Raw genomic sequence first — 57,671 nt, forward strand, 5'->3', positions numbered from 1 at the left:
GTATAGAGCACCTCGTACGAAAAGGGCTGCTCGGCTAGAACCGTGTGGATACGTGTATGTAAGTGTGGAATACTTTCTTCTTCGTTGTAGACTGGAATGATCACAGACAGATGTTTTGAGCGTATATCGGTGTTATTCTTCACAATCTTCTCCCTTATACATAAATCGTCAGAAAGATATGAATACCATTCGACATGTATAGATCTCTGTACACGACACAATCGTCATTTCAGCAAGGATACTTTAATGTATAGGGAGTTAAGGAGGAGGGTTAAAGTTGAGCGATCAGGGTTGGCAAGATATGTCCGGCGCTGGCATGAATAGCTACATCTGCCACCGTGTCCAGGGAGGTGGGGGTCTGATTGATAATGATGATAGGGACATTACGTTGTAGAGCCAGGCGGGGCAACATAGAGGCCGGTACGACCTTGAGCGATGAGCCGATTACCAGGAATAGATCGCAGGTATTGGCCAGCGTTTTTGCACGTTGTAGCTCGACATCAGGGACACGCTGGCCGAAGAGGATTGTCGCGGCTTTCAGATAGCCACCGCAAAGTATACAGGTGGGATCCTGTTCTCCTGCATCCACGCGTTGTTGTAGTGTCACCATTGAAGAACGATGGCCACAGAGGGTACAGGCCGCCAGGCGCGAGGTACCATGCAACTCTACGACCCGTTCGGGTTGATTGCCCGCATCCTGATGCAAACCATCGAAATTTTGTGTAATTAAGCCAAGCAGACGATGTTCCTGTTCTAACCTGGCCAGTGCACGGTGGGCAGCATTAGGCTGTGCTGTCGCCACCTGTCCGGCCAGCATCTTGCGTGTTTGCCAGTATTGTTTGCGTGCCTCCGGTTTACTGATAAAATCGCGATAATTCACAGGTGGCAACTGCTGCCATATCGAGCCCGGGCTGCGGAAATCTGGAATTCCCGATTCGGTACTGATGCCAGCGCCCGTCAGGGCAACGATCTGGTGCGCTTCTTGCAGCAACTCAACAGCGTCTTGTATCTGTTCCTCTAAACTAAGCATGCACTCCATTAGCCAATAAATACCGTCTTGCTTGCTCAAAAAGATATCTACCTGATTTCATCATCTTATATTCCATAGCCATTGTATCAGACTGGCTGGGAATTTGTACATGATGACAATGGCTCAAGGGATGGCGTTGCCGTTGATGCTGAGCGTAGGTTTTCCAAAGTAAATCTGCGTCGCATTTTTGCTAGCGACCTGGACCAGAATACGGCTGTTGGGTCCGATGTAGTTTTCCGGTTGATTGGTAGTAAAGGCATCATTAGCATCAGGTTGCATGCGTTCCCAGCTCTGCTTGTGCCAGTTGTAGATGTTAGTCCTGATGTTATTGGTGTGGGTGGATATGCCAGAGCCAGGTCCGGATGGATGTGTGATCAGGTTAGGTATCGTGATCGTAAAGCCGCCGATATATAGGTGTGGTATATCTGGCAGATCCAATTCAAATTTGACGTTGCCAGTGGTGAGAGTATAGGAGCCAGGCAGAATGGCGCCAGCATCAAAGCTGGAGATATCCACAATACTGCCGGTCACACTATCCTGAGGAATGGTAATCAATCCTGAGTAATTAAGCTTCATGGGCATCTGCACAAACATGGTGTGCTGGCCCTGAGGTGTCTGGTTATTAACTATGGGGGCGGGTTGCCCACTCAGAGATTGGTCGGCCCAGGCCATGAATGTGGCCTGCGCGCCAGAAATGAGCAACGGATCATAATCATTTTTAAGATTAGGGTCGGGTATCTGGCCGCCTGTAACATAAATGGTATTTTTACCTGTGATAGCATGCGTCAGGCATGATCCCTCACAAGCCGTATAGTTATAGCCTACTCCACTTAAGGCTGATAGGAGGGCCATATGCTTTTGCAGATCGGTTTGTGGTTGTTTCTTTTGCTGGAAAGGAAAGTACTGTCCTGGTAAGCCTGCCTGGCGCGCGATCTGATCCGCCAGAGTCTGTTCCGAGACTGGCTGGGTTGAATGGAGCTGAACATCAAAATTGCGTGTCTGTCCAGCATCCAGATGGCCCAACGAGATAAAGTTATGCGGAAATAATACATATGCATCATTCAATGCGGTGGGTAAATTGTTTTGAATGTTGCCCAATAGATGGTTATCGCGCAAAGTAAGGTAGCCTGAGAGTTTTCCCTGTAGTTGCAGATCCTGTTCCGAGATGATCGGATCAATTGACCAGAGATTGCCATTGTTTAGTGTCAAACTGGTATTATTCGAATTGTAGGTCACCCTCGTGGGTATACCGCTAGCCTGAATTTGACTGGAGTTAATCGCCGCGTTATGATCCAGATATTGCGCATCAATGGGTTCGCTCAGGTTCTCGCCTGGAATTTGCACATGGAGATCACCTTGATTGGGGGCGAGCACACTCATGTATGTAATAACATGGCCCGCCGTCCCATCCTGGTTGATCTGCATAATGGAGACACTATTGTTGGTGATTGCTGTCTCTTTCTCATATGCAGTCAATCCAAAGGAGAGCAACGAAAAAATCAGAATGCCAGTCAGGACGATGCGCCCGTTTTGCAGTTGTGTGGCTGGCCGTCTACGTATATACCACATGCGGACAGGTCCCAGGAAGAGTATATAACAGATCAGCAGGATGACCAGCACGCTGGTAGTAGAGGACATGCCAGGGATTAGAAAGCTTACCAGTCCTCCCCGAGTTAGAATCTGACCGGGTCCGCCATCGTAGCTCTGGGCGCCGCTAGAAATGAGCAGTCGATCGCCAAGCGCTCGTTGTAAGACTGTCTGCCAGATGTTGGTTGCGGTATCCCAGGTATCCAGCGGTGGAGCACCGGGATCGAAGGCCAGGTAGTAGACAAGACCGGCCCCCTGACGCGCTTGAACAATTAATGGTGTATTGGCGCTGCTGAGCACAGTTTGGATATTGGAGAAGGTCTCTTGCCGCGAGACCTGGGCGGTACTGATAGTTGGTTGAATTGGTGGAATATCGCTATTTGCTGGAACAATGGTATTGCCATTAAAGGATTGCAGGTGGGTTCCGGCAGGTAGTAGATCCAGACCACGCACGTTCACAGGAAGCAGGTGGGCAGGCAAGGGACCCAGCGTGCGTTGCCAGTTGAGTCCTCCCACTTCGATTAAAATGCCACCTCTATTCACCCATGTCTGCAGCATAGTCAACTGCTGGGTGCTCAATGTATTCGTGGCAAAATTATCCAGAATGAGCACATCAAAATTTTCCAGCACTGTTTCTATTGTTGGCATAGTATGGGTATCTAGCCGGGAGACATTGAGTGAACCAGATTGATTGATCAATGTAATCTTCGTTAATTGTGGTGCCAGCCCCGCATTATCTGAAAGCACCCCAACCAGCATATCACCTGGCTGCACTTCATAGCCCTGGCGGCTGGACTGCATGCTGACCGCCTGTCCTCGTTCGTTGCGTAGAGTTGCCAGAAAGCCACGTGTAATCAAATTACCTGTATAGTGAGGAGCATAGATTGTCAATTGTTTCTGCGCACCCTGGGCCAGAGTGACAACTTCCTCAAAACTCCATCGTGAAAGTGTATCAATACGTTGTTGATGGGCTCCTCCTGAAAAAGATTGCACCGAAAGCTTGCCTTGAAAGGCCGGCCCACTATTATCGATTGTCACCCTGACAGGCGTCCAGTACCCGGCTCTGTAGGTATCCTCAAAGCCAGCATCAATCGTTATTGTAGGTGTACTGGAGTTATTTGCGGAACGAGATGAAGGGGAAGGGATGGAAAAGCGGTAGAGGGCAAAGCTGACGACAGCCAGAACACATATTCCAATGCAGCTATAGATAACCTTTTTGCGCGTGTTGAAGGTTTTGAGCCAACTATTGTGGCTAATACGCATGCGAAATGGCCCTTTCCCACAGTGTCAAGACATCGCTAAGAGTGACAATTAAGAGTTCGCGACCTTCTTTCACCTCCTGCTGGCAGGCTCGCTCAACGCCAGAAGGTGACCGTCCAGGTTCTTAAACAGGGCCATCACTAATAGTGATGAACATACTCTGAAAGACCATGGATATGCTTGAGACAAAATGGTATAGATCCAACGCGTATTATAATAGTAAATTTTTGGCTTGCTTTTGTCTAGTACTACAAATAGCGCTACTGTGCTTACTCCTCGCCATTCTCTGAAAGCTGGGTCAGGCCCAGACGATATTTAATATCATAATTGACAATAAAATCTAGCTCTTGTTTGTTGAAACCATAGTGCTGAGCAAGAATTTCATCGATAGCATCAATAATGGGCTTCGACTTGCGGGCATAAATAGTATAGCTCCCTGTCTGTCCACGCTTGAGATGCCGAGCGTGGCGGCAAAAATCCTCCATCAAGAGCAAACTCTGTTCTCTCAGGGCCTGAATAAGCTCTGGTTGTTCTGGATAATTGAAACGGAAACCAAAGAGCATATAGTCCTTCAGGTTAAAGGTATCAAAAGTCGCTGTGTAGTACCACCAGAAGAGAGAGCTATTGAAGAGAGCGACAAATACATCGCGGTCAAAGCCTGGCTGGAAGAAACATTGTTTATTGGAAGTAGTATGGTAGGGCCAGGGAAAATTCACAAAGACCTTCCAATACAGTCCTCCAGCGGTGCGGTAGAACATTGTATTTGAGTTGGGGATACGTGAGATATAGTTACTGACAGGTTTGTGCGTCAACAGACGGGCCAGGATACTATCCTCACAACTCTGGCTAAATTTAGGATAATAATGACGATTCAATGGATCGATAGGGGCGCTGATGGCATGATAGCTAAGGCGTGTAAAGAGCAGTGGACGTTGTTCCTGGGCCCACTTCATCAAATGGGTACTATAGCGTTGCTCGGACCCGTTGACTTTGGCCAGATAGATGGCTGTGGGGATGCTGGCGACCTTGCCTCCTGAGAAGAGCATCGAGGGACGAAAATGGTAGAACGAGAGCCAGCTGACCGGAAACCAGGCACGAAAAGCACTGAGAAACGGTTGCATATTTCTGGTGGCAAAGGCGGCCAGAGGCAGTATCATGCCATGACGTCCCTCTGGTGCAAGCAACTGGCGACTGCGCTCGACGACGCAGGTATAAAGATTAGCGCAACTGCGCGTGGTAAAGTGATTAAGGGTATAGGGAAAGCTCTGTTCGCTATATTCCACATAAGGTGGATTGCCGATAATAATAGCGAAGCCACCATGTTCCAGAATATGTTTAAACGCTGCTTGCCAGCCTGAAGCTGTTGGTGCGCTGCTGTGCTCGTATGTTTGTTGTGCAATGGCTGGCAGATGGTTAGGATCATTCATCTCAGCCAGCGTATTGCCTGCATGAATATTATGATCGATATCAGGGAGTGGCTCAATATCCTCGACGCGCTCAACCTGCGCAATCAATTTGAGGAAGAGATGTAGCTTACAAATTTCAGCTGCCTCCTCCATAATGTCTATACCGTAGAGATTTCTGGTAATAATAGTTTTGAGAATGCTATAGCGGCGTGCTGATTTCTGTACATCTATGGTTGAAGCGCTGTTCAACCGTTGAATTTGATCCAGGCAAGCTTCGTACAAAGGAAGGAGGGCGCGCAAAGCCGCGAGCAAAAAAGCTCCGGAGCCACAGGTAGGGTCCAGGATAGTTAACTGTACCAGCTGCTGATAGCAGTCTTGTAACAGGATTGGATCTTCTTGCGAGCGCAGAGCATCAATCGCGAAGCGATTAATATGCAGGTTATAAGTGATAAAATCATCGATACCCTTGATTTGCCCGGCGACGAGCCGTGCATGCAGGTCCAGATAGGACTGGCGGCGTTGCAGATGCTCGTGTGGCGTTTCATCAGACAGATAATCTGGACTAGCTATGATCTTATGGATATAGCGTTCTGGTCGTTGCTGTACAAGACGCCATAGTGTACCTCCTGTGGCAAAGACAGAAGGATGCAGGTGAGCCAGCGCATCAAACAGGGCCGGGATGATCGTGTTGCTGGCGATATAGGTTGTTACATCCTCACGTGTATAATAGGCCCCCATTTGTTGCTGATTGACATACTGTTCAAAAATATAGCCCAGTATGTCGGGCGTCAACAGGCTTTTCTCTTGTCCTGCTGGTTCATCCACATACCAGCGATAGAGATCAAAAAAGGCAAACAGGCGTTCAAAGGCTATATCAGGAATGTGCAAGTAAGGAAATCGCCGTTCGATCGAGCGCAACGAAAAGAGGCTGCCACCCAGGTAGGGAATACATCCAAATTGTGCCAGTGTCTCAGTACTGCGCTCCGGTCTGCCTAAAATCTTGTGAAAGAAGGTGAACAAGAATGAGCTATAAAAGCGATCGCGCCCGGTTCGTTCTTGCGTTAACTGTAGTTGATGGGAAAGATATTGAGGATCATTATTCAGAAAGCCCTGTTTCTGCAGAAAATAAATGAACATCAAGCGGTTCAAAATAAGTGAAGCCAGCTGCTCTTGTTCAGCTACAGTTATAGCAGGAGCCACATGCAAAAAGCACTGTTGAAATGCTGCTCTTTCCACTTTAAAACGATCATAGAAAAGCTTAATGATCTGCTCAATATTTTGAAATGCTGAATAATGCTCAGTCTCAAGCACGGCTCTATCCCGTTCTATGGCGAATATAATCTTCAGCTTATAATACGGCCCAGAGATTTTTTTGTAAAGTACGTTATACGCGTATCAGCTGCTTCAGCTATTTTTTTTGCGCTTCCGCATTATGCGATGCTTTTCATCGTAATGAAGAATAAAATCCAGATTTTCTGCTGTGAAATGAAAATGCCGAGCTAAAAAGCGGTCAATCTCATCTAGCAATGGCTTAGAGAAACGCATATAATACTCAGCCAACTCGATCTGATGGCCCGCGCCTTTCTTATGCCGGGTATTACGTGTGCTCAGGCGAGCATGATGCCGAATATCTTCCTCCAACCGTTCTGCCAGTTGCGCCAGTTCAGTGGACTCCAGCACATCCTGGCTAAGTGGAAAATTTTTGACCAGAGCATGGGAAAGATGGAAGCCATCCGAGTAGGTGGCAAACCAGACATAGAACAGCGAACTATTCAACAACGCCATTACGTTCAGTGCCGCCTGACGCTGGGCAAAGAACAGCAAGCGACCATGTGGAGGTGTCATGACCACGCCATTTTTCTTATAGAAAGGAATGTGACAAACAGCCTTTGTCCAATAATTAGTAGCCTCCTGATAATAGATAAAGTGGCTACTTGGCTGTTCAAGGATGATGTTTCCTATATTCTTGCCACGCGCATGCAGGTGTAACTGATCGAGCAACTGTGCCTGTTGAGTTGCGGCCAGTTTAGGAAAAAGCAGAGAAGGTTCGGCAGGCATAGATGGCACCCGGGTATAAGTGAGCAGGGAGAGCAGATAGGGCCGTTCAGCGCTATACCAGCGATGGATGCGAGTTACGTATAAAGCGCTCGATTGCGCTGTCTGCGACCTGGCTTGTAGCTGTATGAGCAGAATCGAAAGACGCTGAAATGCGCCTTCAAACAGGCGGCAGGGAAAAATTTCAAAATTGGCCAGCCAGAGGGTAGTTCCAATGGCGAGCAGGCGTTGGCGCAGCGCAACAAAGCGCTGTGCGCCACACAGGCTGATAGGCACAATCAATCCCAGCTGGCCCTGGCCTGGCTTGCAGAGAGCCAGGGAGCGCTCAATAACGGCGGCATAGATGTTGCCACAACTCGTCTCCTCATAGCCATGAATGGCATACTCATGCCTGATCTTACTGTGTTCCAGATAGGGAGGGTTGCCGATAATGACATCAAACCCCCCTTGACTGAAAATCTGGGGAAACTCAAGGTGCCAGTGAAACGATTGAGGGCGTTGTGAGATTGGTAATGACTCCATCGGTGGCAAATCGACAGCGCTGCGCGTTTCTCCCACCAATGCATTACCGGTATGAATATGCAGCAACAATGTGCTCAAGGGAGGTACATCCTCGATATGTCTGATCCAGGCCAGCAGTGCCAGGTAGAGGCGCAATCGACAGATCTCGCTGGCGGCTGGCAAGAGATCTACTCCATATAGATTAGAGGACAGGATGGTTTGCATAATTGCTGCCTGGCGTGAGAACATACGCGCTACGGTTGGCGGCGGGAGCACTTGCGCACCTGGCTGTTGCTGTATGTGGCCTGAGAAAGTACCATCGCTACATTGCGCCTGTTGTGCCGCTGTAAGCAGGTCGATCCGCTCCAGACAACAGGCATAGAGTGGATGGAGAATCTTCACCGCAGCCAGCAAGAACGCCCCTGATCCACAGGTAGGATCCAGGATCGTAAGCTGTTGCAGCCGCCGCAAAAAGGCTTGTAAGAAAGCCAGGTTCTGGCTGGTCAGCAGGATATCTGTCATAAAGCGTTGCAGATCCAGGCTATTGGTGGTAAGATCTACAATATCGTGGATTGAGCCAGTCCCGAGTTGGCATAAAAGAGCGCGATAGCGCTGCTGGCGTTGCACATACTCTCGCTCTGTTTCTTCTGGCAGATAGCCTGTTTTTTGTATCGCCATAGGAATATAGCGATCGGGTTGTTTGCTGAGTAGTTGCCAGCACTGTGCGTGCTCCCCTAAATCCTCCGGTTGATCTTCAGCAACCAGCGCAAATAAGCGTGGAAGGATCGTATTGCTGGTGATATAGAGTGCAATATCGTCTTGCGTATAATAGGTTCCTGTCTGTTTTTGATCGCAATGTTGCTCAAAGATAAAAGCCAGGATCGAGGGTTGGAGTGCTTCATCTTTTGGCACGGATTGGTAATCAAGTTGCCATCGATAAGAATACAAGAAGTTAAACAAGCGAAAGAAAGTGGCATCTGATAGATTGAGGTGCGGGGAGCGTAATTCCAGTGCCTCTGGCAGAAAAAGCGGGATCTCTACTCGTGGCAAATGACCAGAGCTGTGATGTGCTGTAGTGGGCTGACCTGTATACAACATCGTGAAAAGGGGCAACAGATATTCACGAAAGAAGCAGTCGGGGCCTGAACGCCGTTGGGCGAGTTGAAGGCTATGCAAGAGATACTGTGGATCATTGTCGAGCAATCCCTGGGCTTGCAGAAAAAAAAGGACCATTAGTCGAAGTAGCAATGTGGTGATATAGGCGTGTCCTTCAGCCTCATTTGAGGCGCCATGAAGTTGTCTGATGGCATAGGCATGTTCAGACTTAAACTGATGGTAAAACCTCTTGTTCAGCTGTTCCGAACTGTAGAATGGATAGTAAGTAGACGACAACTCAGTCACATGTACACTCCTCAACTGAGTAGTACTGTAGTTGAGTCTATTGTAGCAAGAATGTCAAGAAGAAGCATGCTTTGAGCGTTTCACCTTCTTTTACCCCTTGTCAGATATGTAAATTAGTGGTAACCTCGACCTGCTATGATTATGCCTATCATCCAGAGGAGAAGATTGTTCCGTGACCCAAACTACGAAAAACCAGAATCCTCCCATATCAGGCGCTGGTCGTCCTGGCCAACGCCAGCAGGAGCGCGAGCTACGTAAGCGACGTCGCGCCCGTCGTAGACAGTTGCTTTTGAGCGGCATTGTTGCTCTGCTTATTTTAGTTGCCGCCCTGACATGGGCAATAGTTGCTGCTCGCCAGAGCAGTGAGCGAGCCGCCCTCGCCGATGCACATGCAACCGCGACGGCTAATGCGGCAGTAGTGCAATCTACCCAGACCGCCAACGCGGCCAACGCCAAGGCCACAGCCGACGTACAGTCCTTGATCAAGGCTAACCCCAAAGGGCAGGATACTCCTCCCCAGGTTACGAGTCCGCTGCAGAAAACCGCGAGCGGTGTACAATACCAGATCATCAAAGCCGGTGACGGTGGAACTGTTCAGGCCGGTCGCACAGTTGCTTTTGAGTATACTGGTTGGATTCAAGGCACCAATAAGAAATTTGATAGTAGCTATGATCATGGTGGTCAACCTTTCTCGGTAACCGTTGGACAGGGACAGGTTATCAAGGGTTGGGAAGACGGCGTCACCGGGATGAAGATTGGTGAGACGCGCCGCCTGATCATTCCGCCCAGCCTTGGTTATGGTTCCGGCGCGCAAAAGGATCAGAGTGGCAAGGTAATTATTCCTGCTAACGCGACTCTCATTTTCGATGTGACTGCTGTAGCCTTTTCACAGCCAGCACAACAGAGCGCCCCAACCAACTAAGCACAGGTCTTTCAGCAGGAGAAGTGCGTTTCTCCTGCTGAAAGACCTGTGCGTTCCCCTTTTTCATCGCATAGCCTCAGCATAAATTGAGTTTATCTATCTATTGTGTAGATAAATTATCCATCCTCTTCAATAGTCTACCTTGACTTTTATCTGGTGAGCACGTATACTTCCACAAGTTTAATTAATTTTCCGCTATACAAAAATCAGAAAGGCTCTATTCTTTTGTATTTCTCATCCTTTGAGGGGTGAGTTTTTTTGTGTACTTGCTCTGCGATTATTGATTTGTTCTGGGAGGTGTCGTTGTTGTTGGTATCATCTACGCGTTAGTTGGCCTGGTCGTAATGTTTGTAGGCTCGCGCTGGGTTGAATTACTGATGCCCCCGGTTGTCACTGGATGTAGATAGTGGTGATCTCGATTTAAATATCTCTGACGCTGCCCTTGATAGAATCATCTCCCTCCTGCAATCTCTGGTAGTTGCTTAATCCATGCCCTTATATATAAAGGCCAAGAAAGGAATGACAATGAGTGATAAACCTGGCTACTTCCCCCGGTGGAAGGTCAATACGAGCGGTGGAGTCGTGGCCTCCGATGAACGCTTGCCGTGGGGGCCGAGCCTGCTGTTGGGTTTTCAGCACGTGCTGGCGATGTTCGGCTCTACCGTTGTTGCCCCTCTCCTGATGGGCTTTCCCCCTAATACGGCGATCCTCTTTTCTGGCATCGGCACCCTCATCTTTTTCCTATTCGTCGGGGGCCGTGTGCCCAGCTACCTTGGCTCGAGTTTTGCTTTTCTCGGGGTGGTCGCTACTGCAACGGGCCATCAACTTGGAACGGGGCCGAACCCGAATATTTCGGTTGCCTTGGGTGGTATCATTGCGGCCGGGGTTGCGTATGCCATCATTGCTATAGTTGTGTTAATCGTCGGATATCGATGGTTGGATTACCTTATGCCCCCGATTGTCACGGGTACAGTGGTCATGGTCATAGGTCTGAACCTCTCCGTTTCCGCCATCAAGCAGGCGGCCACTACACCTTTTGATGCATGGATGGCGCTGGTTACCATTATTGCCGTTGCGCTGGTTTCTGTATATGCCCCTGGCCTGTTGCGCCGGTTGCCAATTCTCATCGGCGGCATCGTGGGGTATGTCGTGTACGCTCTCTTTGGGTTAGCTGGTATCGGCCCGAAAATTGATTTCTCCCAGGTCAGTAAGGCGGCGTGGATAGGCCTGCCACAGTTTTCGACCCCCGTCTTTCATGCAAATGCCATCAGCATTATTGCCCCCGTTGCCATCATCCTGGCCGCTGAAAACATCGGGCACATCAAGGCGGTCGGGGCTATGACCGGGTACAACCTTGACAGATACCTGGGCCGTGCGTTCCTGGGCGACTCTGTCGCTACGATCCTGGCTGGCTTTTGTGGTGGAACAGGTGTCACGACGTACGCCGAAAATATCGGTGTGATGGCTGTCAATCGTGTCTATTCCACGCTCATCTTCGTGATCGCGAGTTGCATTGCTATCCTGTTCGGCTTTTGCCCGAAGTTCGGGGCCATTGTGAGCACCATACCCAGCGGGGTGTTTGGGGGCCTTTCCATTGTGCTCTTCGGCCTTATTGCTGTCACAGGTGGACGCATCTGGATTGAGAACAAGATAGACTTTTCTAAGAGCAGCAATCTCATCCCAGCTGGTGTTGCCCTGGTTATCGGCGCTGGAATGACGGGTGGGCTTGCTGTCCAGTTTGGTACTATTGCCATCGATGGTATTGGCTTAGCAACCTTTGCCGCTATCATACTCTACCAAATTCTGAAAGAGCGCCACCCTCAACCCGAGGAAGCGGTATTTGCCGATGCAGCGGTGGGGATGGACTCTACTGAGGAGCATGTGGATGCAGAACAAAGATAGATGAGTTGCTAGTTCGTTTAGACGTGAAGCATCCCGAAAATTTTGAAAGGATGATGTCGAAAACCGATCCCTCCGATGAACCGACCTCGCTGCTTAGCAGCGGGGTCGGTTTTTGTTGAGCAGATTAGATCACCTTCGAATTCCTTGCATTCTCATCCAAAGTAATGTATAGTTTTTATAGTTACTTATAGTTCTTTAATATAATATGTAGAATGCATAGCACGAAAGGCACGCTCAATGGAACATTTAATGACTTCCGAAGAAGTGGCGGAGATTCTGCATGTTGATCCCGTCACGATACGCCGGCTCGTTGCAAAGGGCGAAATGGCAGCTTACCGCATCGGCTCCGATTACCGCTTTGCACCATCCGACCTTGAGAACTATCTGGAACGACAACGTATTCCGACAACCGAGGCAGGAGAACAATCCAACCGCATAGCCAATGATATGTTCGAGCAATTTCTCCTATGGCTGCGCAATGCGACACAGAGCAAAAGCGCCGGACCGGCAGAACTTACTGATCGCTTCGACCGCTTCACCGAGCGGGCACGCAAGGTGATGACCTTATCCAGGGAAGAAGCCCACCGCTTCCAGCATAATTACATTGGCACCGAACACCTGCTTCTCGGCCTTGTCCGCGAAGGCCAGGGCGTGGCCGCTCAGGTGCTCAACAACCTGGGGGTCGAACTGGAAATGGTGCGTAAGGAAGTTGAATTGATCATTGGGCGTGGCGATCATATCATCAAGAACACAAGCGAAATAGGATTGACGCCTCGCGCCAAAAAGGCCATTGAGCTTGCTGTGGATGAAGCTCGCCGACTTGGCCACCACTATATCGGCACCGAACATCTGCTCCTCGGCCTCATTCGTGAAGGCGAGGGGATCGCGGCTCGCGTCATCGAAAACCTGGACGTCAAACTGGAACAGGTGCGCACAGAAACCATGCGCGTGCTGAGCCAGCTTCAACAAGCCGATGTGCCATCAGAACCGCAGAAAACAGACGTACAGCCTGTTGAAGCAGAACAAACACAAACCTGTGGTCAATGTGGTACTGTTAGCCCTGCCAGCTTTCGCTATTGCTACAACTGTGGTCATCAGTATCCCTAAAGAGCCTGAAAGCGGCAAAGATGCATAAGTAACCACGATCATCCCGAAATTTTTTGAAAGGATGAGGTCAAAAACCAACCCTTCCGACGTTTCGGGATGATTCATGTTTGTGCCTAAAAATAACTTTTTTAACTAGATTATAGGGCATAAAATAGCCCCATTGCCTTTTTATATCTCTTATAAATGGATTCTCGTTTAGATTACGAAAAAAAAACTGCGGAATTGGTAATTGACAGCTAATTCCGAATATGGCTAATCTCGAAAAAAACGCTGTTCGAAGTTCCGTGTCAAAAATTCCGACATGGAGTTTCGAACGGAAATAGAGAGAAGGAATAGGTACTTGCAGATTTAACCAGAACCTGGCTCTCTTCAGATCCTAATGCTGTCTGCTTCCAATGTGACATATCAGTACAAAAATGATATATTCCCACAATAGAGTAATTTTGATAACTCATTCGTCACAGGCTCGGTTGTGGCATCCATAGGCTTGAATCTGTCTGGAACTGCCATTGGACAGGCTACTGGTATTGCTTTCTCAGGCTGGATGGCTGCCGTTACCGTAATCGCCGTTGCTTTGATTGTCGTGTATGCTCCTGGCTCACTACGCCGCCTCTCTATCCTGGTGGGTGGTATCGTCATCAAATTTGGCAACATCACCTTTGACGGCATCGGTGTGGCAACCTTCACCGCCATCGTCCTCTACCAGATTTTACGTGAGAAACATCTGCAGCCTGAAGAATCGGTCATAGCCGATTCCGCTGTTGGCCGCGAGGAAGTCTAAAGCGAGAGGCAGACAGGTTACGAAAAACAACCTGTCTGCCTCTTACGTTGTTGGTAGCCGGAGATGGGTGAGCCTTGCATGTCATCTTTATTGTTGTGTAGATATGTTTCTGGCCAGGAGGCTAACCAGCACGATGATGAAGACACAGGCCAGGATGATGAGGACGATTGGCAGTATCAATACGGCCAGAGTCGCACGGCCACCACTCAGGCGATGGACCGCCATCGTCATATAGATCTGCAGGATAATACGATAGATGCCAATTGCCAGAACGGCCAGTGATCCGAGTATGGGTACCAGCGAAACAAGCGAACTAAGAATCCCCAGAGGAACCTCAAACAGCAAATAGCTATAGGCATATTGCAAGAAAGTACCCTGTCCGCCAAAAGCCTTGGCGATCAGAAAGTAGATTCCTGTGCTGATGAAGAAGCCCGCAATCACAGCAAAGATAGAGCCAATCGCGAAAGGAACAGGCAGGCTCGCATAGATTGTTTTGATCTGCTCCAGTGTAGAGGGTGAAATGTGGCTATTATTGAGGCTATTCAACGTATTCGGTAGCGTAATCGCTAAAGAAATAGCACCAAGAATACCAGTCACGATGCCCAGGAAAAGCAACTGCACCCAGATAATATTCCAGGCTGCTTTGCCTTTCTCTTGTGCAAATGTATTTGCACCTGGTTTAGTGGTGACCCTGAGATATTGTGAAGGCAACTGCTGGATAGCCTCATCCAGCGGTAATGGCTGTGGTGGTTCGTTATAGCCACCAGGTCCATACGGCGCATAACCACCCTGCTGCGGTGGCGGGTATGCACCGGGATACCCGCCCGGAGGTGGTGGATAGCCACCGGGATACCCTTCCTGTGGAGGTGGTGGATAACTGCCAGGATACCCTCCCGGAGGCGGATATCCATATTCAGGGCTCTGGCTCTGCGGTGGAGGGTAACCTCCAGGATTCTCACCCTGTGGTGGATTATACCCAGGATTATTGCCTTGATTTGGATCGTAAGACATTGTGAATCCTTCTCTCTTCCATATAGCATATAACGTAATAATTGCTAAAAATCAGTCTTTCATCATTTTAAAATAAAAATAAAAATAGTTCAATCATATGGATGAGATAGTATTAAATGTTATAGATGATATTGCGAAAAATGTGAATTGACGTTGAGCGGCCAGTAGCAGTGATTCTTTCTGTAGTGGTGCCAGAGTATCAGACTCCCATAACGTCCGCACTGTTCACGCCTGCGTTGTTCTGTGACACATGCGCAACAGCGCATGTGTCACAGAACATTATAAAAAAGAGATTGGGGACTCGGCGATTCCCATCAGGATGGGAGTTTGCCTCTTATAGAGAATGGCTAATAAGAAGAGCAACTGCTGCACAGGTTAATATGAATAAGACGATGGGGATAATCAAGACAGCCAGGGTAGCACGACCACCATTCAAGCGATGCACCGCCATCGTCATATAAACCTGTAAGACAATTTGATAGATACCAACTATCAAAAAGATCAAAGTATTTATACTTATGATTGTAATTAAACTAATCAGGCCGTTGAAAATACTCATAGGGATCTGGATAAGTAAAGTACTGTACATGTGTTGCAAAAATGTGCCCTGTCCTCCACAGACTTTCGCGATCAAAAAATAGATGCCAACGCCGATGAACAGGCCTACTATGGCCCAGATCTGAAAAACTATGACTGAAGAAACAGGATCCATTGTATTGAGGGCTTGCAATGGAGCCAGTATAGCATTTAATGGGTTGTTAGTGTTTATGGTGTTCGTTGTTTGATGGGTTGGGGTAATCAAAATCTTAATAACTCTGAAAATAGCAGTAATGATAACCAGGATGAGTGCTTGTACCCAGATGATATTCCAGGCGGCTTTGCCTTTTTCCTGAGCGAAGGTTGCAGCACTCGGTTTGGTGAACACCCTGAAATATTGAGCTGGTAGTTGTCGCATGGCCTCTCCTAACAGCAAAGGCTGCTGGGATGGCTCTGCATAACCGCCAGATTTATGTGGCTCATAGCCACTCCCAAGCGGCGGATAAGCACTGGGATGATCGCCTTGATTTAAATCGTAAGACATGGTAAATCCTTCTTTTGTGCTTTTAGCACAGAATGTAATAATTGTTAAAAAAAGCTTTTTCCTCATCATTTTTTAATACTAACATTTAAATACATCAATATAAATTAAAAAGCAATAGAGATTTGGCTAACAAACATATGATCGTATACATAGTGGTATTTAGCAGCGGGAGAGTAGTGGTTTTCTCCATAGGTAATCCCACGATGCTGTTACAAATTTGGCTTGACACAGATGAAATGTATAAGGTATACTCTTAACAATTTGAATTGGTTCCCAAAACTAGTAAAAAATAAAGGCACGGTATCCACATGGGAAAAAACAGGCTATGGCACATCGAAAACATATCACAAAAGATATGTCGGTTGATGCATTTCCATGATGGACCCGGTATTGTTATTCTCAGGAGAAGTATTTTTTCCTCATCCCTTTTATTCCAGGGGTGAGGAATTTTTTTTTGCAAACGCAAAGTGTACAGTAGAAAGGGTTCCCTCTCCACTACACAGAGCAGCTAACCATTGCTGACTGTGGAGGAAGAAAAGGATGACCTATCAACCTGTCGTCGTGGCTGATAATGGGAGGTTATATGTTCCAGGCTATATCTCATCTACAGACAGATATAGAGATGATTGGTGGAGATTTTAAAGGAAAAGATATTGTATCCTTCGATCAATTCGGGGTTGCAGATCTTAATAAATTATTTACTGTTACACGTCAGATGAAGCAAATTGCCGAGAATAATGAGCCATCGCGGTTATTAGAGGGCTTATTGGTTGGGCTGCTTTTCTTTGAGCCATCGAGCCGCACTTTTAGCTCTTTTTCTGCTGCTGTCAAGCGTCTGGGTGGTCAAACCATCGAGATGCAAAATCCGGAAGCATTTTCTTCGGTCAGTAAAGGTGAGACGTTTGAAGACACCATCCAGGTGATGGAGGCATATACCAACGCGATTGTACTGCGACATCGCTTCTCCGGTGCAGCGAAGCAGGCGGCGCGAGCAGCCAATTTTGTGCCAGTCATCAATGCTGGAGATGGCAACAACGAGCATCCCACCCAGACTCTGCTGGATATGTATACGCTCTATGAACGTTTCGGGCGCCTGGATAATCTGACCGGTTTGCTGGCCGGAGACGCCCTCAATAGCCGCACCATCCACTCTCTGCTGCGTGGACTCTCACTGTATGAAAATAACACAATGTATGTGCTGTCGCCGCGGCGACTGCAATTGTCGCGCGATGATTTTGTCAGCCTGCAGGACCGTGGCATTCGCCTGATCGAGATCCACCGCGAACAGGATATTCCACATGACTGCGATTTCTGGTACTGGACTCGGGTGCAGAAAGAGCGTTTTGCCTCTGTTGAAGAGTACCAGCAGGCACAAAGCGAGATCGTAGTAGCGTCACCGGATCTGCTTGAAAAATATGCTAGAAAAGATATGATCTTAATGGACCCTTTGCCCCGTGTCGAGTCGGTTGATCCTGCCGTAGATGCGGATGAGCGAGCAGTTTATCTACGCTCACAAATCAGAAATGGCGTGTATACTCGTATGGCCTTACTGGCCCTGGTTCTGGGCAGAATATAAATTAACGAATATAGCTAACTAACGTACAAGCCGCTCCAGGCGCGAATGATGTGTCGAATGCATGGGGCGGACTTTTCTGAAAAGAAATCAATCTCTGAGAGGATTATATATGCATAACACGAATGTTTCCGGCAATCTGCTGGACTCTCCACAACTTGAGGAGTGTAATGCAAGCAACCAGCCGCAGCTGACCGAAACTCCTGTGTACGGTGCACTGCTGCTGGAAGATGGAACGCGTTTTGAGGGTCTCTCTTTTGGCTACCAGGGAGCATCAGCAGGTGAGGTGGTATTCTGTACCGGAATGGTTGGATATCCAGAGGCGCTGACCGACGCTTCGTTTGCAGGCCAGATTTTGATCATGACCTTTCCATTAATGGGTAATTATGGAGTACCAGATGAAGGATTGTGGGAAGACGACAAAATTCATGTGTCTGGTTTAATTGTCTCAAATTACGTAGATACCCCTTCACATCCACAGAGCACAATGAGCCTGGGAGAATGGTTGCGACGCGAGAAGGTGCCAGCACTCGAGATTAAAGACACACGACTATTAACCCAGCATATCCGTACGCATGGAGCGATGCTGGGCAAGATCGTGTTTGACGAAGACATCCCCTTCTATGATCCCAATACTGAAAATCTGGTTGCGCGCGTTTCAGGCACCGAAGTGCAGCAAAATGGAGAAGGCGACACCACAATCGTGCTCATTGACTGCGGAGCCAAGCGCAACATTTTGCGCAGCTTGCTTTCCAAACACGTACAAGTAATCACTGTCCCCTGGAATTATAATCTATTTTCCCCAGAGTGCGACTTTGATTTTGATGGCATCTTGATTTCTAACGGACCCGGCAATCCGAAGATGGCAGATAAATCCATTGCGACCGTGCGTGAAGCTATGGAGCGCGGCATTCCCACCATGGGTATCTGCCTGGGACACCAGATTTTGTCTCTGGCGGCTGGCGGTGACACCTATAAATTGAAATTTGGCCATCGCAGCCAGAATCAGCCTGCACTTTTGCAGGGAAGCAAGCGTTGCTATATCACGACCCAGAACCATGGTTTCGCGGTTGGCACATTGCCTCAGGACTTTGAGTCCTGGTTTATCAATGCCAATGATGGCAGTAACGAGGGTATCAGACATCGCAGTTTGCCCTTCTTTTCTGTACAATTTCATCCCGAGGCCGCCCCAGGCCCCGAGGATACCGATTGGATTTTTGACTACTTTCTGGAGAGGGTAAGAGGCGAACATGACTAAGCCAGGCAAGGTGCTGGTACTTGGAGCAGGTGCTCTTAAAATTGGGCAATCCGGCGAATTCGATTATTCAGGCTCACAGGCGCTCAAAGCATTAAAAGAGGAAGGGATTGCCACTGTGCTGGTCAATCCCAATATCGCGACCATTCAAACATCGAAGGTGATGGCAGATAAAGTGTATTTCCTGCCAGTAACGCCCTTCTTTGTTGAGAAAATTATTGCGAAAGAGCGGCCAGATGGTATTTTGCTGGCCTTTGGTGGTCAGACAGCTCTGAATTGCGGCATTGAACTGCACCGCAATGGCGTCTTAGAGAAATATGGCGTGCAGATTCTGGGCACACCGATTTCGGCCATTATTCTGACCGAGGACCGGCAAGAATTTGCTGAGCATCTGGGCCGCATCAATATTCCCACCCCCCAGAGCCGGACCGCTGAGACCCTGGGCGAGGCCCTGCAGATTGCTGATGAGATTGGTTTTCCTGTGATGGTACGCGCAGGTTTCGCGCTGGGCGGCCAGGGATCAGGTATTGCCAAGAGTCGTGCCGAGTTGGAGCACATCGTCAATGGCGCGCTGGCTTTTGCTCCCCAGGTATTGATCGAGCAATATCTGCATCACTTTAAAGAAGTAGAATATGAAGTGGTGCGCGACGCCTTTGATAACTGCATCACCGTCTGTAATATGGAGAATATGGACCCGCTGGGTATCCACACCGGTGAATCAATAGTAATCGCACCCAGCCAGACCCTGACCAACTCCGAATATCATATGTTGCGCTCGGCCTCGGTTGCTATTGTACGCAGCCTGGGTATTGTTGGTGAATGTAACGTACAATACGCGCTCAATCCTGAGACCTCACAATATTCGGTGATTGAGGTCAATGCTCGTCTCTCGCGTAGTTCTGCCTTGGCCAGTAAAGCTACCGGTTATCCACTGGCTTATGTGGCGGCCAAACTGGCCCTCGGTTATTCCTTGACTGATCTAACCAACAGGGTCACAGGCGTCACGCGGGCCTGCTTCGAGCCCAGTCTGGACTACGTTGTAGTGAAAATTCCGCGCTGGGATCTGGATAAGTTCAAAGGCGTAGATGAAACCATTGGCACTGGCATGAAGTCGGTGGGCGAAGTGATGGGTATCGGACGCACCTTTGAGGAAGCATATCAAAAGGCTATTCGCATGCTTGACCTGGATTTTGAGGGAGCTACCTCTGAAAAGGTCTTTAATAACGGCGAGAGCACCGAAGCCGTCCTCAACAAATATCTCTACACGCCCACACCTAAACGTATGTTTGTCTTGCCGCTGGCCATGCGTAATGGTTACAGCCTGGAAAACATTCACGAAATAACCGGCATCGACCTCTGGTTTCTGCAGCGCATCAAGCATATCGTCAACCTGGAAGAGGGATTGCGCCAGGATGCAGATCTTTCAGCGTCTCGCCTGCGCACTTTGAAGCAGGCGGGCATATCCGACAAGCGCATTGGAGAGCTTCTGGGCAAGACTGGACTGGAAGTTCGTGCTATCCGCAAACAGGTTGGCGTGGTACCTTTTGTCTTCCAGATTGATACCCTGGGGGCGGAATTCCCATCCGAGACCAACTATCTCTACACTACTTATAATGGCCAGCATAACGATGTAGCTCCTACGGGGGAGAGTGGCGTTATCGTGATCGGTTCGGGCCCCTATCGTATCGGCTCCTCGGTTGAATTTGACTGGACGTCGGTCAGCACTGTGCAGGCGCTGCGCAAATACCAGAAGTGCTCCATCGTCATCAACTGCAACCCTGAGACTGTCTCAACGGACTATGATACCTCGGATCGCCTCTACTTTGATGAATTGACCTTTGAGCGCATCGCCGATATCTGCGAATTTGAGGCGGCCCAGGGTATAATCGTCTCCGTTGGTGGTCAGACCCCTAATAACCGGGCCAGAGCCTTGCAGAAATATGGTTTCCGCCTGCTTGGAACAGATGCCAACGACATTGATCGTGCCGAAGACCGCAACAAATTCTCTGCCCTGCTCGACTCACTGGATATTCATCAGCCGGAATGGGACAGCTTTGTTGATGTGGAAGGACTGACTGCCTTTGCCGAGCGCGTCGGCTTTCCTGTCCTGGTGCGCCCTTCCTATGTTCTTTCTGGTAGCGCCATGAATATCTGCTATAACCAGCAGGAACTGGAGCAGTACGTCAAAGAGGCCGCAGCAGTCTCGCCAGAGCATCCCGTCACAGTCTCCAAATTTATGCGCAAAGTGAAAGAGATCGAACTGGACGCTGTGGCCCAGCATGGTGAAGTCAAGGTTTTTGTGATCTCTGAGCATATTGAAAATGCTGGTGTCCATTCTGGTGATGCCACCATTGTACTGCCGCCTCAGACGCTGAATGTCGAAACCAAAGAGCGCATAGAACGAGTTGGGCGAGCAATCGCTAAAGCCTTAAAAATCACCGGACCCTTCAACATGCAGTTTCTGGCCAAAGACAATCAGGTCTATGTGATTGAAGTGAACCTGCGAGCTTCCCGCACCTTTCCCTTTATCTCCAAGGTTACAGGTGTCAACTTCATCGAACTGTTTGTCGACGCCCTCTTCCAGGAAAACATCCCGGTCGTTGAGTTGCCCCAGCTCAACTTTACAGCGGTCAAAGCTCCGCAATTCTCCTTCTCGCGTCTGACCGGTGCTGATCCAGTTTTGAGAGTAGAAATGGCCTCGACTGGAGAAGTAGCCTGCTTCGGTGAAGATGTGGAGGAAGCGTACCTCAAGGCCATTATTGCCACCGGTGGTAGTATTCCCAAGAAGGGAATTTTTATCAGCCTCGGTGGTGATGAAAAGAAGGCCAAGTTTCTGGAGAGCGCCAAATTGTTGAGCACTCTGGGCGTACCGCTGTACGCGACCGAGAAGACCAGTGCCTTCTTGCGTGAGCATGATGTAGAAACCACCATGCTCTATAAAATTCACGAAGAGAAAGCGCCCAATGTCCTGACCTACTTTGCAGACAATAAAATTGACCTGGCCATTAACATTGTAGAAGGACATATTAATAAAGAAGTGGACGATGACTACGCTATGCGTCGCTATGCAGTAGACCATAACATCCAACTCTTTACCAAGATCAAGCAGGCGCGCCTCTTCACCAAAGCCCTGGTTGAAAAAGATCTGGCGACCATTCCTATCAAAGCCTGGGACGAATATCAGGAAAATGAACTCTAGAAGGAAATCTCGTATGAATGATCTTAATGATCCTAAAATCTTGCAGCTGTTTGCTGATGTCGGGGCCGTTGTGCGCGACAGTCACTTTGTTTATAGCTCTGGACGTCACAGTTCAGTCTATATCAACAAAGATGCCATCTACCTGCATACGGGAGTGATTTCAGAACTGTGCCGCTATATGGCCCAGCCTTACAATGCTGATCAGATTGATGTGGTGGTAGGGCCTGTGATTGGTGGTGTAGTGCTCTCGCAGTGGGTTGCCTATTATCTTAATGAGCGGCGGACCTCTGGCGAGACCCTGGCCGTTTTTGCGGAAAAAGGTAGCGATAGCCTCGACAAGCAGTTCTCTTTTAATCGTGGATATGATCGTTTTATTACCGACAAGAATATCCTGGTGGTTGAGGATGTCTTGACTACGGGGGGCTCGGTGCGCCAGGTCGTTGACCTGGTACGCCACCATGGCGGTAATGTAGTAGGCATCAGCGCCCTTTGCAACCGCGGTGGGGTGCAACCCAGGGATGTGGGTGATGTGGCCATTCATTCGCTGGTCTCCTTCTCGCTGCAAACGTATAGTGAGGATGAATGTCCTTTCTGCCAGCAAAATGTGCCTGTTAACACCGAATTGGGCAAAGGCCGAGCCTTCCTGGCTCGCCAGAAAGCTCAGGAGAAATAGTGCTAAGTGTCTGACTCCCATGATTATGGGAATCACGTTATGCGCCAGCCCGGGGGCGCTGACGCCCCAATCTCTTTTTATGTGTTGGTGCATCGGGTGCGCAAGGCGCACCCGATGCACCAACACATGGAAGAGTTTTGGATTTACATTCTGTTGAATCTCATGCAGAGAAAATACAGACGTCATGCAAATCAGACACATTATTAAATTTTTTACAAAAGAGGACTTCTATGGCGAGAGAGTCAACGACATTTCTGGCTCAGCTAGAACAGCGCTGGCAACAGGGGCATTTTGTCTGTGTTGGCCTTGATCCCGAGTATGAACGTTTACCAGCTGTAGTAAAAGAAGGGCGCTCCCTGGAGGAGGCGCTGACCTACTTTGCTTGTGAGCTGATTGATGCCACTGCTGATCTGGTCTGTGCATATAAGCCCAATATAGCCTTCTATGAAGCCTATGGTGACGCTGGCCTGCGCGCATTGGAAAAGATCATTGCTTATAGCAAAAAGAGCTGGCCCGAAATCCCGGTGATCCTGGATGCCAAGCGGGCCGATATTGGCAATACCAACCTGGGCTATGTCAAATCTTCATTTGATCTGTTGCAGGCCGATGCCATTACGGTGCATCCCTATCTTGGAAAAGAAGCTATGGCTCCATTTTTGAGCCGTCAGGATAAGGGCGTCATTGTCTTAGCCAAAACCTCTAACCCGGGTTCGGGCGAATTTCAGGATCTTCTGATTGGTGAGCACAAAGAGCCGCTTTACCTGGTCGTTGCACGCAACGTAGCCCGCTATTGGAACGACAATGGCAATTGTGCGCTGGTCGTCGGCGCTACCTATCCGTCTGAACTCAAGCGTGCGCGTGAGGTCGTGGGCGATTTACCTTTGCTCATACCTGGTATCGGAGCCCAGGGGGGAGATGTCGCGGCTACTGTCAAAGCTGGTCAGGACAGTCGTGGTTGGGGCATGATTATCAACTCCTCACGCGGCATCATCTATGCCTCGCATTCCGCTGACTTTGCCCAGGCCGCTCGCAACGCCACCGTTGCTTTAGACGCAGAGATTAATCGCCATCGCGGCTAGTATTGATCCCAACCTCCGCATCAATAGTCTTAACAAAACAAGCGTCCCTTTTGAGACGCTTGTTTTGTTAAGACCTCTTGTTCGATACCTGCATGCTTTGTGCCAACATATCTAATGGCGCTATTGTTGCGGATAAGGCGGCTGATGAGCAGGTTGTGGTGGATAAGGTTGAGCGTAAGGTTGTTGCTGCTGTGGATAAGGTTGAGCGTAAGGTTGTTGCTGCTGTGGATAGGGCTGGCCGTAAGGTTGCTGCTGTGGTGGATAGGGCTGGCCGTAAGATTGTTGCTGGCCGTAAGGCTGTGCAGGATACTGGGGTTGCCCATAGGGTTGTGCAGGGTATTGAGGTTGTCCGTAAGGGTTCTGGCTATTATTGTACATAGCCGTTGTTCCCGGGCCAGACTTGCCTCCAGAGAGCCCGATGATTCCTTTGATCAGGAGAACGACCCCAAAAATAGCAAAGACAATACCGGCAAGAATGAAATATGGGTAATAGTGCTCGGGATCAGCAGACATTGCGGCCCACGCTACCAATGCACCGACAGGGGCCAGGATGATACCAAGGATAATCTGGTGTAAGGGTTGCCCATTGACAAAAAAGTTGCGATAAAAATAACGAAATAATGAAATCAAAGCAGTCTCCTCCAAAATAAGCGTACTTACTGTATTGATTACGGTTTGAAAATAAAAATCACGGCATGTATATAAAAATATGCATGCTTAATGATTAGTTGTCTTCTATATATTTAAAACGACTAATAAAGAAATTAATCACACCAAATTATTTTTCATATGCTAGATTACAGTATACTCGAGATCAATATATTTATTGTTCTAATACATATGCTTCTCAAATTTTTTGAGAAGCATATAGAATCCACCTGTGCTGATAGCCTGTTTGAAGCGTAGCTTAGCTTAATGGTACATAGTGTGTAATAAAGGTAAAGATGCGTTGAGTAAGATCCGCGCCACTTTCAGTGCCAAAGATGGCCGTGCCGTGCTGGTTGCCTGGATAGATATGTAGTTCTTTTGGAGGACTGGCTATATCATGCATATGGGTGGTATCGCTGGTATAGGTATCATACGCACTATTGATAAAGAGCTTGGGAGCGCTGATAGCTTTTACATCCTCATCGGTGACATTGGTCGGAAACGTTTCAGGCGATGAGAGGGTAATGATCGCCGCCACGTTGGTTTTTGCTGCCACCTTCAATGATGCGGTTCCCCCCATACTGGATCCCAGCAGGATAATCTTTGTCGCCCCCTGTTTCTGTGCAAAAGCAATCGCGGCCTTCAAATCAATATCCAATACTGTGAGATCCGAGGTGCCCCCAGAGTCTCCATTACCGCGAAAGTCATAGGCCAGTACATGGTAGCCAAGGGCAGCCAGGCGTTGCGGCATACCACTATCCTTCCAGATTTCTTTAGTTGTTCTCAGCTCATGTGAACAGATGACGAAGACTTTGCCGTTTCCATATAATGAGCCTGCTAGATTCACATTATCAGCAGTTTTAAAATGCACCAATGTTGAAGAGATGGCTGGAATAGTTGCCGTTGGCGTTACGCCAGGCGTTGGAGTAGGTGTGGACGTAGCTACCGGCTGTGTAGCTTCCTGTGAAGCGCAAGCCGCCAACATTATGAGAAGGGTACACAGAAATAGGGGGCGAATAGATTTAAGCATGTCACATCCTTTATTATGTTTATACACCGCATATATTAAATGCACCGTATAATATGTACGTGCATACTCAGCTATTTATCACATGTTTGAAGTAGAGATGTGCTATAACTGATGCTGATGAAGATGAGTTTATTTATAGTAAATTTATTGCTTCCAAAGGTGATGGGCAGGACAATAGATATCTGAATCAGGATTGTTGGGCGACTGGACCTTGACCAGTTGCTGACTGAAGATATCCTGGTAGATATGGGCAATGATTGGCCCAATCGCATTGATGGCTTCTCCACCATTTTCCTTCATCGCCACGACAGTAATTGCTGGTTGCTGGGTTGGATCGCTGGAATAGTAAGGAGCCTGCGTGAGCATCCAGCTATGGGGTGGTTGACCAGTGCCGAGCTCAGCTGTACCAGTTTTACCCATGATTCCCCAGGGAGATGTGTGAATAGGGACCGAAGGATAGCCACCGTTGCAGCGTGTGACCGCAAACATTGATTGCCTGACCTCGCTAGCAGTCTGGCTACTAACAACTTGATTGAGCTGTTGTGGTTCTGTAATTTGTACTGGCTGATAGGTAGAATCGGTTACCTTAGAAAGTACATATGGCTTCATCAGCACGCCATCGTTGGCCACTGCATTATCAACCAATGACATTTGTAACGGAGTAACATAATCGACACCTTGCCCAAATGCGTTCTCAGCCAGTTGCCAGGTAGAGAGTGGTTGACCATTCTGGTTAAGTACCGAACTCTGTGCCACAGGTAGATCAAAGGGGATATCCTGGTTGATATACAGACGGTTAGTATAATCCAGCCATTTTTGTTGCCCCATTTTCACGCCAATTTGTGCAAAGACAACATTATCAGAGTTAGAATAGGCATATTCAGTTGTGATAGGAAATTTAGGCGTAAAGAATGGATAGCCCAGATTTTTGTCCGGACCGATACGGCTCCCATCATAGATGATTGGTCCTAATGATTGTTGCATATTCCACTGCGAGTCCAGAGTATAGGTGCCACTATCAAGGGCTCCCATCAGTGTAACGGTTTTAAAAATAGAGCCAGGAATATAACGTGCCTGCAGTGGGCGATTAATGAGCGCATTTTCTTTGTTCACCTGGTTGAAATAATCTTCCCGATGTTCGCCACCCTCTGAAAGAGTTTGCACCATCTTATTGGCATTATAGGAGGGGCGGCTCAACATTGCCAGTATTTCACCGGTATGGGGATTCGAGGCTATAATCGAGCCTCGGTTGGATGTATAAACCAGTTTATTATCGGGTGGATTAAACGTGTCAAAGTCTTGATTGATGACGCGCTGAATACGCACGTCGATGGTCAGGTAAATATCATTGCCAATAGAGGGTTCATGCAGCGTATGTCTGACAAGTTGATCCATGACAGTGGACCCTGTTTGTCCTGCAAGGATATCATTGTACGCAGCTTCAATGCCATGGGGAGGATAACCAGCAACATAGTAGCCGATCAAATTTGAGAGTGAAGGTTCGGTATAGCGGCGAATATAGCCACATGGAGCTCGGGTATCCTTAATCGACTCCGCCAGAAGAACGCCATTACGATCAAATATTCTGCCACGCCGAGGGCAATTTTCACCGACAAAAGCACGCACATTATGCGCCGCAGACCGCACATTATCTGCCTTGACTACCTGCCAGTAGACGAGGCCACCGGTCATAATTAAAAACATGAGTATGAATGTGCCCAGTAATCGCCGTATACTTCTTGCCATAGCTTTGAAGCAATCCCTTTTATGCTACTTTCATTAATTATATAGACGTGAAAATCACTGGATTTATCAAGCAATTTGACATATAAAATGGATAAATTGCATAATTTTTATGAGATATGATTCAGGATTATAGGTAGGATTATATAGGGTGAGAAGTTTTTCCTGTGGCGTATGAGTAAATCAGCCAGCAGGGTGGCACATGTACATATTGCGCGACCCTGCTGGCTGACTTATGTATGAGAGATGTTAAGCTCGAGAGGATTTGAGAGGCTCGACAACTTCCTGGACCAGGCGGCGCACAATGCCTTCTGGATAAGGAGGGCGAATATTGAGTATGATGTGGTTGACACCAGCTTCAATATAATCTTGGGTAGTTTTGCGCGTTTCCTGCAGGTTATCTGGATTGATTGGAACCTGGATGGAGCGTGCAATTTCAGCAGGATTGCGTCCAATAGCGGCACAGTGCTCGTCGAGGATCGCATTTTTGCGCTTGAAGTCTTCGGTGGAGCCGCCAGCCATATTCCACACACTGGCGTATTTAGCCACGATACGCAGGGTGAGCTTTTCGCCACCGCCACCAATCACAAAAGGCGGATAGGGCTGCTGAACTGGTTTTGGCTCGCAATAAGCATCTTTAATCTGATAGTAGCGGCCCTCGAAATTGGCCTGCTTCTCGGTCCACAGGCGCTTGATAACCTCGCAGGCCTCATCCAGGCGGCGCAGGCGCTCTCCTGGTTTGTAAAGGGGAATACCATAGGCCGAATGTTCATACTCGTTCCACCCGGCGCCGATACCAAAATCAAGGCGACCCTTGGAAATTACATCCACGGTAGCCGCGATATTTGCCAGCACCGCAGGATGGCGATAGGTGTTGCCCGTCACCATCAGGCCGAGGCGAATGCGTTTGGTGACCGCCGCAAATGCGGCCAGAACTGTCCAGCCTTCCAGGCAGGGACCACTCATATCTTGCGTTAGCGGGAAAAAGTGGTCAAAGAGCCAGGCATGCTCCAGCAACGGCTCCTCGTCAGCGGCTTGCCAGATTGCCAGCATATCTTCATACGTTGTCCATTGGGGGGCGGTCTTCACACCGAAACTCAGGTGAGCCATAGATACACTACTCTCCTTCGTGAAAATACGGACACTACTTACGTCTAAAGCAGACTATTCAGTCTATCCCATCCTGTTCTCCGGCGCAAGGAAACGTTTGCTATATCTATTTTGCAAATCCATCGCGCCAGCTTGGATAGATGGGCTGCCAGTTTAGGCGCTGGCGTGCTTTCGTATTGAGAGCTCCACGCGCGAATGGAGGGCGTGTGCTATCCACGGGTGGTGCTGGAGTGTTGAGGGCTGCTGCATAGACAGGAAGCCAGCATGAACCGGAAGCAGGTTCGTCATCGACGATATTGACGATGCCCGCAGGCCATACAAGTGCCTCCAAGGTGGCGCGGGCGGCATCATCGATATGCACAAAAGAGGTTACCCCCTCATTGGCAATCGACTCACCATGGCGTACCTGTTCGGCAATGAACCCATCGGGTGCATACCAGGTTCCCGGACCATAGAACAGGCCATAGCGCAATACAATCCCATGTTCCATCTCAAGCACAGCCTGTTCAAGGGCCTGGATGCTTTCAACCAGACCGCGACGCGACAGGGGTGACTCGACATCCAGTGGCACACTTTCATCCGCCGGACCTTCGCCGGGAGCGTACGCCCATGCAATACTCTGGGCGATCATTCGGCGCACCCCCACAGCTCGTGCAGCGTCGACCAGATTGCGTGTCCCTACGCGGCGGATGCGACCGTTGGCCACAAAATCCCGGTCTCCTAAATCTGTAAGTTGATGAATAATCACATCTGGTTGGGTTGCGCGCACAACTCTATGTAGTTCTTCGCGATCAAAGACGTCGACAACCACTGGTGAGGCACCCAACTCTTCAATCAATGAACTTTTACTGGCCTGGCGTGTCGTGCCAACAACGTTATGGCCATCTTTTGCCAGCAGCGGCAAGAGCCGACGACCAATGACGCCTGCCGCCCCCGCAACTAATATGTTCATAATGTTATTCCTTTTCTTATGTGGTTTCCTTTTTTGTATGGCTTTACTGTAGCAGATGAATGGTCCGCTAAAAATAGCCACTATGAGCGTTATAAAGGGGGCCATTATACCAGCCAGACATTTATTGCGGTGAAAAAGAAAAGCCACAAGCGAAGCGGGCTGTCTATGTAGCCTTGTGGCTGCTTCAGTTTCTGACAGGGTGCTTCGCTTGTGGCTTTATGTATAGATGTTGGTTTAGATGCGTTCGAGGGGTTCGAAGCCAAGGACGCGCATCACGTTGCTCATGGTCTGGGCCGTGGCCTGGACCATGAAAGCACGGAAGGCTTTGATCTGCTCGTTCTTCTCGCGGATGATAGGCGAGGTATGCTCAAAGAAGTCCGTGAAATGGGCGGCCAGGTCATAGACGTAGTTTGCCAGCAGGGATGGTGCCATCTGCTCGGTGTATTCGGCCAGGCGACGCGGATAGACATCGATGTGGCGCAGCAGATCCCATTCGCTCTGCTCTAACTGCTCGGGCAACGCTTCCAGCCGGGCGGGAATGGTATAGCCGGTTTCCTGCAGGCGGCGCAGGATGCTGTTGGAGCGTGCATAAGCGTATTGAATATAGACGCCGGTATCGCCCTTGGGTCGCAACACCTCATCCATATCCAGGGCAATGATCTGCTGCAGATTGAAGCGGATCATAAAGTAGCGGATGGCGGAGGCGGCGAGGACACTGGCGGTCTCCGCCGGAAGTTCCTTTTTGCCTTCTTCCTGGCTGATCTCTTGCATGCGTTTGATGGCTGCATTGATCAGGTCGTCGGCCTTGATTTCGATGCCTTTGCGGCCCGACATGGCATAATAGCTGCGGTTATCGGAGGTATCAACGCCCAGACGTGCAGCAGTCGAAGCGGAAAGAGTCACAACCTCATAGGCCAGGTGCTTTGAATTATCAGCCTGCTCGGCATAGCCCAGGCGGCGCAGACTCTCATAGACAACCTGCTGCAGATAGGACTGGCGTACATCAATGACGTTAACCACTCTGTTGGCGTGTCCAAATTTGGTTGCAGGAGCCTCATCTGTCACCGCTTTTAGCTGGGCATCATTTGGTGTGCGCATCGTCCACAACTTGCGCCCATCGTGCTGAACACCCCAGGGAACAAAATGGAACTCGACGCCGAGCTGGTCGGCCAGGCCAAACTTCCAGAGCTGATAAGCGATATCTTTAGCTGTATAGGTCGCTGTACCATCGCTACGAACCAGAATCTTATCGCTGTTGCGATCGCCTTCACTGGTCTGGCTCTCTCCCTCACCAAAGGGCAGAATCCAGCAGCCTGCCGCATGGCCGGTCTCAGGTTTCTCCAGCAAGCCGCGCGACTTCAGCATCTCAAAGGTATGCTGCCACAGCCCGGCCCGCAAGATTGCAGACTCCCAGGGCAGCACATCATAAGAGATATTAAGACGCCCCATCGTCTTTAAGTGGGCCTGTACAATCTGGTGTGACAGATCAGCCGCTATCGCTGGATAGTCGGGACCCGACTCAGGCTCATCGCCATGTTCAATCGAATGCAGGACCTCTTTGCGCAGGCGTGCCGCCATCTGGCCCAGCTCGGATTCTTTGTCATCATAGATCTTGCTGACGGTCGTATAGACGCGTGAGCAAAAGTAGTCAAAGGACTCGTTGGGCAGTTGCTCATTGCCACCAGGGAGATCGAGCAATCCTTTTTGCAATAGTGTAAAGCCAACCACGACATCGGCAACCTGGACGCCAGAGTCATCGATGTAGTTATCAGCCTCAACCTGGTAGCCCTGTGAACGCAACATACGCACGACAGTATCTCCAATGCAGGAGTTGCGCAGGTGACCAACGTGAGCAGCCTTATTGCTATTGATGTTTGTATGCTCAACGATTACCTTGGTGCCCACGCCGCCTTTGTGTTGTCCATAGTCGGCTCCGGCCTCCAGTACGCGCTCAATAATGTTGTGTCCAACTACGGGACGATTTAAGCGGAAATTCAGGTAGCCCGGCTTCGTCGCTGTGATCTCCTGGATATTGGCCTGTGCATTAGCTTGCAAAATAGCCTTTAGTCCCTCTGCTATTTTCAAAGGCGGTCGTTTAAGCTTGCCCGACCAGGCCATGACGGGAATAGAGTAATCGCCAAAGCTTGCCTGTGCTGAGAGTCGCAGGTCGATTGGTAGCTGTGTCGCATCGAAGTCGATATGTTCTTGTTCCAGAAATGATGCGACCGCCTGTTGCATAATACCGGTAAGATACGCATGAATATCTTGCGGCGTTGATTCAGTCATAGAATGTGCCTCGTTAAGTACTGTCATCAAACCCCCTCTTTACACCTGAATGTTGCAACTTACTATATCGTAGGTTGTGCCTATGGTCAAGCATCTGTGGATGCTCAAAATCGCCGAGACAGGCCTATAGGCATAATAAAGAGGACAGGCAAATGTTTACCTGTCCTCGTTTGGATATTTTTAGCTAATTGATGTGCTACATATTGCCAGTATGCTACGCGTCAAGCGTGCTGATATCACCGATTGGTTCGCCCAGCTCGCGGGCACGGATCACCCGGCGCATAATTTTACCCGAACGCGTCTTGGGAAGACTGGGCGTGAACTCCAGTTCCTCAGGAACCGCCAGGGCTCCCACAGTCGTACGCACATGTAGCTTAAGCTCTTTCGCCATCTCATCGGAAGGCTCAAAGCCATTTTTCAAGATGACAAAAACTTTTACATGTTCACCCTTAAGCTCGTCGGGCTTGCCAATGGCAGCTGCCTCAGCAACCGCTGGATGGCTAACCAGGCTAGACTCAATTTCCATCGAGCCCAGGCGATGGCCGCTGACCTTGATCACATCATCGACGCGGCCCTGGACACGAATAAAGCCCTGCTTATCGATAGTTGCGGCATCACCAGCAAAGTAGACATCGGGCAACGTCTCCCAGTACGTCTGGTAGCGTGCCGGATCATTGTAGATGGTGCGCATCTGACTTGGCCACGGCTGACGCACTACCAGGAAGCCACCTTTGCCCAGTCCCACTGAATTTCCATTCTTATCAACCACATCGGCAGCAATGGTGGGCAGAGGGCGGGTCGCACTGCCAGGCTTCAAGGGCTGAATAATCGTCGGGCTGATTAAGATTGAGCCGGTCTCGGTCTGCCACCAGGTATCCATGATTGGCAACTCATCACGTCCAATATTGTGGCGGTACCACATCCAGGCCTCAGGATTGATGGGCTCACCAACCGAGCCGAGTAGACGCAAGTGGGAGAGATCATGTTTGGCCGGCCACTCTTCGCCAAAGCGCATCAAGCCACGGATGCCAGTTGGCGAGGTATAGAGAATGGTAACCTTAAAGCGCTCAGCCACACTCCACCAACGATCAGGATTTGGATAGGCGGGTGTTCCTTCAAAGAGTACACTGGTCACGCCAGTCATCAGCGGTCCATAGATGATATAACTATGTCCGGTTACCCAACCCACATCTGCTGTACACCAGAAAATATCATCATCTTTGATATCAAAAACAAACTTGGTTGTAGTATAGGCACCAACCGCATAGCCGCCATGGACGTGAACAACCCCTTTAGGTTTACCAGTGCTACCACTGGTATAAAGGATATAGAGCAGGTCTTCGCTATCCATTGGCTCGCACGGCACGACGGTATCGGCAGGGATAGAGGCCAGCAGATCGTGCCAGTAAATGTCGCGTCCCTCTTTCATGGGCACATCGAGACCTTCACGATTGAAGACCACCACTTTCTCGATAGTTGGCGTCTCAGCCACAGCCTCGTCAGTAATAGTTTTCAATTGAATCAGCTTGCCGCCGCGATGATTCCCGTCTGCCGTGATCACCATTTTAGCCTGTGCATCGATGATGCGATCGCGCAACGCATTGGCTGCGAAACCACCAAAGACCACCGTATGGATGGCGCCCAGGCGAGCTACAGCCAGCACCGCAATGATCTGCTCAAGGACTGCTGGCATATAGATAGCGACGCGATCCCCTTTTTTCAGACCGAGGTTCTGCAAGCCCTTCGCCAGACGATTGGTTTCCACATACAACTGCTCATAAGTGATCGAGCGCGTCTCGCCATTGTCACCTTCCCAATAGAAGGCCACCTTATTGCGCACCGGCGTCTCCATATGGCGATCCAGGCAGTTATAGACAATATTAAACTTGCCACCAACAAACCACTTAAAGAATGGTTTGGTGGTCCACTCGAACGTCTTTTGCCATGGCTCAAACCAGTGTAGTTCCTTTGCCTGATCATCCCAGTATTCATCGTAGTTAGCCAATGACCACTTATAGAAAGCTTCATAGTCATCGAAACCCTTCGATTTCATGTAGGCAGTAATGTTCGCATTTTCTACCATCGCCGGAGTAGGGGAGAAAATACGTTCCTCTGATAAAATTGAATCGGTGTCCTCAAAGAGATTACTATTCATTCCAGTGTATCCTCCTCAATACAAAAGAACTGTCGGAGATTTTTCATGGCACTGCGAAGTAGCATACCGCAAAAGCGACGTTGCTGATTACTTTGTACAGCCAACCATGAATTACTTCATTGTAGAACAGGTGGCGTTACGGTTTCAATGTCCATGTCCAACACATTCTGCTGCTTGCCCGGTGATGTGTGCCTGGCGGATAGACAAGCGACACGTGATTCTGCTGTTTCTAACGCTTCAACTGTAGTCCTATCTTATTATATGAAATGAAAAGGGCTTTATAAAGAGTTTTGAGGCCCAATTTTCGCCATCTATTCGAGAAATGCAGTCTGATTAAAAAAAGCAGCTAGATTTAAATGCCAATAAAGCCGTGAATGAGCAGAGCGATAGAAAAGAGGAGGATAGTTTGCCAGTAGGCGCCAGTGGCACTAATGCGCAATTGCAGGTCTTGATCGATTTGATGCAGCGCGATTAAGAGAGGAAACGTCGTCAAGATGGCAATACCGGCATACCATGGATAGATGTCGAGGAAGCAATCCAACAAGATCGTCAATGTGACGAGACTGATAAGGCTGGCTCCAACCAGACGAGTTTTTCGAATAGCTGATTGTAAAATTTCCATTTGAGATCTGGTACGAAGCGTAGAAAATTGTTGTATATAGACGACAACTGCCGAGTAGAGTCCAATAGGTAGGCTGGCCAGTATGATGGCGCCGCTGAGCTGGTTACTTTGCAGAACATACGCGCTAACTACAAATAGACTACTTGCCAGACAGACAAATAGAATGGAGGGACAGTTGGTGCTATAGTGGCGATCAGGTTTGATGAGATAGCTATGCAGCGCCACAAATATGATCAGATTTAGCAGGAGGGCCAGAGTCAGGTGCAACCAATTCAATGTCATCTTTTGTTGCCAGGCTAGCAATATCCCGATGATCTGTGGCGCAATCAGGCCGGGAAACAGGTATGTACGCATCTGCTGAAACCTCCATCACCATGGGAAGCAAAGCGCCCCCGTACGGGCGGGTGCATGCGCACCCGAGCCCTTTTTATGTGATGGTGCAAAAAGAGCGCCCGGCGCTCTTTTTGCACCATCACATAAAAAATATGTTGAGCTCCGAAGGAGCGAACCTTATGGCTTTTAGACCCTTTCTAAGAATAGTTAAACTCATAAAGCTTCAAGATGCTTTTTAGTATATCATTTTTGTGCGTATGTCTATGAGAATGTGGTAGTTGCAGGTTGAACCTGCATTATGGATGATTTATGCTTGACTTCATAGCTTTTTTTGGATACGATAGCAGCGATTGGTAACTGTAGATACAAAGAGATCATTTTTTCTAGCGGGAGAGCATTGATGCAAGATCATGGAGTCATGCGCTGGTTACAACTCACTTATAAAGTACCCAGTGAGCCGTCGCAGAAGCGGGTTTGGGTCTGGCGTCGGCTACAGAATCTTGGTGCTTATGCGTTACAAAACTCTGTGTATCTATTGCCATACTCAGAAGAGGTTGAAAAGCATTTTCGGCAGTTATCCCACGATATTCATGAGATGGGTGGAGAAGCCAGTATTTTTTCTGTAGTTGCATTGGATGTTGCTGATGAGCAGCGTATCCTCCGTGCGTTGCTGGATTGCCGTAACGCTGACTACAACAAGGCGGTCAAAGTCTGTGCACGTTTCCTCAGTCGTGCAGTTGCGCTGGTTGAGAAGCAAGAATGGAACGACCAGTTGCAGACCGAATTCGCGGATACGCTCGAAAAAGTGCATCTCTCTTTTCGCTCGGCCAGGAGGCACGATGTGCTCGGCTCATATACCGCGATTGCGCGCGCCTCAGCCGCTGAAGCAATTGCCGTTTGCGAGCAAGTCTTCCGTATCTTGCAAGTGCGAGATTTTGCCAAAGCTCGCCGTCTGCTCGAAATGAACTACGAATGGATTTATCATCCCTCTATCCCTGATAACGAAGGCTCACCCTGTGCTGAACAACCTGAGCCATCCAGCGATGAGCCTATCTCATCTCCATCGCCCAGAGTATAGTTAATAGGCTTTAACGCCCACAACCAGTTATTTGGTGATAGCCAATAATAGCAAAAAAGCGAGCTAGCATAGCTATTTGGTTAATATTATTGATCTTCCATAGCTTTTTTGGGCTGTATAATGTACACTCAAACTAACTACAACGAAATCCTTCTTTAAACCGTATATAATGTAGTTATAAAATAGTTTAAGTAGGTCACCCTCCTACTTTTAGGATATCAGGGGGAAGGACAATGCAAAGACCAGATCCAAATCGTAGATCTAGTGGCTCAAAAGCTATAGCAATTGATGAGCGAGTAAAATATGCACGTTATCGTCTCTATATGTTAATTACTCTGCTGGTTTCTAGTGGTTTTGCTCTTGGCCTCCACCTGATCTTTGGACGCTAAAAAAAGAGACAATAACTATTAATATAAGCAGGTGAGGCGCCCGTCAGGGATATATTCCCCTGACGGGCTTTTTCTTTTTTCTTGCTACAGGCAACAGGGGTACTTGCATGTATTTCTTAAAATGAGTACAATTTAGCTATACTTGTGCGAATATTTGGCCGTGCTTTGTATGGTAGATTGGTGTTATTTTGAGCTCATTGCAACCTGGAACGAAGTCATCGCTTTCGGCGCGACCGGTACGTGACGCGGTTCCACGGCGCCTCATCGTGACGGCGAGCGTGGTAGCATTTGCCATCCGTGATTGGTCATTGTGGGCTTTACTGCGGGTAGGTCCGTGGGGACCACCGATGCGGTTAGTGTTGGGCAGAGAGTCCGTGGCCGAGGCCGTAGAGAGAACGTTGGACGCATTGTTGTACTGGGCCGATTCAGCGACGTTGGTGCAGTTACGTTCAGGGTGGCAAGAGCAGCAAGTGCAGGTCTGGGGAAGTTCAGAGCAGGGATCATCTGTCTCTTTGATTCATAGTATCCTCCTGCGCGCGCAGCGCGATGAGCTACGTCCCAATTTGCATCTCCAGCCGGTCCCGAGTTTGCATGTACAATGGGTGCCAGTCGCGGATATAGAGTCGGGTCAGCAGACAATGGACCCGGAAATCCTGCCCAGCTTTTTGTCTGCCTTACAGTCGTTGCGTGCCCACATTCAGCATGATCCTGAGCTAATTCTGCGTTATCTGGCTGACATGCATATGATGAGTCCGGTTGAGTCTGGCCAGGAATGGTGGCAGCAAGATGGGCGGTCAGCATCTGCTAAGAGCCGTGAAACGATGCCATTACATGCCATGAAAGAACCTGCCACTGGAGATGGCACATTGACGCTGGCGGAAGCGTCTCTACTCTACCGGGCATTTTTCTCAGCCAATGAATCAATCGACCTGCCAGGACTGCGCAGGCGTTTCCTGGCCACTAAAAAACTGGTAGCCACAGATGAAGAGCGCCTGGTGCGCGGACGCGAGAAATCATCGTCGCGTTCAAATCGGATGAGTAAGGTTTATCGTTATGATCCGGATGGACAATAATTACAATCCATTGATGTAGTTTTATAACTTGAGCGTACAGCATAGTTATAGCGTAGGAGGGCTCAGGTAAACCTTCTTTTGCAAGGACAAGAAAAATATGTTTGTGTGGCATGCGATCTGGGAAAATTCTAGTGGCCAACTTCACATCTGGGCCGAGTCCTCAGAGTTGATCAAAAAACAATCAGCGCGAGCCAAAAAGCGAGCCAGGGAATTTTACCCCTGGCTTCATCCTTTTATGCTTCCCACTGCTGAACTTGCAATGACCCTACGACCGTTGCTTCCTCGCACCTTGATCAATCAAGGACAGGGCAGCTCACTCATATTACGTTTGCCCTCAAGTGCAGAGGTTCCGCTTCCCTCACCCGAAGTTTTTGCCGAGGTAGCGTCCACTGAAGAGCCCACGCTAAAATCCTGGCGCATAGAGACGCTAGCATTTCAGCCCAGGCATGCCCTGGATCTGTTATTGGCGTGGCCGCTTGCCTTGCCCGTAGGTCATTTAGCAGGCAGTGATCTGCGTTTCTGGCACAGAATGGTCCTGTTCGCGCACGTATTACTGGTGCGTCAGAGCTTTGTTCCAGTGTTCCAATATACTCCCCCCAGTGATCATGGTGATGCATACTGGCAACTGGAACTATCCGAGGGCGAGCGAGAGCAAGTGAAGCTATTTGCTGAGCATATGCCCCCGGTGTGTTGGTCCTTTTTTGCGCCAGAAGAGCAGATAACGATGACCCTGTTGCAAGATTGTATCCTGGACTTTTTGCAGCGTGGGATCGACGCTTTTATCAGAGGTAGCCTGAGCAAGCAGGCGATATTTACCCGTTCGGCCGCCCCTACCTTACCCGAGCGTTGGTTAACTGCTCTTACCTCGTCCCACCATATTATTATGGAAAATGCGGATATTTTACAGGTATTTGCAAAGAAATTGCAGCGCTGGCTGATGCCCGATGAAGCAACAACCTCCCAACGCTCCTTTCGTACCTGCTTTAAAGTGGAGCCACCGGCTGAAGGCAGGGACGAATCATGGACAATTCAGTTTTTTTTACAGGCGCGCAATGACCCTAGCCTGCTGGTGCCTGCTGAGCAGATCTGGCAAGAGCGCTCGACAACATTGCGCTGGCTAACGCATACTATTGAGCAGCCACAGGAACTTTTATTGCAGGATTTAGGTCGGGCGGCGCGCCTCTTTCCCATGTTGGAGCAGGGACTCAAAGTCGCGCATCCACTACAGGTGTATGTAACGGCCGAACAAGCATATCAATTTCTGCGCCAGGCCGTTCCTTTGCTGGAAGCCAGCGGTTTTGGCGTACTGGTTCCTTCCTGGTGGCAGAAGCCAGCTCGCCTGGGAGCCCGCCTGCGTATCAAGCCCAAAGAGAATACCAACGTCAGCACTGGCCTGTTAGGTATGAACAGTCTGGTTGAGTACGATTGGACGCTTGCTATTGGAGATGTCGACCTGACGCTGGCCGAGTTTCAGCAATTGGCGGCTTTGAAGTTGCCTCTGGTAAATGTACGCGGCCAATGGGTCGAACTGCGTCCCGAAGAAATTGAAAAGGCGCTGGCCTTCTTTAAGCGCCAGGCCCGGCAAGTGGACATCACACTGGGAGAAGCGCTAAAGGTTGGATTGACAGAGGACGTTGGTGAGTCAGGTCTGCCACTGGTAGAATTGAGCGCCCAGGGATGGATACAGGAGCTTATCGAGCGCCTGGAACAGCGCGCTACCATCCCCCAGATTTCTCCTCCTGTTACATTTTTGGGGAAATTGCGGCAATATCAAGAGAGAGGAGTTTCCTGGCTAACCTTTTTACGGCAGTGTGGTTTTGGTGCCTGCCTGGCAGACGACATGGGGATGGGTAAAACCATCCAGCTGATCGCTTATATATTGCATCAACGCGAGATAGCAGCGGATGCGTCCAGGCCCAGTTTGATCATCTGCCCCATGTCAGTAGTGGGAAACTGGTATCATGAACTGCAGCGTTTTGCGCCCTCGTTGTCTGTGATGATTCATCATGGAAGCGAACGCCTGAGCGGTGAAGATTTTATCGAGCAGGTTGATGCATATGCGATAGTCATTACCACCTATACGCTGGTTTTGCGCGACAGAGAGCACCTGGCCGCTGTACAATGGGAAGCTGTCGTACTGGATGAAGCCCAGAATATTAAAAATGAAAGTGCCAAACAGACACAGGCCATCAAGACATTGCAAGCGGCGCATAAAATTGCTCTGACTGGTACGCCGGTCGAGAATCGTCTGCAGGAGCTGTGGTCGATCATGGATTTCCTCAATACAGGCTATCTGGGATCGGGAACCGAGTTCCGCAAGCGTTTTGCCTTGCCGATTGAGCTTTATCACGATACCGATCGAACAAACGTATTGCAACGCCTGATTCAACCTTTTGTGTTGCGGCGCCTGAAGACCGATAAAGCCATCATTCAAGACTTGCCCGAGAAGATGGAGATGAAAGTCTTCTGCAATCTGACACGCGAACAGGCCTCGCTCTACGAAGCGATAGTGCAGGACATGATGGAAAAGATCGCCCTGGCATCGGGTATTGAGCGTCGCGGCTTGATTTTGGCTGCCCTCACCAGGCTTAAACAGGTCTGCAATCATCCGGCCCAGTTTATGGCTGACCATAGTCCATTATCTAAACGTTCAGGCAAGCTAGAGCGTCTACGCGAAATGCTGGAGGAAGTACTGGCCGAGGGTGACAAGGCACTGATTTTCACACAATACGCCGAAATGGGTGGCTTATTGCGCCAATATTTACAGGACACATTGGGGGTAGAAACGCTGTTCCTGCATGGAGGGACACCCAAGAAGCACCGCGACCTGTTTATCCAGCGTTTTCAGGAAGAGCAGCGCAACGTGCCACTTTTTGTCCTCTCTATCAAAGCGGGAGGCGTCGGACTCAATCTGACCGCTGCCAACCACGTGTTTCATTACGATCGCTGGTGGAATCCAGCAGTCGAGAATCAAGCCACTGACCGTGCTTTCCGCATCGGGCAAAAAAAGCATGTGCAGGTACATAAATTTGTATGCAGTGGTACATTAGAGGAGCGCATCGACCAGCTCATAGAGCAGAAGCGTGAGCTGGCTGAGCGCATCGTTGGCAGCGGAGAGACCTGGTTAACAGAACTATCTACCGACCAGCTCAAAGAGCTTTTTGCATTAGATCATTTCGCGATCATGGAGTAGATATATGGGCAATCACTACGATTGGATAGACGATGATGGGTGGGATTATTATTCCTATCAGAAACCCCGGAAAGTGGTTGGCGGATTAAAAACCAGAAAAGAGCATGGTCGTATTGGGGAAAGCTGGTGGTCCAAGCGCTGGCTACAGGTGCTGGAGGCACTGGGCATGGGATCGCGATTGATGCGTGGCCGTAGTTATGCGCGCCAGGGCCAGGTCCTCTCAATCGATATTCAAGCAGGCCAGGTCAACGCACGGGTGCAAGGCTCTTTACGCACGCCCTATACTATTGAGATTCAACTATCACCCCTTGACGACGAGCAATGGGAGCAGGTCATAGCCCTGCTAGCTTCGCAGGCCCTCTTTGCCGCCAGCTTACTGGCTGGAGAAATGCCGCAGGATATCGAGCAAGCCTTTGCAGAGGCGGGCCATCCCCTCTTCCCGACCACGGCTGCCGACCTGCGCACCAGTTGTAGCTGTCCCGACTGGGCTAATCCTTGCAAGCACATTGCCGCTGTCTATTACATTTTGGCCGAACAATTTGACGCCGATCCTTTCTTGATTTTTGCCCTGCGAGGACGTAGCAAGGAGCAGATCATCACAAGTCTGCGCCACAAACGTGCTGCAGCGCTGGCTGGTACACAATCAGAGGAGGAGACCAGCGTAGAAGCAGTGCAACCAACTGCGGCCAGTCTTAAGCTGGAAGACCGTATTGCCACCTTCTGGCAGGCCGGATCTGCTATCGACACTCATATTGGCCTTCCGCAATTGCCACCAGTAAACAAAACCTTGCTTAAACGCCTGGGTGATGCACCTTTCAACATCAAAAGGCAAAACCTGGCTGAGCTACTAGGGCAGACCTATGACCAGATCCAACGAACCACCCTGGAAATCATCGAGCGCCAGCTAACCATTCTCTCACCACCTGAATTGGCTGAGGGAGGTGAGGTGAAATCTGAAGCATCATCTTCACCAGATGATTAAGACAGTGTTTGCTTCCCATGATTATGGGAAGCAAAGCGCTCCCTTGCGGGCGTCCGCATGCGCGGCCGCACATTTTTTCTTCAGTGGTGCAAATCATGCACAGTGCGCATGATTTGCACCACTGAATGGAGTATGTTTTGAGCTCACGGAGAGAAACAGCTCATGCATAAAGACGCTGATCACAACGGGAATCAAACACTGTCTAAGCAGGATCTTGTCACTATAGGGGAGGAAGGAGAAAGGATAGCCGGCTACCGCCGTTGAAGCTTCTTCATCCTCTCAAAATGTGAAGAAGTTCATAGTTTTGTCGTGAAATACACTGCATACTAAAGAGAATTGATACGTTTAAAAAAAAGTCTTTCTAATCGAGACAAAAACTGTGAGTTTTGTATTATTCTTTGTAGAGATCTGAATTCAGCAACTCTAACTGGACATCGGGACTAAATGAATGTAGTGGAAAACGAGGCTCAGCTGGTCAACGACGCCTGTCATGGGTCGCTTGATGCCTTTGAGTCTCTGGTAAAACTGTATGAGCCGCGCATCAGGCGCATGATATACGGTATGACTCAGGATGTACAATTAACGCAGGATCTTTGCCAAGATACCTTTCTGGCTGCATATCGTGCTTTGCCACGTATGGAAGACAAAGATCTGCGTTTTGCGCCCTGGCTATACCGTATTGCATTGAACCTTGTGCGCAGCGAATGGAGACGCCACAAACATATCAAGATGGTCCCTTTTTCATCACCACTCGTCAATGACGATAGTTCTTTTGATGATCAGCAGGGCGAGGATTTCCTCGTGAGTAATGAGCATTTTGAAGAGCAGGTGATGCAGCGAGAACTGGTGCGGCGTACCCTGGCGCAATTGCCAGAGTCCTCCGCTATGTGCTTGCTACTAGATGCAGAGGGATTTTCATACAATGAAATTGCTGAAGCTTTACAAGACTCACTATCTGCTGTGCGCAGCCGACTGTCGCGAGCGCGTCAGGCATTTCAACGCATATACAGCCGTCTCGATCAGGAAGGAAGATAATGAAGGATAGGTATCCCAACCCACAGAGTTTCAATCTCCCGCTATGCCCGATGAGCGCTAGATGTGTACGCTATTTCGATGAGATAGAGGCACTTCGTGCGCAGGCTGCTCCGAATCTCTTTGGCGTTGTGGGTAATGTACGCGATAAAGAACAAATTGATCTATTGCAAGAACATATAAATACTTGCAAGACGTGTCAGGCGACGATGGCGACGGTCCGTAAACAACGGGGGCAGCAACGCCAGGCTCTGCAGATGTTTTTGGTCGAGGGCGAAGCGATCGTGCCTTCAACAACTGTCTCTATCCTGGCGACGCTGCGCAGCGAGCCACATCCAACATTTTCTAACGCCACAGACGTAGTCCGGGAGGTCGAGGCACCTGCAGTCAAACCCTCAATATACAAGAAAAAAATCCCACCGTCGTCGAGAGGGCCACGCAAAAACGTCGGCTTCGCATTTGCCCTGGTAGCAGCGGCTGTGCTCATTGTGGCTTCAATGCAACTTTTTGCTCATTTTGTCCACCAGTCTGGTACCCAATCTTCCCAGGTGTCCAGTACCAAATATGCGCGAAAAAAAGTAGTCAAGAGCACCTCTCCATTATTAGCCAGCGTACACAAAACCAATACCTGGTCGTCTGTGGTTATGACTCATCCCTCGGATGATGGCAAGAATCTCATTGTAGAGAACTATGATCCGGTACATAAGAAAGCCATCCCGCTTTTTATCGCTGCCAATACGGCTGCCGTAGATGGGGTCTCGCACTCCGGTGATAACCTGATCTACCACATATATGATCGCAATTCGCAACAGACCACCTACGTTTTTCTTTCCGGAGAGCAATATTACTTTAACGGACATGGCTTAAATGCTGTCTGGTCGACCGACGACAGCAATGTTTTTCTTGCCACTGATGACGGCTCGCTCTGGAAAGTGGACATGAAAGATCACAATAAAGATCCCAAAAAGTTGCCGCAAACCATTCAGGCTGACAACCTGGCTTTTTACCGTAATCATTTTCTGTACTATATTCGTGCACAGAGTCTCTATCGTATCAACGTAGATGATGACCAGAGCCAGGAACAACTTGTTGTTTCTCAGGCCGACTCGAAGGTTTTCTGGATGGATCCTATTTCGGACAACATTTATTATGTCAAGAAAAATGTGGTCGCGCAACAGGACATTTATATGCACCAGGGCGACACACCGCCCTCGGATGATTATGTGGTGCAGTCCAACGGCACTCCAATTGGATACACCAGGGACGCAGCAAACGTCTGGTCGATTATCTATGTAAGCTGGAATCAAGGGACAGGTGGTTTTGATCTCAAGAAAACTTCTTCGAGTGAAATCCTGTTGAGCAATATTGTTGGTGGGCAGGCAAAAGCACTCTGTACCAGCGCTCCATCAGATGGAGCTATCTGTGATAATAGCCTGGCGCTCTCCCCAACGGGCCATCAGTTGCTTGTCGGTGGTACCAATAGCGCACAGGTATATCAACTCTGGTCCATTGATCTCGACACCAAGACACGAACTCCGCTGACTCCTCCTGGCAGGCAGGGGCCCCTCCAGTTGATTGGCTGGGATAAACTACTGGCAAATTAAGCCGGTACTCAGGCCTTTTTATGGAGAGCTGCAGCGCACACATGCGCTGCAGCTCTCTATGGACCTTTGCTTCTTGTTCTTTCTTTATTTAACGACAGAGATATTGAAGCCATCGGTATAGTCGTTGTCGTTGGCCAGCACGATAGTGATCAGGAGCGGATTGTCGCGGGTTAGCTGGTTATATTTCACCAGGCCAGCTGTATCTTCATCCATCCCAGGCGAAGCCTCGAAGACTTTGCCTTCGCGGACACAATTGTCGGCGATAATGATGCTGCCAGATCGGCTAAGCTTGATGGCCCATTCGAGATAATGAGGGTAGTTGGCTTTATCGGCATCGATGAAAATAAGATCGAAGGGAGCCTCAGCTTGAAGTGCGGGCAGTTGCTCCAGGGCATTGCCCACGCGCACCTCTGTACGTTCAGCCACACCCGCGCGAGCAAATGAAGCACGTATTACCTCGGCATGTTTGGGATCGATCTCCAGGCTGATCAAACGACCATCGGCGGGCAATGCCCGAGCCAGCCAGATGCCGCTGTAGCCAGCCAGCGAACCAATCTCTAGTATCTTACGTGAGTGATTGGCAGCAGCAAAAATCTGAAGTAATTTTCCCTGGAGCGGATTAATCTGAATTTCTGGCAGGCCTGCCTGTTTAGCAGCCTGCAAAGCCTGGCGAAGCCCATCATCTTCGGGGGCAAAGAGCTGTGTAATCTGCGCTTCAATGGCGTGACGTTGCTGTGCTTCTTGTTCTAATGTGCTATCGGACATAAGTGATTCGCCTTTCTTCTGGCTCTATAATGCAGCAAGATCAAGCTGCATCAGCGACGCTTGATCGACACTGATGCAGCGGAGACTTATTCCCATAATACAACAAAATCCCGCCCCCTGCTTTATAGCGACCGCCAGGGTACAGAAAAATCAGAAATTTTTTACCAGGCTATTGACCTGGGATTGTTTGTGCATGCCGACACTTGCATAGAGCTGATGGGCGCCAGTAGCATTATTGGCATCGACATCTAACTGGATGCGTTTCATGCCCCGCCGATAATAGGCAGCGAAGGCGGTGCGCAGCAATTGACCCGCGATGCCACGTTTGCGCCAGGCTCGCCGCACACCTACCTGCCAGATGAAGCCATCACCATTGTGCGGATAGACGCGGCAGCTAAGGGTGCCCACGACCTGGCCTTCAGCAATGGCTACATAGAGCATCGAAGGCTCGAAACTAGACGTTTTCTCAAACACCTTCTCATACCACTCGGCATACGGTCGATAAGGTTTGCCATCGATATCTGGGAAAGCCTCGGCGATCACGTCATAGACTGCACGCTCCTCTTTCCCCGCGATAAATGGACGGATAGTGATACCAGGCAGAGGCTGCGGCTGTGGTGGCTCTGTATGTAAGATCACCTCCATGCGATAGTCACTATTCTCGATGGTAAAACCATGCTGGACAAAGCGCGCGGTACTGGCTGCGGTAAAGCTCCAGGTATAGAGACGGCGTGGCAGCTTCTCGTCGGCGGCCAGCAGTACTCGTGTGCATTCATCGGCAAACTGAAGGAGATAGCTGACCAGCGGTAGTTCAGCGTAGTCCGGATGCACCTGTGTATGGACATCCAGTAGCACGCCTCGACCTGTATTTGCTACTCCCGTGTAACCGATCAACTCGCCACTGGCAGTGAAAATCGCACAGGAATTGTGGGCCAGATCCATGCTTTCTCTATCCCAGAGCTCATAGACATCCTCTACGGCAGTATCACTCTGCCCTGTTTCGGCCAGCTCTACCATTGAATAGAGGTTGACGATTGCCTGTGCATCCTCACGCCTGGCAGCGCGAATAGTCAGGTCTGCTGGAAGCTCAATAGTGGTCATAAAAGTACTCCATTCTTTTCTCTGAATATTGTCTGGCAAATCCCGTTTAAGAAAAGGTCCGGGAAAGCTTTCACATACGCAAATGAGCGCAACTCTATGCATTCATAGCGGAGCTTGCCAGCAGGGGTGCAGGCCGGGTTGAAGTGTCGTAACAGGCACAAGCAGGCGCTAAATGAACACATAGGAGTATGCACCCATGGCCTGATTGGCTGATTTTGCTATGCGAGGAATGTCTGGTCAGTACCAGCTATGCACTGTGCGCCTGACCTGAAAAAGGGCATAGTAAGGCTATGGGCGATCAGGCGCTGCCCTGGTGCAAAGATACACAGGCGGCAGCCGCAGCGTGCAAACAGATGTTTGTCTTTCGCCTTAGCCATCGTTTGGTTGGTGCTCTTTCTGCTTGAAGGAAATATAGCTGCAAAAATGGAAATCACAATCGGTATCCGCTAATAAGCTTATCATAGCCAAAAGTTCACGTCAAGCTGCGGACCAGCGCTGGTTGGGAGAAAAATTGCTCTGTCATAGCTAGGTCGATAGCGGCATGGCACTCACGGAATAGCTGGTAACTTTCTTTGATATAATTCAGCCCTCGTTGATGTATAGATGTGCCTGGCGTATCCTCATCCAGATCACCTGTATCTAGAACGGCAGAAGGATCCTGATCGAGTAGCAGTGCGCCATAGCAGGAAAGGGTACGCGCATAGTCGAGGCGCAAACCATGCTCCTGACAGATGTGTAGTGCCTGCTGGAAATAGGCCACAGCCTGGTCTGGTTGCCCCTGGGCCTGCATGATACGACCCAGTAGCCGATAAGCCCTCTCAATAATGCGCATCGTCTCATAATCCTGGGCATCCTTGAGTGTTTGCAGAGCGATTTCGTGGGCACTCTCTAGATTTCCCAACAAGAAATACACCATAGCCAGCGAGTGTTTGGCATCGATAATATTTTCAGCCTCCATTCCTTCGAGGGCGATAGAGCGCTGTAGTGTTTTGCGGGCACGGGCGAGCAATTGAGCTCGATAGCGGCCGCGTACATTATCATCAGGATAATGTTGAGTCGCAATCGCCTGCGTAATTCTGAGATCGGCCAACCCAAGCAATGCATAGCGAATACAACGTGTGCTCTTGATCGCACGGCTGATTGAGATTGCGCGGCGAATACTGTTGGTGGCCTCCTGGAGATTGCCCATATCTGCCTGTATAGAGGTCAGCGCGATATAACTCCAGCTAAGGCGCTCACGATCGTTGATGCGTGCGGCCAGTTCCAGGCTTCGTTTGAACCATGCCTCCGCCTCACGTAAAGAGCCTGACCGCTGGGCCACGTCACCTAGATTATGGGTTATAAAGGTCATGTTGGGTAAATCACCACTGCGTTCAGCCAGTTCCAACGCGCGCTGCATATAGCGACGAGCCTCATCGTGCGCACCCTTAACGATATTGACCGCGCCTAGATTGCCGCACACACGAACCATTTCCGAGACCAGTTCGCTCTGTTCGTAGATTGTCAGCGCGACATCCAGGTGTTCCAACGCACTATTTACCTCTCCAAGGCTAACAGCCACGATACCGAGTCTTTCATGGGCATAGCCTATCTCCAGTGGGTCTCCTGTGAGCGCTCGTTCGATACGGGTAAGGGAAAGATCATGGACGCGTCTGTTATGTGGTCCTGATTCGCGTGTGGTATCCATTCTTTGATAAGGCAGATGCGGAGCGCGGACAACCTCTTCGAGCATGGTCAAAGCTTCTTGCAAATAGCGCCGAGCCTGGGCATAGTCACCTTCCAGACGGAAGAGAGCGCCATATTGCAAATGGAGGCAGGCCCAGGCTGCACCACTGGTGATGCCTGCCTGCACCATAGCAGACTTGCCGCGTTCATAGCAGCGATAAGCTGGTTCGTATTCGCTGGTGTAGGTCCAGGTATTGCCGATTTCACGCCAGAGCATGGCCTGGATCTGAGCTTCTTTTTGCCTGAGCGCCTCGACCTCTTCAATAGAGAGTGCCAGTTCCATTGAAAGATAACGTTGAAAACGTGCACTGGTGCGTAGATGCAAAATATATTCATAGACCTGGCGTCCGTCAGCGAACGCACCCAGAATAATACTACACTCAGCAATGCGCTCTAAAATACGACAGAGGTGTAATGGATCATTAAATGGTAATTGCTCGCAATCCTTTACGATGATGCGCTGGATATATTGGTGGGCGTTGATTTGATTAGCGGCAGTGATTTCATTACCGCTTAGAGCCTGAAAGACCAGAATATAATATTGTTGTGCTTCAGTATAGGCCGCCAGCCCATAGGCTTGATTTCCTGAGATCTCGGCATAATAGGCCAGGGTTTCACGATCGCCGCCTCCTTTGCTCAGGTGATAGACGATCGTTGTCGCTACTTTCTCTGGTTGACTGCTAGAAGTTGCTTTAAGCATTTCAGCGGCCCTGCGATGTAGTTGAGCCCGTCGTGCCGCCGAGAGACGGCTATACAGATGGCTAATAATCAATGGATGCCAGAAATGATAGGCAATATTTGCTCCCGCTCCCTCTTCGATCAACAATCCAGCGTTCAATGCCTCATCCAGCAGATCCAGGACCGTATCCTCATCGGCATCGCCAGCCATGGGGACTAACTGGCGCAGCTCAAAAGATCCCCCAATGACAGCGGCCTTGCCGAGCAACTGCTGACAGCCCTGACTGAGTCTACCCAGGCGCCGTTCCAGCACAGCCGCGATAGCCTCTGGTAGTGAGATAGCTGATGGTTGGCGCTCAGGTTCTGACTGTGTGGCTGGCTCATTAACCTTTTTGAGTGTGTTGTAATTGCCATAAGGTTGATTGGCTGACAATGTGGCATTAAGCGTTGGGAGCGCGTTTAGTCGGGTAGTCTCGTTCTGCTCATTAGCTGAAATATCGGCATAGCGTGCCAGCTCTTCCGCAAAAAATGGATTGCCTGCGGCCTGTGATTGAATGTTTTCCACCAGGTCCCGTGGCAGGTGAGCAACCAGTGTCCCAATCTGAGTTGAGGTGAGCGGCAAGACCGGCACTACCACCACGGCTTGCTCGCGCTGTAAATCTGCAATCAATGTGCGCAGTTTATGCTGTGGAGCAAGCTCGCCTTCGCGGCAGGTACCGATCAATAAGACCGATTGTTCTTGAAGATGATGGATCAGATAGGTCAGGAGATCGATGCTGCTGTCATCTGCCCAATGGAGATCGTCAAGCACCAATAGCAATGGATGCTGCTTGCTAAAGGATTCGATCAAGCCAAGCACCGCTTCCCAGAGATGCAACCGTTCCTGCTCCAACGAGACCGGGATTGCTGCTTTTCCTGTGTTCGATTGCAGAATTTGCAGATCGGGCAGCAGCGTACTCAGGCGTTCCAGCTTCAATGGAGAAGCAGCCAGCTCGCGCAGCATAGTGTCGGTCGTGGCATCTTGCTTCCGATTGGCAAGATCGGCGAAGACCGATGTGCTTTTGCAAAGCGTGCGCAATAGATCGGTCCAGGGATGATAGGGAATAGTGCTCTCTTGCTCATAAGATCGGCTCCAGGCGACAGTCCAGCCATGTTGATAGGCTTCGAGGCTTAGTTCCTCGGCCAATCTGGTTTTACCAATCCCCGGTTCCCCGCGTAGCAAAACAAAATGAGTATGACGGGGACGAGACGCTGAAGAAGGGGGAAACTGCGACTGCTGAGCGCTGGTTGAGGAGTGCTGATTACTTCTGTGTGTGGCAGTGGCTGATCCAGACGATCTCTTTTCCAGGGAACGCATGACCTGGCGCAACGTCTGAATTTCTCGTTCGCGCCCGATCAGACGACTCTGGTAATGCCTGCCTAACTGGAAGAGCGGACGTGTAAAAGTGAGATCGTGTGACTGTAAATCTTCCAATGGCTCTGTTATTGGCGTATTATCTGGTTTTTGTGTATATAAGGTTGGCACATGTCCATTGCGTAGTTTCTCATAGAGCTCAGCAGTTTCGGGCAATGGCTCACTTTCATAGTCGCGTTGTAGCATCTCTTGATGGCGTCGATACACCTGTAGTGCTTCACCACGGCGATCGCGTTGCGTTAAGAGCATCATCAGATGCTGAAGCGCAGTCTCATTTGTTGGATCAGCTGTGCGCAGTCGATCCAACGTCTCAATGGCACTGGCATACTCTTCATGTTCTGCCTGGCTCTGAGCAAGATTAAGCAGTAATCCTACCCATGCCCGCTGGAGCGCATCGCGTCGCTGGCTTGCCCATTCCGAGTACAACTCTTCTAATAAATAACTGCCTCGATAAAGAGTAGCAGCTTCCTCTTGTAATTGTCTGGTGCGTACAGGATCGGTAGAAGTATCAGCTTCTTTAATAAGGTTCTCAAAGGCTTCCGCATCAACCCAGATTTGCTGGTGACCGGCCAGTTCAAGTACATCGCGCTCCAGTTTGAGCAGCCGAGAAGCAGCGGGTCGTGTCAGGTCTGGCTCTAACATCTGTCGTAGCTCATGGACCGCACCATTGAGGCGATTGGCAGCAATTTCAATCTCTAAATCAGGCCAGAGCTGGTCCATAACCTGCTCCCGGCTCAAGCGTCGATTAGGGCTACTCAAAAGACAGCCAAGCAGTGAACGGGCACGTCGACGATGCCAGAGGCGACCATCGATCGGCTGCCAGGCACCTTGTTCCACTTTCCGTTCAATTCTGAACTGGCCCAGAACGTACACACGCAAAAGAGGGCCTGCTGGAGAAGATGCTGTAGAGGTAGTAGTGGCGGTAAGCTGTTCTTGTTTGACCGCCTCGGGGAGATTCGTCCCAATATACTTACTAACGGTACGGCCATTCACGCTCCAATAAGCATACCAGTATGGTCCATGCCCTGAGCCCTCTTTGCATTTACGGCAACGTTCTTTTCCGCAGCGTGTAAATTGCTGGCGATAGGTGACTTTTCCATTCATCTTTTTTGCCCTATCTGCCTATTGAGACAAATTGTAGCTTTGAAGAGTGTAATAATAGCATTCTATAGCTGAATAATGTCACATGTATAGTATTAAAGACTATTATAACCTAGTTAATGGTAACCTCACAATAGCCTAGCCTATCTGTTACAAATTAATATGCAGATAGGCTAGTCTTTTTCTTTAATTTATGCTGTGTTTTTTAAGCCGTGGGGACCTCATTTTTGTTGAGGGGACTATAAATTTCAAGTATATGACCATCTGGATCGCTAAAATGGGCTGTGCGGGCCTGCCATGCCGGACGATCTTGAGGTCTGGAGATAGCCTTTGCGCCATGTTTAAGCAACTCGGCGTAGGTTGCATCTACATCTTCCACATGGAAATTTAGTACTGTTTGTAATTCTCCTAATGTCTGTGTCGTTGATACTGCTCCAATCGAGTTTATAAATTCTTCCCGCTTGAAAAGCTCTAACCCCGTTCCGTCGATCTCAAAATAGGCATAGCCCATTGTCTCGTCACTATATGTTAGAGACAGACCAACGATATCGCGCCAGAATTTGATCGATGCCGCAAAATTATTGACCAGTAAACGAACACATATAAGCTTCATAGTATGCTCCTTTTCTTTGATGTATAACGCCATGCTGAGAGGCGTCCTATCCAGCAGAGATCAGTTTCAGATCGCCTCGAAAGTGCTTCTTATCTGATTCTGTTACATCATAGCAGGAGTAAAGGTAACAATCGGTCCTAAATGTACTCAAAAAGTACAGACTATATCTGGGGTTTGCGGCCTTTTAGCAAGATAAAATCCATGGATAGGCTCTTAAGCCTGCCATCTGGCTCTTTGATAACCTCAAAATATTCCTGAATAGTTGAAGCACTGTTCAGAATATGCTGCTCAAGCTTCTGCATTTCTTCTTCGGCCATCTGAGCGCGGGCCGTCCAATCCTGATACTGATAGGTACGGCGGAAGATCTCCTGGTGCTCAACCAGCAGACCGCCCCCCCGAAAAAAGCATTCCATTCAAGGCGATTGTAGGAACGACCATGTGAATCGTCACGCCATTTTTCGATCGTATTAGCAAAAATATCCAGCTCTGGATCGTTGGGTGCGCAGCTATCGATGAGCAGAAAGAGACCGCCCGGGGTGAGCACACGCGCAATCTCACTGATGGCCTGTGTGACATTGGGGAAATGATGTGGGGCGATGCGGCAGGTAGCACGCTCAAAACTGGTATCCTCAAAAGGTAAATGCTCAGCGTCGGCAAGCTGAAAATGGGCATTTGTCACGCCCTGGGCCAGCAGAAAGGCCTGGGCCTGATGCAGCATTGTGGGTGTCAGATCGGTTACCATAATCTCCGCTACATAGGGGGCCACGGTCAGGGCTGTATGTCCACCACCAGTAGCAATATCAATGGCACGCAGAGATGGCTGCCATTCGCCCAGGGCGATTAAACGTTGTAAATCACTACCGGTACGATGCGAGGCGCTGGTAACATAACTGGCCGCCGTTCGACTAAAATAAGCCTGAACCTGAGCTTTTTTCTGCTCATTGCTTTCAGATGAATTGGTTGCCATTCGAAACAGCTTTCTTTGTGAACTTGATTGAGATTTAAAACGCAACTATTAGAAGCCATTATAGTATATTCTTCTGCTGTTTGTTCTTTCGAGAAGGTAGCCGCATATTGCCAGTAGTGCGCTTATAGATCTTTTTCACGCCAGGCAATGATCAACGTTGGCAATACGATAATCAGGAAGATAGTACCAGGCAGGAAAAGGGCAATATTTTGTCTGTGATTGGTAGTGTGTTATGTACTTTGAAAGATAGTAGTTGTGTTCGGGGCCGTCAATACATTGAGGAATAGTATGCCAACTTCAAAATTTGCTTGAGTATTGGATTGTGTAGTTCCCTGTGGATTATAATAGCTCTGAAGCGATTGTTTGAAAGAATTGTCCAGTACCTGGTAATCTGGTTGTATTGCAGAAACAGTGATATCCTGATAAGCTCTCTCTAGAGTATCCTTAGAAGAGCGGAAGGGTAAACAGTACTCATCACAAAGGATCAGGTCGATATGGACGGAAAAGATACGAGAAATGCGTCTCAAGAACCATCCGAAATTGTGCCTAAAGAGGATGATCTGTTTGCAGGCTATCCTGGTAAGGTGTTAGGTCGTATCGATACCATTATATACGCCATTGTTGGTGGAAGTTTCATCTTTGCTGCCCTTCTGGCTCTCATCTATAGCTACTTTGACCTGGATGTCACACTCACAGACGCGATCCATTCGGCAAGCCTGCCAGGGGCGGCTCGATCCGTGATCAGTTTTGTCTCAGGACTGCTACTCGTGCTTATCATTATGGAGGTCCTGGGCACGGTGATTCATTATCTTAAATCCCACACGACATCGCTACAGCCATTTCTCTTTATCGGCATTATATCCGCCACGCGAAGTATTCTCTCCGTCGGTGCCAGGCTTTCCGTTGAAGGTGTAGTACAGCAGGGAGCCATCTTCACAAACGCCATGATCGAGTTAGGTGTAAGTGCTGGTGTCGTGCTTGCTCTCGGAATCACCTTGATGCTCATTGGCAAAAGTGGCCGGGGTCAATACACATGAGGAATAAACCTATCGTGTTTGATCAGATATATTGACACTTCACCCAGATATCGTCGCAGTTTTGGTGCGCATATAACCAGATTTGCCAAAACCAGGAAGAATGCTATTTTGTGCAGGAAGGATGGACGTGTCCAGAGGGAGCGATAGATAGATAAATTATGCCAAAGCTTGAAGGTTCTGTTGAGAATATTGTTTTTCGCAATGAAGAGAATCAGTATACGGTGGCGCGCTTTCGCTTGAATGATCGCGGACGCCTGTTTCGAGATGATCTGGCGACAATTGTAGGACTCTTGCCCGGTATCCATCCCGGAGAGCTGTTATCGGTAGAGGGTGAATGGGAGAGCGATCCTCGCTACGGTCGGCAACTGCGCGTAGCCAGTTTTGTGCAGCGCCTGCCGGCGTCTACCGAAGGTATGGTGCGCTATTTAAGTTCAGGCCTGATCAAAGGCATTGGACCGAAGAAGGCTCAGGCTATCGTCGATCATTTTGGAGAGCAAACGCTAGCCATTATTGAGCAACAGCCAGAGATGTTAATGCAAGTCAAAGGCATCAGTGCCAGAGATTGTGAGCGTATCGAAAAGGCCTGGCTGGAGCAAGAAGATATTAAAGAGCTGCATCTCTTCTTACAGTCGCATGACGTCTCCATGAATGTGGCTACACGCATCTACAAAGAGTATGGTCGTGAGTCGATCAGGATTGTACGTGAGAATCCCTATCAATTGGCCGAAGAGGTACAGGGCATTGGCTTTCGGACCGCTGATGATATCGCCGTCAAGCTTGGATTACCGCCAGATGGGATCCCGCGCCTGGCGACAGGATTGAAGTATGTATTGACGCAGGCGGCCAATGATGACGGCCATTGTTTCTTGCTGGAAAAGGATCTGATTCACCGTGCTTCACAGATCCTGCAGGTACCCACAGAAACATTGCAGGCAGCTATGGACCAACTGCGCTCGGAGAAGGATATATTTGTTGAGCCTGCAACTCTGTTCCCTGATACCAATGCTACTGTTATGGAGAGGACGAACAACCTTTCTATAGCTGAAGACCCTGGAGATTATGAAGCATCAGGATTACAAGAAGAGTTCACTGCTGAACCGCAGTCGCGCATCTACTATGGCCCTTTCTGGTATGCGGAGAACGGTTCGACGCGCTTATTGCGTATTCTGCGTGGCGCACCTAGCTGTTTGCCACCAACCTCGGCGCGTCAATGGGAAATCGTCTTTGAGCGTCTCAAACAGCAGCGTCATATGGAGCTGACCGAACGGCAACGTGAAGCGGTTCAGGTCGGTTACCAGCAGAAAGTCTCCATCTTAACAGGCGGTCCGGGCACTGGAAAATCCACCTCGTTGCGCGCTCTGCTGATGTTGCTACGCACACGCAAAGTAGATGTGGCCCTGGCAGCTCCAACTGGACGCGCAGCCAAGCGCCTCACCGAGGCCACCGGTGTCCAGGCCAAAACATTACATCGCCTGCTTGAATATGCTCCTCACGACAACAGTTATCAGCGCAACGAAGACAATCCCCTGCCTTATCAATTTGTCATTGTTGATGAGTTCTCGATGGTCGATATCCTGCTTTTCTATCATCTGCTCAAGGCCCTGCCGCGCACCTCCCATCTGCTGCTTGTAGGTGATGCTGACCAGTTGCCTTCTGTCGGACCTGGGAACGTCTTACGCGATCTTCTGCGCTCACAGGCTATCCCGGCGGTACGTTTGACCGAGCTGTTTCGCCAGGCTCAGCAGAGCAAAATTGTAGTAACCGCCCACCAGATTAATAGTGGCATCGTGCCCAGCCCACGCATCGAAGCGAAAAGCGACTTCTTTTTTATGCGCGAAGAAGATCCTTTTCGTGCACAACAGCTGGTGCTGGACCTGGTGCATCGCCGTCTGCCAGCCAGATACCATTTTAATCCTATCTCAGACATTCAGGTACTGGCACCCATGTATAAAGGCGCAGTGGGAGTCAAACTACTCAACGAACGCTTGCAGGCCCAGCTCAATCCTGCTGAACAAGCGCAGGTGGAATGGGGCGACCGTCTGTTACGCGTTGGCGACAAAGTCATGCAAACCAAAAACAACTACGACAAAGGAGTGTTTAATGGAGACGTTGGCTTTATTCGGCGCATCGATCGCGAGAATCTGCTAGTCAAAGTAGAATTTGCGGAAGAGGCCGGTCCATTATTGGTCGAGTATGAATTCCATGAACTAGACGAACTGGTACTGGCCTACGCGGTCACGGTGCATAAAAGCCAGGGCAGTGAATATCCCGCTGTCGTGCTACCGTTAGTGCGCGAGCACCATATGCTTTTACAGCGCAACCTGCTATATACAGCCATTACGCGCGCCAAACGTTTCTGCGTTATCGTTGGTCAGCCATCAGCCCTCGAATATGCCGTTCGTAATGAGCGCGTCGCCTTGCGTAACACCGGCCTCGCCGAACGTCTGCTCGAAAAGGCACATGTTAGCCTCCAGACTCCTTTCTAAAGATGGCATCGACTATGGGTTATGATAGTCAATGTCCTGGCTCGTCATGCCCCACACAAAGAAAAAAGCATGTAATAGCGAGCAGGAATAAGAATAGCATAGATTGTGTTTTCATTTAGAAGAAGGAACGTCGAGCACTTATCTAGAAGTATTTTTACATGCTATAATTGGTGGATGGAGTAGGGCGCAGATCATTGGGCCCATTGATACTATATCCCTCCAAAGAGGAGAAGCTATGAATCGTCAAGAAGCTATTGACTTTCTACTAGATCATTATGAGAATCCTCGCAATCAAGGCGAAATTGAACACCCGGATGTAAATCTGAATGGTGGCAATCCGGGTTGTGCCGATGTGATTACCATGCAGGCCAGCTTTGGTGAAGATGGCAAGCTCAAAGAGATTGCCTGGGATGGTACAGGTTGCACGATTAGCCGTGCCGCTGCTTCATATGTAACTGAGATGGTGCAGGGCATGAGTGCTGAGGAAATCGAAAATATTACTTTTGAGGACCTGATGGATCAGCTAGGCCGCGAGGTCGTAATGACCCGTCCCACATGCGCGACCCTGGCCCTGGGCACCTTGAAAAAAGGTGTGCACGAGTTCGATATGCACCAGCGTGCCGGTAAAGCTGATTACAGCCATCACGAGCACTAAAATCTTATAATTGATAAAGATCGCGCCAGCGTGCCAGAATCGTCAGAGCTCGCTGGTGCAATTTTTTGTGCTCAGCATCATTGAGCCAGCGACTCACGCCGGAGGGATGGGGGAGTGGTAAATAGAACGTCTCATTATCCTCAATATAAGAGCCAATACATTCCTCCAGCTTGACTCTGCCGCAGAAGGCCTCGATCGCCATTGTGCCAACCAGTAGCACCACTTTGGGGCGCAGCAGGCGTAGCTCGGCATTGAGATAGGGACGACAGAGGGCCATCTCTGCTGGTGAAGGTTTACGATCACCGTGACCACTTTTATTGCGTCCGGGGTCACAGCGCGTGAGGGAGCTAAGATAGGTATGCTCGTGCAGATAGCCAGGCGGAAAACCCGCAACCTCCAACCATGACTGTAGTATGCGTCCACCTGGACCACTGAATGGTCGATCTTGCGCCACTGAACGATGGCCAGGTGCCTGCCCAATCACCAGTATGCGATCGGTGCTGCGCCCACTCACAATTGGATGGGCTACGGGAATATATGCCTGATCCTGACAGAGCCTGCACTGTCGGATCTGTTGTTGGAGCTCGGCCAGCGCTTCTGCTTCCTTAGTTTCGTGCTGCTTCTCCAACATTCTCCGAGTGCTGCTCTTCTATTAAACTGGGTTTATGGAACAGTCGAGCCAGGTGTCGATACTGACCACCATAATACAATAAAGGCTCATCCTCTTTAGACGCGCCATGGCCATTGGTGGCTAGCTTGTTGCTCGGCTCATTCTGGATGCGTCCATGCTCATCAACAAAAGCTACCTGATGTGGAGTTCCCATTGCCACAACCTGACCGATGAAAATCACATGATCGCCACCTGGATACTCAGCCACAATGCGCGCGTCGATAAAAGCCAATACATCTTTAATAATTGGCGCCCCGGTTGCAACTGTATAATAAGGGGCATAACAGAAATGTTCAAAGCGTTCCGGGCTATTGGTCGCAAAACCGCGTGACCAATGCTCTTGATGCTTTGTCAACATATTGACTGCAAAGATCTTGCTTTCACGGAGCAAAGGCAGGGTACTACT

At 49.4% G+C, this 57,671-nt stretch carries 38 protein-coding genes and 3 pseudogenes (1 of these 41 running past the window's edge); 20 read left to right on the forward strand and 21 right to left on the reverse strand.

The features are described 5' to 3' along the window. Nucleotides 1–271: 271 nt before the first annotated feature. The 4 genes from JMI88_RS35920 to JMI88_RS35935 all read right to left on the reverse strand — a co-directional run bounded on the left by JMI88_RS35920 (nt 272) and on the right by JMI88_RS35935 (nt 9,240). Entirely contained in the window at nt 272–1,030 is a 759-nt protein-coding gene (locus tag JMI88_RS35920; RefSeq protein ID WP_201366855.1) for an SIR2 family NAD-dependent protein deacylase, read from the reverse strand. A gap of 123 nt (nt 1,031–1,153) precedes the next feature. Continuing rightward, nucleotides 1,154–3,880 carry a DUF8815 domain-containing protein gene (locus JMI88_RS35925; RefSeq protein ID WP_201366856.1) on the reverse strand — a complete coding sequence of 909 codons (2,727 nt, stop codon included), beginning with the start codon at nt 3,878–3,880 and terminating at the stop codon, nt 1,154–1,156. Between the two features lie 266 nt (nt 3,881–4,146). Continuing rightward, nucleotides 4,147–6,594, reverse strand: coding sequence for an Eco57I restriction-modification methylase domain-containing protein (locus JMI88_RS35930; RefSeq protein ID WP_201366857.1), 2,448 nt, complete (start codon nt 6,592–6,594; stop codon nt 4,147–4,149). A 93-nt stretch (nt 6,595–6,687) separates the two neighbouring features. Beyond that, on the reverse strand, nt 6,688–9,240 hold the full coding sequence (locus JMI88_RS35935; protein ID WP_201366858.1) for an Eco57I restriction-modification methylase domain-containing protein: 2,553 nt from the start codon (nt 9,238–9,240) through the stop codon (nt 6,688–6,690). A 172-nt stretch (nt 9,241–9,412) separates the two neighbouring features. Here JMI88_RS35935 and JMI88_RS35940 point away from each other — a divergent pair, with 172 nt between their 5' ends. The 6 genes and pseudogenes from JMI88_RS35940 to JMI88_RS35955 all read left to right on the forward strand — a co-directional run bounded on the left by JMI88_RS35940 (nt 9,413) and on the right by JMI88_RS35955 (nt 13,952). Next, nucleotides 9,413–10,162, forward strand: coding sequence for an FKBP-type peptidyl-prolyl cis-trans isomerase (locus JMI88_RS35940; protein ID WP_201366859.1), 750 nt, complete (start codon nt 9,413–9,415; stop codon nt 10,160–10,162). Nucleotides 10,163–10,452: 290 nt separating this feature from the next. Continuing rightward, nucleotides 10,453–10,560, forward strand: a pseudogene (locus JMI88_RS40985) (hypothetical protein); the annotation flags it as partial. A gap of 127 nt (nt 10,561–10,687) precedes the next feature. After that, nucleotides 10,688–12,064 (forward strand): solute carrier family 23 protein, encoded by a 1,377-nt coding sequence (locus JMI88_RS35945; RefSeq protein ID WP_201366860.1) that lies wholly within the window; start codon nt 10,688–10,690, stop codon nt 12,062–12,064. Nucleotides 12,065–12,313: 249 nt separating this feature from the next. Next, nucleotides 12,314–12,451, forward strand: a pseudogene (locus JMI88_RS40990) (helix-turn-helix domain-containing protein); the annotation flags it as partial. 171 nt (nt 12,452–12,622) lie between these two features. Continuing rightward, nucleotides 12,623–13,024, forward strand: a pseudogene (locus tag JMI88_RS40995) (Clp protease N-terminal domain-containing protein); the annotation flags it as partial. A gap of 619 nt (nt 13,025–13,643) precedes the next feature. Next, a complete protein-coding gene (locus JMI88_RS35955; RefSeq protein ID WP_201366862.1) occupies nt 13,644–13,952 on the forward strand; it encodes a hypothetical protein in 309 nt (102 codons plus the stop codon). Nucleotides 13,953–14,039: 87 nt separating this feature from the next. On the opposite strand, the gene JMI88_RS35960 is transcribed toward JMI88_RS35955, so the two are convergent. Both JMI88_RS35960 and JMI88_RS35965 read right to left on the reverse strand, forming a co-directional pair. After that, a complete protein-coding gene (locus JMI88_RS35960; RefSeq protein ID WP_201366863.1) occupies nt 14,040–14,963 on the reverse strand; it encodes a Yip1 family protein in 924 nt (307 codons plus the stop codon). A gap of 334 nt (nt 14,964–15,297) precedes the next feature. Then, complete coding sequence (locus JMI88_RS35965; protein WP_201366864.1) at nt 15,298–16,044, reverse strand: Yip1 family protein; 747 nt, start codon at nt 16,042–16,044, stop codon at nt 15,298–15,300. Between the two features lie 583 nt (nt 16,045–16,627). Here JMI88_RS35965 and pyrB point away from each other — a divergent pair. The 5 genes from pyrB to pyrF all read left to right on the forward strand — a co-directional run bounded on the left by pyrB (nt 16,628) and on the right by pyrF (nt 23,823). Next, nucleotides 16,628–17,620: an aspartate carbamoyltransferase gene (gene pyrB, locus JMI88_RS35970; protein WP_201366865.1), complete on the forward strand. Its 993-nt coding sequence runs from the start codon at nt 16,628–16,630 to the stop codon at nt 17,618–17,620. A gap of 109 nt (nt 17,621–17,729) precedes the next feature. Then, nucleotides 17,730–18,875, forward strand: a complete 1,146-nt coding sequence (gene carA / locus JMI88_RS35975) for a glutamine-hydrolyzing carbamoyl-phosphate synthase small subunit (RefSeq protein ID WP_201366866.1) — start codon at nt 17,730–17,732, stop codon at nt 18,873–18,875. After that, nucleotides 18,868–22,071, forward strand: a complete 3,204-nt coding sequence (gene carB, locus JMI88_RS35980) for a carbamoyl-phosphate synthase (glutamine-hydrolyzing) large subunit (RefSeq protein WP_201366867.1) — start codon at nt 18,868–18,870, stop codon at nt 22,069–22,071. Before carA ends, carB begins: the two co-directional genes overlap by 8 nt. Nucleotides 22,072–22,084: 13 nt before the next feature. Next, complete coding sequence (locus JMI88_RS35985) at nt 22,085–22,744, forward strand: phosphoribosyltransferase family protein (protein WP_201366868.1); 660 nt, start codon at nt 22,085–22,087, stop codon at nt 22,742–22,744. Nucleotides 22,745–22,974: 230 nt separating this feature from the next. After that, on the forward strand, nt 22,975–23,823 hold the full coding sequence (gene pyrF / locus JMI88_RS35990) for an orotidine-5'-phosphate decarboxylase (protein ID WP_201366869.1): 849 nt from the start codon (nt 22,975–22,977) through the stop codon (nt 23,821–23,823). A 120-nt stretch (nt 23,824–23,943) separates the two neighbouring features. Here pyrF and JMI88_RS35995 read toward each other — a convergent pair whose 3' ends face one another. From JMI88_RS35995 to JMI88_RS36030, 8 genes are all read right to left on the reverse strand, one after another. Then, nucleotides 23,944–24,453 (reverse strand): hypothetical protein, encoded by a 510-nt coding sequence (locus JMI88_RS35995; protein WP_201366870.1) that lies wholly within the window; start codon nt 24,451–24,453, stop codon nt 23,944–23,946. A 277-nt stretch (nt 24,454–24,730) separates the two neighbouring features. Next, a complete protein-coding gene (locus JMI88_RS36000; RefSeq protein ID WP_201366871.1) occupies nt 24,731–25,501 on the reverse strand; it encodes an alpha/beta hydrolase in 771 nt (256 codons plus the stop codon). A 144-nt stretch (nt 25,502–25,645) separates the two neighbouring features. Beyond that, nucleotides 25,646–27,247 carry a penicillin-binding transpeptidase domain-containing protein gene (locus JMI88_RS36005; RefSeq protein WP_201366872.1) on the reverse strand — a complete coding sequence of 534 codons (1,602 nt, stop codon included), beginning with the start codon at nt 27,245–27,247 and terminating at the stop codon, nt 25,646–25,648. A 246-nt stretch (nt 27,248–27,493) separates the two neighbouring features. Next, complete coding sequence (locus JMI88_RS36010) at nt 27,494–28,354, reverse strand: LLM class F420-dependent oxidoreductase (protein ID WP_201366873.1); 861 nt, start codon at nt 28,352–28,354, stop codon at nt 27,494–27,496. 106 nt (nt 28,355–28,460) lie between these two features. Beyond that, nucleotides 28,461–29,306, reverse strand: a complete 846-nt coding sequence (locus JMI88_RS36015) for an NAD-dependent epimerase/dehydratase family protein (RefSeq protein WP_201366874.1) — start codon at nt 29,304–29,306, stop codon at nt 28,461–28,463. A gap of 234 nt (nt 29,307–29,540) precedes the next feature. Continuing rightward, entirely contained in the window at nt 29,541–31,619 is a 2,079-nt protein-coding gene (locus JMI88_RS36020) for an arginine--tRNA ligase (RefSeq protein WP_201366875.1), read from the reverse strand. Nucleotides 31,620–31,806: 187 nt separating this feature from the next. Further along, nucleotides 31,807–33,747 (reverse strand): acetate--CoA ligase, encoded by a 1,941-nt coding sequence (gene acs, locus JMI88_RS36025; RefSeq protein ID WP_201366876.1) that lies wholly within the window; start codon nt 33,745–33,747, stop codon nt 31,807–31,809. Between the two features lie 352 nt (nt 33,748–34,099). Beyond that, nucleotides 34,100–34,723, reverse strand: coding sequence for a UbiA prenyltransferase family protein (locus JMI88_RS36030; RefSeq protein ID WP_201366877.1), 624 nt, complete (start codon nt 34,721–34,723; stop codon nt 34,100–34,102). Between the two features lie 379 nt (nt 34,724–35,102). Between JMI88_RS36030 and JMI88_RS36035 the strand changes: the two genes are divergently transcribed. From JMI88_RS36035 to JMI88_RS36060, 6 genes are all read left to right on the forward strand, one after another. Beyond that, a complete protein-coding gene (locus tag JMI88_RS36035) occupies nt 35,103–35,780 on the forward strand; it encodes a Chromate resistance protein ChrB (RefSeq protein WP_201366878.1) in 678 nt (225 codons plus the stop codon). 577 nt (nt 35,781–36,357) lie between these two features. Beyond that, entirely contained in the window at nt 36,358–37,242 is an 885-nt protein-coding gene (locus JMI88_RS36040) for a hypothetical protein (protein WP_201366879.1), read from the forward strand. Between the two features lie 97 nt (nt 37,243–37,339). Continuing rightward, nucleotides 37,340–40,435, forward strand: coding sequence for a DEAD/DEAH box helicase (locus tag JMI88_RS36045; protein ID WP_201366880.1), 3,096 nt, complete (start codon nt 37,340–37,342; stop codon nt 40,433–40,435). A gap of 4 nt (nt 40,436–40,439) precedes the next feature. Continuing rightward, complete coding sequence (locus JMI88_RS36050) at nt 40,440–41,417, forward strand: SWIM zinc finger family protein (protein ID WP_201366881.1); 978 nt, start codon at nt 40,440–40,442, stop codon at nt 41,415–41,417. A 444-nt stretch (nt 41,418–41,861) separates the two neighbouring features. Further along, nucleotides 41,862–42,452, forward strand: coding sequence for an RNA polymerase sigma factor (locus JMI88_RS36055; protein WP_201366882.1), 591 nt, complete (start codon nt 41,862–41,864; stop codon nt 42,450–42,452). After that, entirely contained in the window at nt 42,452–44,053 is a 1,602-nt protein-coding gene (locus tag JMI88_RS36060) for a TolB-like translocation protein (protein WP_201366883.1), read from the forward strand. The genes JMI88_RS36055 and JMI88_RS36060 overlap by 1 nt, the downstream gene beginning before the upstream one ends. 84 nt (nt 44,054–44,137) lie before the next feature. Here the strand turns inward: JMI88_RS36060 and JMI88_RS36065 are convergent, their stop codons facing one another. From JMI88_RS36065 to JMI88_RS36085, 5 genes are all read right to left on the reverse strand, one after another. Further along, nucleotides 44,138–44,818 (reverse strand): O-methyltransferase, encoded by a 681-nt coding sequence (locus JMI88_RS36065; RefSeq protein WP_201366884.1) that lies wholly within the window; start codon nt 44,816–44,818, stop codon nt 44,138–44,140. 150 nt (nt 44,819–44,968) lie between these two features. Further along, nucleotides 44,969–45,919, reverse strand: coding sequence for a GNAT family N-acetyltransferase (locus JMI88_RS36070; RefSeq protein WP_201366885.1), 951 nt, complete (start codon nt 45,917–45,919; stop codon nt 44,969–44,971). A 472-nt stretch (nt 45,920–46,391) separates the two neighbouring features. Further along, complete coding sequence (locus tag JMI88_RS36075) at nt 46,392–50,840, reverse strand: DUF6788 family protein (RefSeq protein ID WP_201366886.1); 4,449 nt, start codon at nt 50,838–50,840, stop codon at nt 46,392–46,394. A 202-nt stretch (nt 50,841–51,042) separates the two neighbouring features. Next, nucleotides 51,043–51,450: a VOC family protein gene (locus JMI88_RS36080; RefSeq protein ID WP_201366887.1), complete on the reverse strand. Its 408-nt coding sequence runs from the start codon at nt 51,448–51,450 to the stop codon at nt 51,043–51,045. Nucleotides 51,451–51,724: 274 nt separating this feature from the next. Beyond that, on the reverse strand, nt 51,725–52,417 hold the full coding sequence (locus tag JMI88_RS36085) for a class I SAM-dependent methyltransferase (protein WP_201366888.1): 693 nt from the start codon (nt 52,415–52,417) through the stop codon (nt 51,725–51,727). 494 nt (nt 52,418–52,911) lie between these two features. Between JMI88_RS36085 and JMI88_RS36090 the strand changes: the two genes are divergently transcribed. From JMI88_RS36090 to JMI88_RS36100, 3 genes are all read left to right on the forward strand, one after another. Continuing rightward, nucleotides 52,912–53,454 (forward strand): phosphate-starvation-inducible PsiE family protein, encoded by a 543-nt coding sequence (locus JMI88_RS36090; protein ID WP_201366889.1) that lies wholly within the window; start codon nt 52,912–52,914, stop codon nt 53,452–53,454. A gap of 158 nt (nt 53,455–53,612) precedes the next feature. Continuing rightward, a complete protein-coding gene (recD2, locus tag JMI88_RS36095) occupies nt 53,613–55,940 on the forward strand; it encodes an SF1B family DNA helicase RecD2 (RefSeq protein ID WP_201366890.1) in 2,328 nt (775 codons plus the stop codon). A 235-nt stretch (nt 55,941–56,175) separates the two neighbouring features. Beyond that, nucleotides 56,176–56,595, forward strand: coding sequence for an iron-sulfur cluster assembly scaffold protein (locus tag JMI88_RS36100; protein WP_201366891.1), 420 nt, complete (start codon nt 56,176–56,178; stop codon nt 56,593–56,595). A gap of 4 nt (nt 56,596–56,599) precedes the next feature. Here JMI88_RS36100 and JMI88_RS36105 read toward each other — a convergent pair whose 3' ends face one another. Together JMI88_RS36105 and JMI88_RS36110 are read right to left on the reverse strand one after the other, a co-directional pair. After that, nucleotides 56,600–57,226, reverse strand: a complete 627-nt coding sequence (locus tag JMI88_RS36105; protein ID WP_201366892.1) for a uracil-DNA glycosylase family protein — start codon at nt 57,224–57,226, stop codon at nt 56,600–56,602. Further along, nucleotides 57,201–57,671: the 3' portion of a flavin reductase family protein gene (locus JMI88_RS36110; protein WP_201366893.1), read on the reverse strand. It continues 165 nt past the right edge of the window; only the last 471 of its 636 coding nucleotides appear in the window; the start codon falls outside the window, past its right edge; its stop codon occupies nt 57,201–57,203. Before JMI88_RS36110 ends, JMI88_RS36105 begins: the two co-directional genes overlap by 26 nt.

Source organism: Dictyobacter formicarum (assembly GCF_016587435.1).

Bases quoted from the DNA above. Each gene is read 5' to 3' on its own strand.
- JMI88_RS36055 (WP_201366882.1), top strand. From the start codon at position 41,862: ATGAATGTAGTGGAAAACGAGGCTCAGCTGGTCAACGACGCCTGTCAT.
- JMI88_RS36005 (WP_201366872.1), bottom strand. From the start codon at position 27,247: ATGGCAAGAAGTATACGGCGATTACTGGGCACATTCATACTCATGTTT.
- JMI88_RS36045 (WP_201366880.1), top strand. From the start codon at position 37,340: ATGTTTGTGTGGCATGCGATCTGGGAAAATTCTAGTGGCCAACTTCAC.
- JMI88_RS36090 (WP_201366889.1), top strand. From the start codon at position 52,912: ATGGACGGAAAAGATACGAGAAATGCGTCTCAAGAACCATCCGAAATT.
- JMI88_RS36015 (WP_201366874.1), bottom strand. From the start codon at position 29,306: ATGAACATATTAGTTGCGGGGGCGGCAGGCGTCATTGGTCGTCGGCTC.
- acs (WP_201366876.1), bottom strand. From the start codon at position 33,747: ATGAATAGTAATCTCTTTGAGGACACCGATTCAATTTTATCAGAGGAA.
- JMI88_RS36065 (WP_201366884.1), bottom strand. From the start codon at position 44,818: ATGTCCGATAGCACATTAGAACAAGAAGCACAGCAACGTCACGCCATT.
- JMI88_RS36085 (WP_201366888.1), bottom strand. From the start codon at position 52,417: ATGGCAACCAATTCATCTGAAAGCAATGAGCAGAAAAAAGCTCAGGTT.
- JMI88_RS36020 (WP_201366875.1), bottom strand. From the start codon at position 31,619: ATGACAGTACTTAACGAGGCACATTCTATGACTGAATCAACGCCGCAA.
- JMI88_RS36050 (WP_201366881.1), top strand. From the start codon at position 40,440: ATGGGCAATCACTACGATTGGATAGACGATGATGGGTGGGATTATTAT.
- JMI88_RS35925 (WP_201366856.1), bottom strand. From the start codon at position 3,880: ATGCGTATTAGCCACAATAGTTGGCTCAAAACCTTCAACACGCGCAAA.
- JMI88_RS36080 (WP_201366887.1), bottom strand. From the start codon at position 51,450: ATGAAGCTTATATGTGTTCGTTTACTGGTCAATAATTTTGCGGCATCG.
- JMI88_RS36060 (WP_201366883.1), top strand. From the start codon at position 42,452: ATGAAGGATAGGTATCCCAACCCACAGAGTTTCAATCTCCCGCTATGC.
- pyrF (WP_201366869.1), top strand. From the start codon at position 22,975: ATGGCGAGAGAGTCAACGACATTTCTGGCTCAGCTAGAACAGCGCTGG.
- JMI88_RS36105 (WP_201366892.1), bottom strand. From the start codon at position 57,226: ATGTTGGAGAAGCAGCACGAAACTAAGGAAGCAGAAGCGCTGGCCGAG.
- JMI88_RS36010 (WP_201366873.1), bottom strand. From the start codon at position 28,354: ATGGCTCACCTGAGTTTCGGTGTGAAGACCGCCCCCCAATGGACAACG.
- carB (WP_201366867.1), top strand. From the start codon at position 18,868: ATGACTAAGCCAGGCAAGGTGCTGGTACTTGGAGCAGGTGCTCTTAAA.
- JMI88_RS35985 (WP_201366868.1), top strand. From the start codon at position 22,085: ATGAATGATCTTAATGATCCTAAAATCTTGCAGCTGTTTGCTGATGTC.
- JMI88_RS35965 (WP_201366864.1), bottom strand. From the start codon at position 16,044: ATGTCTTACGATTTAAATCAAGGCGATCATCCCAGTGCTTATCCGCCG.
- JMI88_RS36100 (WP_201366891.1), top strand. From the start codon at position 56,176: ATGAATCGTCAAGAAGCTATTGACTTTCTACTAGATCATTATGAGAAT.
- JMI88_RS35960 (WP_201366863.1), bottom strand. From the start codon at position 14,963: ATGTCTTACGATCCAAATCAAGGCAATAATCCTGGGTATAATCCACCA.
- recD2 (WP_201366890.1), top strand. From the start codon at position 53,613: ATGCCAAAGCTTGAAGGTTCTGTTGAGAATATTGTTTTTCGCAATGAA.
- JMI88_RS35945 (WP_201366860.1), top strand. From the start codon at position 10,688: ATGAGTGATAAACCTGGCTACTTCCCCCGGTGGAAGGTCAATACGAGC.
- pyrB (WP_201366865.1), top strand. From the start codon at position 16,628: ATGTTCCAGGCTATATCTCATCTACAGACAGATATAGAGATGATTGGT.
- JMI88_RS35920 (WP_201366855.1), bottom strand. From the start codon at position 1,030: ATGCTTAGTTTAGAGGAACAGATACAAGACGCTGTTGAGTTGCTGCAA.
- carA (WP_201366866.1), top strand. From the start codon at position 17,730: ATGCATAACACGAATGTTTCCGGCAATCTGCTGGACTCTCCACAACTT.
- JMI88_RS36075 (WP_201366886.1), bottom strand. From the start codon at position 50,840: ATGAATGGAAAAGTCACCTATCGCCAGCAATTTACACGCTGCGGAAAA.
- JMI88_RS36000 (WP_201366871.1), bottom strand. From the start codon at position 25,501: ATGCTTAAATCTATTCGCCCCCTATTTCTGTGTACCCTTCTCATAATG.
- JMI88_RS36035 (WP_201366878.1), top strand. From the start codon at position 35,103: ATGCAAGATCATGGAGTCATGCGCTGGTTACAACTCACTTATAAAGTA.
- JMI88_RS36030 (WP_201366877.1), bottom strand. From the start codon at position 34,723: ATGCGTACATACCTGTTTCCCGGCCTGATTGCGCCACAGATCATCGGG.
- JMI88_RS36070 (WP_201366885.1), bottom strand. From the start codon at position 45,919: ATGACCACTATTGAGCTTCCAGCAGACCTGACTATTCGCGCTGCCAGG.